We start from the raw sequence: 43,132 nt of genomic DNA, 5'->3' as shown, positions 1-43,132 counted from the left end.
ATATATATGCGATTTCGTATTTATTTCATTTTATTTTTAAAAGAAAAGACGCTGTTCACGAATATTTCGTAAATCAGCGCCCTTATATTTCGTTTATAGCGTAAGTTTGGGCTCTTCTACTTCATCTTATGTCCCTCTTACCGTTTTCGTTCGTAGAACTCAAACGTATACGCATAAACATTTTTTTCATCTTGCTCGCCTTCGATCTGTTCTGTTAGCTCCCACTCCGACCAATCCACTTCCGGGAAAAAGGTATCCCCCTCAAAATTCTCATGAATTTTGGTCACCACTAGACGATCTGCGAGCGGCAAAAACTCACGATAGACCTGAGAACCGCCAATGACGCAAAGCTCTTCGCCTTTTGTAACTTCCAGACCCTCTTCAATCGTATGCACCACTTCAGCCTGATTCGCTTGATAGTTAAGATCTCTTGTTATAACAATATTTCGACGTTGCGGAAGCGGCTTGCCTCCAAAGGACTCCCATGTATTGCGTCCCATAATAATCGTTTTGTTTAACGTACGTTGCTTGAAAAAGGCCATATCTTTAGGCAAACGCCACGGAATGGAATTATTCAATCCAATGACACCATTCTCGCCCATCGCCCATACAAGTTCAATGCTCAAAGATTACACACTCCTTCAATCCGTGTTATACCGCAATCGGGGCTTTAATACCCGGATGATGCTGATAGTTCTCAAACTCAAAATCATCAAACGTATAATCGAAAATGGAATCCGGCTTGCGCTTAATAACCAACTTAGGCAGCGCGAATGGCTCACGCTCCAATTGGGTTTTCACTTGTTCCACATGGTTTGAGTAGATGTGTACATCCCCACCAGACCAGATAAACTCCCCAACTTCAAGATCACACTGCTGGGCAATCATATGTGTCAGCAGCGCATAGCTGGCAATGTTAAATGGCAGCCCGAGGAACGTGTCTACAGAACGCATGGTAAGCATACACGATAGTTTACCCTCAGCCACGTAGAACTGAAACGCGAAATGACAAGGAGGCAATTTCATGTTGTTAATCTCCGCCACATTCCAGGCGCTAACGAGATGACGCCGCGAATCCGGATTATTTTTGATCGAATCAATAACAGCAGCAATCTGATCGATCTTCTCTCCGTTAGGTGCTTCCCAGGTACGCCATTGTGATCCATATACCGGGCCCAGGTCGCCATTCTCGTCAGCCCAATCGTCCCAGATCTTCACGCCGTTTTCCTTCAAATAAGATATATTCGTATCCCCGCTCAAAAACCACAACAACTCATGAATGACTGATTTCAGATGGATTCGTTTGGTTGTTACCAGTGGAAACCCTTCGGATAGGTTGTATCTCAGCTGTCTGCCAAATACCGACTGTGTTCCAGTTCCGGTGCGATCTCCCTTATGCACGCCTGTATCCAGAATATCCTGTAATAAATCGAGATAGTTTTTCAAATTATATTCCCCTCGCACTTTTTTTCATACTAAACTAAAGAATATTTACACTTACCACTCCGATGACAGAACAACCTTCCAATCGCTGTTATCCCCAGATTTTTTTGATTTCCTTTTCCAAAAGTATAAAATCCGGGGATAAAGGCGAAGCGTATGCTTCCGATGCAACTTTCCTTCAGAAAGCTTTTAGCTCCGCTTCTACAGATTTTTTCTGTCCTCTACGTTCTCGTGTAAACGGTTAGTTTTACTAACTTAAATACTAAATATATAGACCGTGATTGGCTTGGAGCCACATCATAACTGATCATTACTACAGTGTACCACAATTGAGTTGTTGGATAAAATCAATTCACTAAAACTTTTGAGTGTGTAACTTTTCATCATATTATATACACTCGTATCTTGAATTTCTCGGCTTTTGCTCAGAAAAAAGAGACGAACAACGCGTTAACGTCATTCGTCTCTTCTGATTTACGTATAATGCCGGACGAATCCGAAGCTTAGACGATATTAGCGGGAAATGATGTGGATCGGGTGACCCATAACCAGTTCCGCAGCTTCCATCACGATTTCGCCCAAAGTAGGGTGAGCGTGAATAGTCAGCGCCAAATCTTCCAGAGTAGCACCCATTTCGATTGCGAGACCAAGCTCAGCAATCAGGTTGGAAGCTTCCAGACCTACGATTTGGCAACCCAACACGAGGCCGCTTTCTTCGTCAGCAACGATTTTCACGAAGCCTTCAGCGTGGTTCAAAGATACAGCACGGCCATTACCCGCATAAGGGAATTTGCCAGCTTTTACTTTGTAGCCTTTTTCTTTAGCTTCTTTCTCAGTGTAACCTACGCTGGAGCACTCAGGATCTGTGAAAACAACGGCAGGCATACATTTGTAGTCAACTACAGATGGTTGTCCTGCGATCGCTTCAGCAGCCACTTTACCTTCATAAGAAGCTTTGTGGGCAAGTGCCAGACCGGATACGATATCACCGATTGCAAAGATGTGAGGAATGCTAGTACGGCCTTGGTGATCAACTTTAACGAATCCACGCTCGTCAACGTCTACGCCAATCAGGTCCAGACCAAGCTCTCCGTCTGTATTTGGACGACGTCCAACAGTAACCAGCAGGTAATCTGCAGTTACTTCTTTGGATTCACCATTTACGGAATATTTAACAGTTACATCTTTATCCGTTTGCTCAGCACTTTCAGCTTTTGCACCCGTTACGATTTCGATGCCTGTTTTCTTCATGTTTTTAGCTACGAGGCTAGTCATGTCTTTATCGAAACCTGGCAGTACAGTATCCAAACCTTCGATGATTGTTACTTTAGCACCGAATTTAGAGTACATTTGGCCAAGCTCAGCACCGATATAACCGCCACCGATAACGATCATGCTTTTTGGAACTTCAGGCAAGTTCAGAGCTTCTGTAGAAGACAGAATGCGTCCGCCAAACGGGAAAGGTTTCAACTCGATTGGACGGGAACCTGTTGCAATGATTGCATTTTTAAATTTGTAACGTGGAGACTCGTGATCGTTGAATACACGAGCTTCGTTTTCGTTGATGAACATGCACTCACCGTTGAAAACTTCAACTTTATTGCCTTTGAGCAAACCAGCTACGCCGCCAGTCATTTTCTTAACAACGCCGTTTTTGAATTCTTGAGTTTTGCTGAAGTCCACTTTTACGTTCTCAGCAGAGATACCAAAAGCTTCACCGTGCAATGCAGACTCATATTGGTGTGCAGCCGAGATCAGGGCTTTGGATGGAATACATCCGCGGTTCAAACAAACGCCGCCCAGTTCGGATTTGTCAACGATCAATACGCTTTGGCCCAGTTGAGCAGCACGGATGGCAGCTACATAGCCACCAGGACCCGCACCAATTACTAATGTATCGATATTGAGAGAAGCGTCGCCTACTACCATATCTTACACCTCCATAACAAGCAGCTCAGGGTTAGCGAGCAGCTGTTTAATGTAGTTCATAAAGTTTTGTGCTGTTGCGCCATCGATGATACGGTGGTCGAAGCTCAGGGAAAGAGCCATTACAGGTGCTGCAACAACTTCGCCATTTTTGATAACGGCTTTTTCGCTGATGCGTCCAGTTCCGAGAATTGCAACTTCTGGGAAGTTGATGATTGGAGTGAAGAACATACCGCCAGCAGAACCAATGTTACTGATGGAGATTGTGCTTCCTCTCATTTCGTTCGCGCTCAATTTGCCATCGCGGCCACGAGCTGCCAGATCACGAATGGAATCAGCGATCATCCAGATGGATTTACGATCAGCATCTTTGATAACAGGAACGATCAAGCCGTTGTCTGTATCTGTAGCGATACCGATGTTGTAGTATTTTTTGTATACAATTTCATTAGCTTCTTCATCGATCATAGCGTTCAATGCTGGGAACTCACGGGAAGCTGCAACCAGAGCTTTAACGATGAATGGCAGATAAGTTACTTTTGTACCTTTTTTCTCAGCAATAGGTTTCATGCGAGTACGGAAAGCAACCAGTTCAGTTACGTCCACTTCGTCCATGATTGTAACGTGAGGTGCTGTGTAAGCTGATTTAACCATCGCATTGGAGATCGCTTTACGGATACCTTTGAATGGTACGCGCTCTTCTTCTACACGTTGATCAGCTGCAGCAGCTGCTGGTGCTGCGGATTTTTTCTCTTCTTGAGCCGGAGCTTCGGAAGATGCCGCTGCGGAAGAACCGCCACCGTTTTTGAAGGATTCAACATCTTCTTTAGTAACTTTACCGTTGTTGCCAGTACCGTTAACTTGAGCGATGTCTACGCCTTGTTCGCGAGCAAATTTACGCACGCTTGGTGTTGCCAAAACGTCTTTGGCAGGTACTGCCGGAACGCTGTTGTTTCCGCCTTCTTTAGCTGCATCCGAGCTGGAAGCTGCTGCGGAAGAACCGCTTGTGTCAGCTCCGCCTTGAGCTGCATCTTTTTCTTGATCGTCTGCAGGAGCGTCGTCTTGCTCTGGAAGCTCGCCTTCAGCGTCAATGATTGCAACAACTTCGCCAACGTGGCAAACTTGGCCATCTTTTGCGAATACTTCTGTTACTGTGCCGTTAACCGGACAAGGTACTTCAACGACCGCTTTGTCATTTTGTACTTCCATGATGATGTCGTCGTCAGTTACTTTGTCACCGACTTTGATGTGCATCTTGATGATTTCGCCTTCGTGAAGGCCTTCGCCCAGTTCAGGGAATTTGTATTCAAATTTAGCCAACTGAAAAACCTCCTTGATTATGTCTCAATCCTGAAAACAACCCTTAACTCCAAGAAACAACCGTTACTGCTAGGTGCAATAAACTGTTACTCAAGGGGCTAATGGCTGTTTACAGTGCAGCTTGCGCTGCGGTGTGGATCACCATACTGCGCCTTGCGGCATGTCAGATGATTAAATTAGAAATTTACGACTTTGTTAACCGCAGCAACGATACGTGCTGGGTTAGGAAGCCATGTATCTTCGATTTGTGCAAATGGATAAACAGTATCCGGACCAGCTACACGCAGAACCGGTGCTTCCAAGTGCAGGATTGCTTTTTCATTGATTTGGGCAATGACTTCAGCTGCAACACCTGCGCTCTTTTGAGCTTCCTGTACAACAATTGCACGGTTTGTTTTCTTAATGGAAGCAACGATAGTATCGATGTCGATTGGGCTAACCGTACGAAGGTCGATAACTTCAACTTTGATTCCTTGTTTTTCGAGCTCTTCTGCTGCTTTCACAGAAGTGTGAACCATCATACCGTAAGTAATGATAGTTACATCAGAACCTTCACGAACAACGTTCGCTTTGCCCAGCTCAACAGTGTAATCTTCTTCAGGTACTTCTGCACGGAATGCATGGTACAAGTTCAAGTGCTCCATGAAGAATACAGGGTCGTTATCGCGAATAGAAGCGATCATCAGACCTTTTGCATCATAAGGGTTAGAAGGTACTACCACTTTAATACCCGGAGTTTGCGTAAGCAAACCTTCGAGGGAATCTGTGTGCAATTCTGCCGCTTTTACACCGCCACCGAATGGTGTACGGAATACGATTGGAGAATTATATTTACCGCCGGAGCGGAAACGCATACGAGCTGCTTGAACTACCATTTGGTCAAGGGCTTCGAAGATAAAACCAACGAATTGGATCTCGGCAACCGGACGGAAACCTTGAACACCCAAACCTACTGCCAGACCGCCAATAGCGGACTCAGCGAGTGGAGTATCAAATACACGCTCTTCGCCAAACTCTTTTTGCAGACCTTCCGTTACACGGAAAACGCCGCCTACATTACCTACGTCTTCACCGAAAAGCAGAACGTTAGGATCACGTTTCAACTCAACGCGAAGCGCATCACGGATTGCTTCTTTCATGTTCATTTGTGCCATTTGCTTCATTTCCTCCTTAAACATTGACAGTTCACATTTGAATTCATACATGTATACCGGGACACCGGAACCCGTCCCGGATGTTTATGCTTTATCGGAAAAAACTTATTGGAAATCAGCTTTTTGCTCTTCCAAGTGCTTAGGCGTTTGTTCGAACATGCTGTCGATCAAGCCTGAAATCGTCATTTTCTCGGTTTTTTCCGCTTTTTTGATCTCTTCGTTCACTTTTGCTTTTGCTTCTTCTTTCACACGTGCTGTATCTTCTTCAGTCCAAAGACCTTTTTTCTCCAGATATTTAGCAAAACGTGCGATTGGATCTTTAGCATTCCATTCAGCCTCTTCTTCTTTTGTACGATACTTGGAAGCATCGTCAGAAAGGGAGTGAGGACGGAAACGGTAAGTTACTGCTTCGATCAGAGTTGCGCCTTCGCCGTTACGACCACGTTCAGCAGCTTCCTGAACCGCTTTGATAACTGCGAAGATGTCCATACCATCAACTTTAACACCTTTGATACCTGCTGCTACCGCTTTGTGAGCGATGGACAGAGCTGCCGTTTGTTTAGCAAAAGGAGTTGTAATGGCATAACCATTGTTTTGTACGAAGAAAATAACAGGCAATTTATAAACACCAGCGTAGTTCAGACCTTCGTAGAAGTCACCTTCTGAAGAACCACCATCACCTGTGTACGTAATTACAACTTGTTTTTGTTTCTTCAATTTGTAACCCATAGCAATACCCATTGCGTGCAGGATTTGTGCACCAATGATAATTTGCGGCATCAATACATTAACGCCATCCGGAATTTGTCCACCATGTTGGTGTCCACGGGAGTACAGGAACGCTTGATAAAGAGGAAGTCCATGCCACACGAGTTGCGGAATGTCACGATAGCCAGGACATACAAAGTCTTCTTTTTCAATTGCAAATTCACTACCAACCATTGTAGCTTCTTGACCAGATACTGGAGCATAGAAACCAAGACGACCTTGACGGCCCAGGTTTACTGCACGGTCATCCCAAGTACGGGTAAATACCATGCGGTACATAATTTCTTTTAATTGATCGTCGGAAAGTTTAGGCATCATGTCTTTGTTAACGATTTCGCCATCAGGAGACAGCACGGACAGAGCTTCTACATCCTCCGTATATACTTCATAAGGAACCTTGCTCATTTTTTTCTTCACCTCAACAAAAAATTTGAATATCAAGTTCCGCTGTTATAATATTATTATACACCTGTTTCACTGCATACGTCAAAGATATCCGTAATTTTTTTATGTTTCCTTCCGGATTGTATGTATAACAGGGGCTTAATATTGGTATAACAGCATAATACATGTTTGCGTATTTGACCTATCCCCGCACAAGGTTAATCTTACCGTATTGCGCGGTCGAATGCAAAAATTAACCGAGAAAGGTGACGTTTTATGACGGATTCCCGCTATTTGAAACGCACGATTGTGAAGGAAGAGATTGAGAGCCGCTATCTGGGAGAGAAGCGCACACTACGAATTTATCTTCCCCCAGGCTATAACGAATTGTTATCCTACCCTGTCGTTTATTGTCAGGATGGTGAAGAATTTTTCAACTTTGGGCGTATCGCCACCACTGCCAACCGCATCATTCTCGACGAGGGAGCCGAACCTTTCATTATAGTAGGAGTTCAGGTTGATGTGTCTGTAAGAACTCAGGAATACGCCCCTTTCGGCGATCGGTTCAAGGCGTATACCTCATGCTTCGCTGAAGAGATTATTCCCTATGTAGAAGAGAAATATCCTGTGCGCCGCTCTCCGCAGGAACGTATTCTTGCCGGCGACTCACTGGGTGGCAGCGTTTCGCTTCATCTTGCTCTACTCTATCCAGACCTGTTCACACGTGTCATCAGCATGTCTGGAGCTTACTATTCCGCTTCCCAGGAAATCTACGCTGCAGCTGAAGACTTGTCCTGGTTATCAATCTGGATGATTGTTGGTCTGCAGGAGACTGCCTTTGAAGCAGATACCGGCACGTATAATTTTGTTCAATTAAACCGGGATACACGTGATTTGCTTGAAAAACGAGGTGCACTCGTCTCCTATCAGGAGAAAGACGGGCATCACCAATGGGGATTTTGGCAGAACGAACTGCCGGAAGCATTGCTTTACTTTCTTCAGGAAAATTAATTTTGATCATTGAACAGGCGGCTGAAATGCCGCTTTTGTTTTACTATTTTATGACACCGCTTACACCAACACTCAAAAAAGAAGCAGGTTCTCTCCTGCTTGTCCGTCCCAGCTTCTTCTCTTGTATCACTTGTCATTCCAAGCAAATATAAAAATTGTTATATCAATGAATGTTCCTTTTCAATCCGATCCAGCAACACGTCACAACCTGCATCAACCAGCCTGTACACTTCTTCAAAATTCCCTGTATAATACGGGTCGGGTACTTCACGGAGCGTCTCGTCCGGCAGCAGATCCATCATCTTGATAATTTCCGCATCTTCACCACCTGTTACACTTCTTACGTTAGCTGCGTTGGAATCATCCATGCATATAATGTAATTAAAATGTGTGAAGTCCGCACTCGCAAATTGTCTTGCCGCCATATTGGCATAAGAAATTTGATATGAATCCAGCAATGATCGAGTCCCCTCATGCGGTGGTTTGCCAACATGCCAGTCTCCTGTACCTGCTGAGTCCACTGAAATCTGCTGATCAAGTCCTCTTTCACTCACTTTATGACGGAGGACAGCCTCAGCCATTGGTGAGCGGCATATGTTACCCAAACAGACAAACAAAACGTTAATCATGTTATTCCCCCTTACTCAAGGTGCGGTTAAGTGGAGCTGGTGCTGTCTGAGGTTTCACACTCTCCGTTTGTACCAGAGAACGACGTGGCAGCTTCCATTTATAATGAACAGAACACATCCGGAAGAACACAACTGCGGCGAAACATATTAACAGTCCAACGTTCGTTGTGAACCATCCCATACCTATGGCAAAACCAGCTGTTATTGCCCATACGGCATAAATTTCATCGCGCAGTACCAATGGCTTCCTGCCTGCCAGCAGATCACGAATGATTCCTCCGCCTATACCGGTCATCACTGCTGCTACAATAACTGCACTAATGGGATGTCCCATATTGGCCGCGTACAATGCCCCTTGAATCGCAAATGCCGCAAGTCCAATCGCATCGAACAGCGCTTCTGTCCGCTTCCAGTGACCAATCCACTTAAGAGGTAGGACAAATGCAATCGCTACAGATATTAGGGCGAGCATAATCAGCATTCCCTGACTCCACAGCATCGTTACGGGTACACCAATGAGAACATTACGAATGACTCCGCCTCCAAATGCGGTTACGAGTCCCAGTACCAGTACGCCCAAAATATCATATTCCTCTTCCATCGCCACGAAAGCTCCGGACATTGCAAATGCAATGGTACCTATAATGCTGAATACTTCAAAAATGTGCAAGTCCAACCTGTTCAAACCTCACTTTTCAAGTCATCTCCATGTCGCTCTACCCATTGTATCCGCGCATGCCGAAATTGTGCAACCACATTTTGTGGATTATACTGGTTTTGTGAATGATTTTTGCATCATTCTAACACCTTAATTAGAAGTGAATTGTTTCTTTATTGATTAGGAAGGATGGAATAGAATGACTAAGAAACGAATTGTTATTTTCACAGGCGGAAACCTCTCTCCTCAATTTCTACAAGAAATCGGTAAGGATGACATCATTATCGCAGCCGATCGTGGGGCGTTGTTCTTAATAGAAAATGGAATTCAGCCACATATCGCAGTAGGAGATTTCGATTCTATTACCGTGCAGGAACTGGAGCGTGTGCGAGATAACAGTGAACGGATAATCACCTGCGATCCTGTGCTTAAGGATTTGACGGATACCGAGATGGCATTTGAAACAGCACTGGATCTTGAGCCTACTGATATTCTTATGTTGGGCGCAACGGGCACACGCATGGATCATACTCTGGCTAACGTACATATTATGGTCCGCGCTATGCAGCATCATATTTCCTGTACTCTGCAGGATGAACACAATTATATGATGCTAACGACCTCCGAAGCTTTTGTGGAAGACCGTGGATATGAGTACATCTCCCTGCTCCCACTTACTAATGAAGTAACAGGTATTACACTGGAAGGTTTCATGTACCCGCTAGATCAAGCTACTATACGCATGGGACAGTCTTTGGGGATTAGCAACAAACTGCTCGGAAAGTCTGGCACCGTCTCAATCGATAGTGGGTTATTACTCATTATTCAGAGCAAAGATTAACCTTCTGTCTATACTTATTACGTTTTTGTAACCTATGATTTAGATTAAAAATAAGCATTTAAAATAACAAAGACCCTTGATATATCAAGGGTCTTTGTTATTTTTGTAGCATTCGAGGTTCGTCAATGATTAATTTTTTGACATTTTTAATGGTATTTTAATAAACAAACCCAAAACGTTGCGGCCCTAGGGATGAGAATGTCCCATCCAATTTCTAGGCTGTTACAAAGCTGTTATACTCGCTCTAGCAACTAAACGAAAACTAATTTTGGAGGTACTCACATGAAAACAAACATCTTTGTCCAAAAGGCCGTAACCGTCGGGTTGTGCGCTACATTAGGTTTTGGAGCTGTATTAATGACTAATGCACCTGTTGCACAAGCAGCAAGCGCTTCTGTATCCACAGGACAACAAATCGTGAACTATGGTAAAACCTTTACAGGAACTCCATATAAATTTGGTGCGTCAACTTCTACAACCAAAAATTTTGACTGCTCTTCATTTATGAAATACATCTTTAAAAAGTATGGTGTTGATTTGCCGCGTACATCCGTTAAGCAATCGAAAGAAGGCGTAGCTGTGTCTAAAGCAAATCTACGCGTTGGAGATCTGGTCTTCTTTTCTAGCGGTAGTCGCTCTACAGGCTCCAACATTACTCACGTAGGTGTATATGCAGGAGACGGAAAAGTTCTGCACACGTACGGATCACCAGGTGTTACTCTCTCCGACCTGAACTCGGGGAACTGGAAAAAAACTTATATTAAAGCTCGCCGCGTACTTTAACTCATAATCCGAAAATAACGAAGTGAGAGGGCCGGATCTGATGATCCGGTCCTCTTATATTTACCCAATGAAGTTCTCTGTCCAAACAGGTGTTATGTGGAAAACATTCACTGCTTTCGATGTTACCAACTCTTTTATTGGGTATGAAGCATATAACCCACTCCACGAACGGTATGAATTAGTTTGACACTCCTCCCTTTATCCACCTTCACCCGTAAATGTTTGATATACACATCCACCACATTGGTATCCATTGCAAAATCATACCCCCATACTTCCTTCAAAATAACGCTTCGGGGACACGCCTCGTTCACATGACGAGCCAGAAACTCCAGCAATTCGTATTCTTTCGGAGTCAACACCAAATATTCACCAGCACGACTTACTCGGCGCGAACGGAGATTGACCTTGAGATCATGTACTACAATGACTTCTTCATCTTCCTGAGTAGCCTGCGAGAACACACGTAAAAAATTCCGTATTCTGGCCATCATCACATTGCCGTGAATAGGTGCTTCCATCACATCATTAGCGCCGTAATCGAGCAATTCCACAATCAATTCTGGCGATATCTTGGGAGTTACCACAAGCAATGGCGATGTGACTCCTATGCGCACGAAAGACTCCAGTCCACTTTTCAGGGTATCTTCATGACATCCTTCATTTATTAATATGATCATATTGAGATTCGTGAGTGTTGGTTCAGAAAGACGGTTCAGATCTGTCCATTCCATTTGCTCGACCTGGTACCCTTCAGCACACAATATGCCTTGAATAAAAGAAACCAAATCGCCTCTGCCAACCAGTAATATGGATGTTTTCATTTTTTCACCCGGCCTGTCTTATACGCTACTACATTTGCTGGTTAAGACTACACTTGGTCTCCAGTCTACACATACATACTTGTGACCACTGTGCTTCGCAGCATTGTTGTATGTTTATCATGCCGTAAAATGAAAAAGTCCATTCCCCGAAGGAACGGACTCGGAACAATCATTTGATTTTTTTCTAACCAAAGTACCGGTGAACCAGCGTACGCGCCTCTGCCGTGTCTTTTGTTCCATGAACTAGGACGCGACCATCCTGAAAAATGACCATCCTGTGTGATCCAGTTGTAAAAGAAACCAAAAATGCATTAGCCTCCACTTTGCCTTCATCCAGCTTGCCAAGACGATCAGCCGTATGCTGTAAATCCAGATTCATCCGCCGTGAAGGGCGAATCTGAACCGTATCCCTGCCACATAATACGTCTGTTTTCTCCAGATTTGAGGCAGAGAGGTACGGAAAGTTAGCCTTTACTCCGCAGGAAGGACAATCTTCTTTTCGGGCACCGTCGACGTTAATGGATATGTATTCATTTCTCCACACATCGAATGATAACAACTTGCGTCTCAATGCACCTGAATTACCACTGAGAAGCTTCATCGCTTCGGCAGTCTGATTAGCCGTAACCATCTGCACCGCCTGAGGGATAATGCCTGACGTATCACAGGTATCCCCACCTAACGGAACCTCACCCAACAAACAGTTTAAACAAGGCGTTTCTCCAGGCAGAAACGTGTAGGTAATTCCATAACTCCCCACACATCCCCCATAAATCCAGGGAATACGATACTTCTGTGACATATCATTTATTAATAACCGGGTATCAAAATTATCTGTTGCATCCATGATCAAGTCTGCGTTTTGAACCAATTCCTCCAGTTCATCTACTCTGACGTCCATCACTTTGCCTACAACCTCAACAGTAGAATTAATGTCAGATAGACGATTCTTTGCTGCCATCGCTTTGGGCATTCGATGAATCGCGTCTTGCTCTATATATAATTGCTGTCGCTGTAGGTTGCTCCACTCCACATAGTCACGATCTGCAATGGTAATATGGCCAATTCCTGAACGTACCAGTGTTTCAGCAATGCCCGTACCAAGCGCGCCCGCTCCAACAATTAATACTTTACTGCTATTCAATCTATGCTGACCTTCCTTACCGATAGGTGCATACCGTTCCTGTCTGGAATAGCGGTCTCCCTGTTCAGAAGATTGTGTCTGATTAGTCATGTATGAACCATTCCTTCCGCCGGACTACTCGCTGCTGCATAGCGCTTAACGGGAATCATGCCTGCCTCATAAGCCAGTCTACCTGCTTCAACCCCCATTCGCATTGCCTTCGCCATCTTCACCGGATCTCCGGATCCGGAGACAGCCGTATTTAACAATACACCGTCAGCTCCCAGCTCCATTGCATGAGCAGCATCTTTAGGTGCACGAAGTCCTGCATCTACAATAACAGGAACGACGGCTTGTTCAATAATAATCTCCAGGTTATAGGGATTAATAATACCTCTTCCCGCCCCTATAGGTGATGCACCAGGCATAACAGCATGTACGCCGAGTAGTTGCAATCGCTTGGCCAAAATAACATCGTCCGAGATATAAGGCAGTACCGTAAAGCCCTTTTCAAGCAAGATTTCGCAAGCTTTATAGGTTTCAATTGGGTCAGGAAGCAAAGTAATTCCATCGCCGATAACTTCTACTTTTATCATATCACAAAGTCCTGACGCTCGAGCAAGTTCAGCGATTCGCACAGCTTCCTCTGCTGTTGAAGCACCCGCTGTATTGGGAAGCAGGGTATACCTTTTCAAATCAAGTGTGTCCAGAAAGTGCTGTTTGTTGCGATCTTCCAGATTCAATCGTCGAACTGCAAACGTCAATACTTCCGTACCTGAGGCCTCAACCGCCTGGCTCTGCACTTCCAAGTCCGAAAATTTACCTGTACCCAGCAGCAATCTAGATTCAAACGTATAATTTCCAATCCTCAGCATAATTCAACCGCCTCCCACAAAATGTACAATTTCAATTCGGTCTCCGTCTCTTAACGCCGTCGTTTCATGATATTCCCGCGTTAAAATTTGACGATTCAATTCAACCACGACTGTTTTTACTTGCAAATTAAATGAATGGAGCAATTTATCCACACGATTTAAGCTATCTTCAATTTGCATGGTTTGTCCGTTGACAGTGATGTTCACTGCAACATCTCCTTTCTGTTCAAACGTTCTGGACAAAGGTCCTGAATCCCCAGCTCTTCAGAGTTTTTACCACAAATTAAGTCAGCCATGAGGCTGGCTGTAATAGCACTAAGTAATATGCCGTTTCGATAGTGTCCAAAAGCAGCGAATAAACCAGGAACACTTTCACAAGCCCCTATATACGGAAGTCCATCCGGAGTCGAAGGACGTACACCAGCCCAGGCTCGGATAAAATGTGCTTCCTTCATGCCAGGTACCCAGTTTGTTGCAGCTGCGAGCAGCTTCTGAATGCCTTGCACCGAGACTTTCATATCTGTTCTTCCAGGAAGGCTTGTTGCACCGATCCATACTTCTCCATTGGCTTTGGGAACAATATATATATCCTCTGCATACACCGTTTTGTCAGGTCTGTAACCGACATGGTCGGGTGAAAACTGCACCGCTACAATTTCTCCCTTCACAGGCAAAATAGGCGACTTCAGACCCACATGTTTCATCAATTCTTCACCATGTAACCCTGTAGCAATAATGACATTTCTCGATGTCATCGTTCCTATTGAAGTCTCGATTCCTTGCACACCGTTTACATTCGTATGCAAACGGACATCCTGTACACCTTCCATCACCCTCGCACCCATAGCTTGAGCTGATCTGATATAAGCCTGTGTTAGATTGACGGGAAGAACCTCGCTCTCGGAAGGTCTGTAATACGCACCATACGTATCCCTGTTTAACCATGAAGCTTCCTGTTGGACAGCGACTCGATCCCACCAAATATGTTCTGTAGATAAGGTAGACGATCGATTATTTTTGTAACTGCTGACCTCACTGTATGAACGAAAAGGAGTAATAAAACCATGCTGTTGCAGCCCCATCTCCACTCCGCTAAGCGAACTGATTCGTCCCTTCTGCTCATGAAGCAAAGCTCTGCTCTTCCGTGCAAGCTTCGCCATTACAGTATGAGTGAATTCCTCACTGTCAGCAGCAAGCATCCCGGCGGCTGCACAGGAAGTTCCCCCAGCAATCCGTGCCCGCTCAACCAGAAGAACATCATGTCCTCGAGTAGCGAGTTCACATGCGATGGCACAACCGATAACTCCTCCACCTACAATAATGGTTTCTGCATGAAACTTGCCTCGAACTTCCGCTCCGACTTTACTTCCCGATACTATTCCTGGATGATGGCTTGAACGATTTCTGCTTCGACTTCTTGCTTCCTCTCTCATGATCTCATCTCCCTGGTTCGACATACCTCTCTGAATCCTCTATCGCCTGTCGCAATAAACACGCGGCCAGTTTCGGCTCATCGTTTGCCCAAATCGTTGAAATCACAGCGGCTCCTCTGGCACCAGCAGTTCGAATTGCAGCAATATTCTCAGGACTAATCCCGCCAATCGCGATCACCGGAATCGAAACATTGGAGCATACCTCAGCCAACGCACTAAGCCCTCTTGATTCGCAATTAGGTTTACTATTTGAAGCATAGACATGCCCATAGAAGAGATAATCCGCTCCACGTTCTTCTGCAATTTTTGCTTCTTCCAGAGAATGAACCGATATGCCTACGCGCAGCCGATCGACTCTCTTCAAGTCATCCTTATCGTAGCTGCGAATAACTGCTTGACCCCAATGCACACCACCAAGCGACGCATGTTGATCCAGCTGATCTGAGCCATTCATAATGATTCGGTTAGATGGAACACCTTGTGTTTTCAGACTTTGCGCCCAATACATCTGTTTCTCAAGGGCCAGCTTTTTTTCCCGAATGTGGATATAATCGACCCACCGCCATATATCCTTAGCAATATTCAGAAAAGAGTCCATGTCTCCTGTACCTGGTGAAACCACATGCAGTTCGAATGATCTTGTAGTTACATGTTCGTGGAAGATTGCCGTCCCGTTCGCCTCCTCTTGCATGATTTAAGCTGATACAAAACAAAAAAAGCCACTCCCGTAGGGGAGTGGCCACGAATGTAGAATTCATGGATCAACTGAATGACTGTCGCATGCAATTACTCTATACATAACACATAACAACTATAGAAACCAACCATAGTCGCAACGCTGTTACATAGAGAGTTGCATGATTCATCTTGCAGGCAATATCGTGAAGTCATCGATAAAGCTCTTTGTCATTAGTTGAAACGCGCCACTTCCCTACGCTGGTATGATCCAGATCAGGTACAAAGGGTCCGGAATCGCATTCTTCCATCTCAGCCGCATCGTGCGGCCCCCCTAGTGTTCATATGAAGCTGTAGCCTATGTTACCATAGACACCTTTTTTTGTCACCGTACATTTCCATTTATTACGTTATTGTTTTTCGGACCAAGCTTCAACATCCCACGTTTTGGTAACCCAACCTTCATAAAAATCAGGTTCATGGGATACGAGCAGCACGGTACCCTTGAATTCTTGCAAGGCACGTTTCAACTCTGCTTTAGCCGTTACATCCAAATGGTTTGTAGGCTCATCGAACAAAATCCAGTTACTTTCACGCATCAGAAGTTTACACAGACGAACTTTGGCTTGTTCACCACCACTAAGCGCGTTAAGCGGGCGGGTGATATGCTCATTTTTCAATCCACAACGTGCGAGATGCCCCCGGACTTCATTCTGTGTCAGATGAGAAAATTCGTTCCACACATCTTCGATTGGAGTAATATTACCTGCACGTACTTCCTGTTCGAAATAGGCTGTTTCCAGATAGTCACCCAAGAAAGTCTTACCGCTGATTGGTGGGATTTTCCCCAAGATAGTCTTGAGCAATGTGGATTTACCTACACCGTTACATCCAACAATGGCAATTTTCTCGCCACGCTCAATCGTCATCGTCATTTTAGGCAATAATGCATATGAATATCCAATTTCAAAATCAATACCCTCAAAGACGGTTTTACTACTCGCCCGGGCATCCTTGAATTTGAATGTGGGTTTAGCTGCTTCGTCTGGACGATCGATCCGTTCAATCTTACCGAGCTGCTTCTCACGGCTCTTGGCACGACCGGAAGTGGAAGCGCGGGCTTTGTTCCGCTGAATGAAATCTTCCTGCTTCTTGATAAACTCCTGCTGTTTCTCATAAGCATCAATATGCTGCGCCTTATTCATGTCGGCCATTTCAAGGAATTTGTTATAGTTCGCTGCATAACGCGTCAACTTGGCAAATTCCAGATGATAAATAACATTAACGACCTCATTCATAAACTCCGTATCATGCGAAATCAGAATAAACGCATACGGGTAATCCTTCAGGTAACGCGTCAGCCATTCGATGTGTTCCACATCGAGATAGTTCGTCGGCTCATCCAGCAGAAGTGCAGTTGGTTTCTCCAGTAAGAGCTTGGCAAGCAATACCTTCGTACGTTGACCACCACTAAGCGCGGCCACGTCACGATCTAGACCGATGGCGGACAAGCCCAGTCCATTTGCCATCTCTTCCACTTTCACATCAATCAGATAAAAATCACCTTGCTCCAATTGCTCCTGAATGTCACCCATTTCTTCCAGCAACAATTCGAGCTTGTCCGGATCGGCGTCTGCCATCTGATCCGTGATGGACATCATTTCCTTTTCCAACTCAAGCAAGGGCAGGAACGCATCCTTAAGCACATCACGAATCGTTTTTCCAGGTGTGAGCTTGGTATGCTGATCCAGATATCCATAACGAACTTTGGGGGTCCATTCAACCTTCCCTTCGTCCTTTAACAATTTCCCGGTAAGGATGTTCATCAGTGTGGACTTGCCTACACCATTTGCACCAACAAGGCCAACACGCTCTCCAGCAAGTAAACGAAAAGATACATTTTTAAATAACGTGCGGTCTCCAAAATTGTGACTCACGTTCTCTACTGACAATAAACTCATAAGATGAGGTTGCTCCTATCTATTGGACATTACTATCGTTCCGAAACCCTATTTTAGCACAGGTGTCGCCTTTTCTGAAAGTAATGTAAACATCTCATGCAACCTCGCTTTTATATTACCAAACAAACTGCCTTTATTTTATGGAACAGTTATACTCAAAATAACCTTGCGCTGCCGCTTGTTTAGCATTTGTAAACACTTCTTCGGCTCTGTAGCCATTGTTACATGTGGAAGGATAATAGTATTTAATTCCACTCACCGGATCAGCTCCGCCAACGATCGCTGTTTTCTTCACCAGTCTGCCACCACCAATGGCATAATTGTTAATCTTTTGGTTACCTACAGGTATTCCCTGAATAAAAGCCATAAGCCCCGTGTCATTAATCGAATTGTACCAATCTTCCTGAGAAATCAAAGGCATGGTAAAGGTATAGGAAACACCATTCCTTCTTGCAAACTCATTATGCCGGTTAATAACATCTGCCAAATCTTCCTGCACACTTGTCACGATCCGACTTCGTCTGATCTGCTCAAACGTCTCGGCATTTTGAAGCAGAGGGATTTGTGTGCTGGAGGCCAGTTCTTTCTGGAAACCTTCAACCCACATGCCCAAGCCTGCATCATAGGCATACACATACCCATCGAGTGTGAAGTTAAGACTGCTACCATTTGAATCAGAATATGTATAGGGCTTTTTTGGACTCCAAACTTGCCGGAATGAATCTTCAAGATCACCAGTCATCTCAATTTCGTTCGCCAAAATGTAGTACCCATCATAATCCAACACAACCATTGCAGGAATGTAATTAAACATGGCCCGTATAGCAGCAGGATCATCCTGGATCCCCATATTTAGCGCCATTGTTTGGGTAAAGGTAGTCAAGGCAAGCTCTTTGTCCGCTTTTACAAATTTGGTCGAATCATATCCTGCTTCATCGTTTTGCTTCTCATTTTGATGCATCACGGCCCCTGCATCCAGTACAGCAGTCTGAAGTGCCATCTTATATCGATTGCTTAAATATTGAGCCTCCTGGGCATTGTCTATATTGTGAGAAATAACCCACAATATAGGTAAAAAGATAAGCACAAACACAATAGAAAGATCAGTAATCTTCATTGAGCACCATACCCCCATATGTGGTAAACACAGCTGCAGCTTGCGCAGACCCGTTTAACCACTCACGAATCAGCATGGCAGGTGTGCGATTGGTGTTTTTGACGGTTACTGTGAAGAAATCCCCCATTGCCAGTGTATATCTGCGCCCAGGATCGTCTAAAGCCAGCACACCAGACGAAGGAAACAGCTTTGCTTTAATCTGGGCTGAATAATAGCCATCCTGCACAGTTTCATAGGTACCAGAAAATGTGCTCTGATCCATCGGATCTGCATAATGAGGAACATATTTTTTGTGCAAATGTTCCATGGAAATCTCATAGGCATTCCCCGTTCGGGCCATCTGTTCTTCGAACTCTGCATACATCGCAGGGGAGATGTATCCCTTTGTTCTGACTGCATCAACAAAACGGGTAACCGTCTGAACAACGGTCATGCGTGCCATATCATCCTGTCGATCTGCAGTCTCTGCTGCCGGATATACATATAGCAAAATCACTGCCAGCAAAACAGCAAGCAGCTTGGATGCAGCATTAATCAAGGTGTACTGGCCTCCTTCCAAAATGCAATCTTCAGCAGTTCGCCAGCTTCACTTCTTATGAACTCAGGTCTATACGAAGCAGAAAGTTGGACAGGTATGGTTCCTCTTCTGTTTACAAGGGGATCAATGACATATACACTCCCGTCCACCTCCACGCTGACCGCTGTTCCTGTCATTTGTCTAACAGTATGTAACACTTCCGCACCACTATAACGGATTGACTCACTTATACGTAGCGTGGTATTCAGCCGTCCTTCCATGTCAGCTGTCGTCTGCACCAAGTGATTCAAAGCGTCTGAAAGAACCCTAACATTCTGCTGCCCGTACAGGCAGGCTGTCACAAATAAGACAACCGCCGTACAGAACAACATGAGCTGCTGTGTATTCTGGGACATGTTAAACCAACTCCTGTCAGGATTGCTGGAAAATAAGTCCTCTTACCACATTGGATTTGTCTTTTACGATAATAGCTTTGAATTTACCACTTGGATTGACATATTGATTGTCTTTTTCACTCATGGTCTGGTTGATAACACCCACTTTTTCGTCAGGTTTAATAACAGAACCGTAATCTGCGTTATTGAGATCCTGGGATATGTTCAACTGATTGCCATACCATTGACCTCCCTTGTTTTTACCTGTAATAACTTGAATACCGAACTGATCCTTGTCCGCATATTTACGCAACGCGTTTGTGACTTGTGATCCGCTAATAGTAGTTCCGTCATACACGGTAAATGCAGCTTGGGACAACTCGGTCTGGATATCGGCAAAATTGTTTTGCGCTGTTTTGGTCGCCTCCTGAGCCGAAATAAACAATAGAACTACAATCGTAATAAGGGCGATGGTCAGAAAGATGCCAGCTGCCACCTTTAAAGCGCTTGATGCATTGTTCATAATAAATCCTCCAATATCGTTTTTAATTTATTTCAGACTGTGACGTAATGATCGTTACAGTTTCTGAATCTGTTCATAATACATGTTCATTTGCATGAAACTCATGCCTACCAGCGGAATGACCAGATAGAGGAAGATCAGGGCATACATCGGTGTAAACCCGATCATTCTTCCCCATGATGCTTTCACATCAATCATCTTGGTGTATTCCTGCTTCCGTTGTTCAAAATAAAAGGCCATCATGCTATCCAGATCATCAAATGCTTCTCGAATCGAAATTTTCCCAAGTGCAAGTTGCAGCTTTTCAACCAAACGTTGAAATTCAGGCAGCCCTGCATCTTCTTTTAATTGTTCAAGCGCATGCTCCGGCCCATGTTCAAAGTGCAACAGACATTTTTGTAGTGGCCTTTTGAAAATAACAGCAAAGCGATTGAGCCATTCCAATATCTCCTCTACAGACATACGGTCCATCTCTCGCAAGATCGATATAACCGTCTGAAACTGATAGATCTCATGCCTCATGTCCATACTTCTCATCTTTCGCTGGAACATCATGAGCCAGATCGGCATGTGGTAACCCGCTATACCTATCATCATTGCAATAATTAACTCCCACCAGTGGAGATATTGCTTGTTGTAACCTTCCAGCTTCTGCAGGATGCGTGCAATAGTTTCAGTCTGAGCATCATGATCCAGTGGAACGGGATTCACGGACTGCAATGCATTGGAGATCTCATCAAAAGTTGCTCCTCGCTTCATTTCGATGCGTTCGAGTACAGCTTGATCTAAGCTTGTCTTTTCTGTAGCCTGCTTTAACTCGGCCTCTCCCATCGCGCCAAACATCCGGTCATCTCTCACGGGATCATATAAGATATGATTTCGTTCAACCTGATGCAGCAACAAGACACAGCCAATGGTCAGGACAAAACAACTTGCAAATAACATCAGCCTTCGTATAGCCAGCCATTCATATTTCAGTTCCGAGCTACTTTCCCGCATCAGTCTTACGGTTTTACTGTAATTGGTACTACCAGGTTTGGCCGCGAACAACATCGCCACCTTACGAATGAACGTCTGCTTGTATAGGAACTGATCCATTCTGGAGTGTTTGCGCCCTGTTCGATAGCGTGTTTCATCATATTGCTGAAGTCTTTGCAAAAGCAGGTAGGCAAGTATGATAATGACGTAGATCGATATTTTGATTACAAACCCGATTTTGCTGCGATAGAATTCATCCATAGTTGGAAAACTTCCTCTGGCCCAACGTTCAATTGGAGCTGTGAAAAGAACGGGAGCCAGAGCGATGAAATTCAACCCTTTTAACAAATAGTCCAATTTGTCCCGCCGCAAAATTTCCAGATGAATTTCCTGCGTCAGATTCCCCAGCCCTTTCAAGTAAATCGAACCCTGTGCTCTGTCTATATCCCCGAACTCCATCACCATATATGAAATACCGGCGAAACCTTTAAGAAAGCGATTTGGCGCAATCTCGTAGTATCGTTCCAAAGCTTCGTTAGGATCTGGAGAAGTCAATGCTTCATAGATCAACAGCACTTGCTCAGCAGCCTCTCCTTTACCTGCTTCCGCTGCTTCATACAGTGCTTCCTCTACCATTCCATGCTGATGATACCGATGTCTCACGTCGGCAAACAGGTCCAGCATCTGTACCAACAGTCGTTTCTCCATACGATTCAGACACATATCCAGTACAAGGCTGTTTAGAACTACAGCACAGAGTACTGACAAAATGACAAAGGCGATACCCGGCTGCATAAGAAAAAGGATTATACTGATACTCCCGTATCCTCCGAGGATCATTAAGACCACACTCATAGTCATTCGTCTTAATGATGGTTCGTCGCCCACATGCCGGAATGAAATTCGTTTCTGTACTTGCAGAATATAGGAAGAGAGAAGCGGCACTTTCATGCCCCAGCGATAAGACTGTAACAGGAACGATCCCCACCGCAGCGTACGATTTCCGTTTAGCGTAACGATCCCGATAGATTTACTTGCATTGTCTCCTCCTCTGTGACGTAACAGGTTCAGTATAAGTAGCGTGATTATCAAGCCACCTGCACATATCCCCAGCACCAAGAGAAGAACAAACTTAACGGTCATAGGTATCACCCCAATGTTGCTTGATGAACTGTTCGAACAGCGCAGCGTCCTGCAGTGTCATCTGATCCCGCATATCCGTAATGCTTCCTATGGAGATCGGAGCTGTAGCGACGTAATTTCCATCCCTGTACTCGATCACATTGCGAAACGTAAATCCCGCCCGTTCCTCCACGCTATCCCCTTTATTCGCACGTGGCAGACACTCCGTAATTCGTTCGATATATCTTCGTCCCTCTGCGTCCTTTTTCATATGTACATCAAAATTAATGACACTTACTACTTGCTCCTCGGCAATATGTTCATGTTGGAACATACCTGTTTTGAGCAGTGAATTACGGAGGGAGAAAACCAGATCACGAAACGTTTTGGCATGATGGGTAAACAGGGTGAACAGACTGGCAACCTGGGACATCTGAATCATCCATGCGGCTACTTCGTCACTTGCGACCTCACCAAGAATATTTACAGTACCATCGGTCTTTTTCTGTAAGTCCAGTCCCTGTTGACCTGAGATGTGCTCCGTCTCCCGGAAACTTAGTATGTTACGCCGACTGTATATACGCCGAAGCTGTAACTCAAAAGCCATCTCCTGTACACGCAGGGTATACGAAGCGTAAATATGCTTCACCATTGCCATAAGTAGTGTCGTTTTACCCGATCCCTGTGCTCCTGTTACAGCTGTGATTCGACTGCCTTTCATCAAATATTGCAGCAAGGTTATTGGCAGATCTGCGTTGTTACCAGTAATCAACTGTTCCAGTGAAGCATTGGGAATATCGAATTTCCGGACAAAGAATGCCCATGATTCGGCAAAGGGAGGACGTACAACAACGACACGTGATCCATCCTTCATCTCGTTCACCTTGTATCCATTCGCCTCCGAAAGCTGTCCCGGATAGTTGTATTTATAAATATTCTGACATACCCTCTTCAGTTCACGGATATTGCCAAATGACAGGAAGGACAGATGAATGGACTTACCTTTATAGAAAATCCAGACACTTTCCATTCCACTAAGTGGTTCTTCGAGGGGAGCATCCTCAAGTCCATCCGTGAGCAAATCATTCCACGAAGCTGGCTGCCTTAGCCCCATATCCTGAAGAGCATCCAGCATGCCGCTCACACCACCACTAACGCCATCTATTCGTTGATCTCTTATTTCATCAACCACCGAGAAACCTTTATAATGCTGGTAGATCCGTTGAACGATGATATCTGTTTTTTCTCTGAATCCAAGCTCTCTATACTCACACTCAAAAACATACCGGATGTCCTCCTCGGAGATATAGTAGCTTCCTCCGTCGTCTGTACCCTCACTCAGCCTCAATCTGCCAAGATCATAAGTGTCAATCATGCGTGACAAGGCATCGACACCAAATTGCTGCCGGTATAGATAAAACACGATTTCGAATTGATCCTGGACCGTCAGTAACTCAGTGTCTCCGAAATAAATGACCTCATCGATATTGGACTTATTCAGTCCTATACTGCGAGTAAGCAGATCACCTATCAGATTTTTGACATACGTTTTGTCACTGATGCTTCCTGATACACAACCTTTAAGCGCCTTGCGCATCTCGGCACGCTGATTGATTCTTCGGCGATATTCTTCTTCATGCAATCCTGCATCCGCAAGTTGACTATGACTAAGCTCATGAAGCGAGTTCTTTACTTTCTCTGTCAGCACTTCAATCGTGAAGGATTCGCGCTCAGGAGCACGGTTATTTTTTTCACGATGAGAAGCTCTGTATTTGAACCAAACATATGCAAGGCATAACAGCAAAATTAAAATTAACCATAGGGTATTCCAGAGCATCAGATGTTCAGGCTCCCCTTTCCAACCTTTTTAGTACGGTACGCATCCCTGCCCCATCCATAATAAGACGAGCAAGTTCAGCCATACTCGCGGCAAAGCTCCCTTTACGAATATCTTTATTGTTGCTCAGACCTTCCAATTGCAAGTATGCAGCCGCATCACGACGATTGAAAGCATCTAGAAATCCGGTGGTATAAGGCAACACCGATATCGAGCCTTTGTATCGAAAACGCCGACGAATATTGGTAATGGTTGCTCGTGAATGTGGGTCATACTTATTCAGCACGATGTGCAGCTTCTGATCACCCATGCTTTCGGGTCTGATTTTTTCAAAAAAATACTCCAGATCCCTCATATTTTGATTCAGGTTCACCACAACATAGTCCGCTTGATCCAGCAAAACCTGATCACTAGTGCCTGCGCGATCTGCATCGAGAAGAACCAGATCATAATATTCATTGGCTACGTGCAGCAGCCTTTTTAATGTCTCCACATGCTCTTCTGTTGAACGTTCCGATCTGTTAATTCTACCAGTCAACAAATCCAGACGGTCATTGAGGAGCGGCTTGGTATAATCCCTCAAATTATGCTTATTCAAACTTCCGCTGATATGCAGCCGTTCCACAGCATCCCATCCCCCCTCCTCGAATGTAAATACAGATCCTGTGTCCTCTATTTCTTTAGGTGGGAGGGCAGCTTCCGTACTGCTCCCGACTGGACCTGTATTTACAAGCAAAATTCTTGTCCTATATTGAAGGGCCATCGAATAGGCGCCAATTAACGCACTTGAGGTGCTGCCTGTTCCTGCAAAAGGACTCCAAAACGTAATGGTGCTCATGCTCTCATCCTTTCTGCTTCTTTAATGGCCCGGCGACTCTGGACATTTTCCCATCCGGTCAACTGCTCCACTAACCTGCATAGCGATTTTTTATAGTTCCGTGACAATGGCCCCAGGCGAATACGGCGATGATGCTCGTTTTCCAATTTGACTGCTGCAGTCAGTTCATCCCAAGGCAACATCAGCGATTCCCCTGTCCATACAAATGGACTACCTTCCAGATACGCCCACAAATATCGAGCTTCCAGTTTGCAATCAACGGCATTAATCAAAATGCGCTGAAAAGGTAGTTCTGCTGGCAGGGACTGTTCTTCAAGCAAACGCTTGAGCCACCCTTTACCTCGTTCCAGATTGTAACGTTCATAGTCACTGACCCAGACACGAGTATCTGCCGTGAGCCATAGATCACGTGATGCAAAGTGTGATGTTTCCATGTCGTAAAGGACGTAATCATAACTCTCTAATTTCTCGCCATTCGCTTCAAGATGACTCTCAACCGCTGTTGAAGTTACGAACTGACAAGCGATATCAAAACCTTCAAATTCTGTAATACGCAGAGATTGCTGACTTTCCCCAACGCCGTATCCATATTTCTGTTGTAATGTTCCATCAACAAGCAAGACACGTTTACCGGAGGACGCTAGTATTTTGCAAAGGTACAGCATCAGGTCATTCTTCTCGCATAACCCAGCAAAGATCCATGTTTGCATAGCTATCGAATCCCCTTTTAAGTTCTTTTATGCGTTGTTACATGTATAACAAATTTCACCCCTCCGTCTTACTCCCCACCCGTCAGTAAACTTTTCTGCTCATCCGAACTTGAAGTTGATGCTGAAGAATCATTGCTGGCATTTCCAGTCGCTCCACCGCTACCTGAACCGTCATTCCAGATGACCCCCTCAGTAGATGAAGAGTTATTCGCTCCAGGGCGACTATTGTATGAAACGGAGGACTGCGCAACGTCCTGCTCCACACCTTGGGATGGCGCTGAAATGGATGCAGCGAGTGAGCTTTCTAACGAACTCCGTACCTGCCGTGCCAACTCCACCTCAGCCCGGCGCACAAGATTAGGATCACTCTCCAACAGTTTTAACACTTCATTGTTGGCAGGGTATGTCGGGATTGCTGGTGTCTGGAACTGTGGTTCTACATAGGTTAGGGCATAGATTGAAGCTTTATGTAAATAGGCATCTACAATTGCACTTGAAAGGGACAGGATCTCCTCCTCCGTCATCGTAATCCATAGCGTAGCTGCATTTAATCTTTCGACTTTCTTTTTGGACAGGAGAATGTAGTCTTGACCCGTTGGAAACTGAATACGAATATCAATGATATCTCCCTTAGCAAGTGAAGACGGTAATAACACAACCTGTAGTTCACGATTTCTTAAATCCGGCGGTGCGGGGGTATCTTCATACACCATTTCAGTTGTAATGGCTGTTCCCTTTTTTAATTCTATTTTCGCCACTTGACCATCCATCTGCTTGGAGCTGGACCACAGATTCCTTGGTGCCTGTGCATCTGGAACGGCTATCAGTTTGATATCCTCGGGCAATATCGGCTCTCCTGCTTCAACATCCCGTATAGTTACCCATCCCTGTGCCCCCGAGTTCCATTGTTGCATCAATTCAGCTTCTTTTTGTTCGTAGGCTGATGAGTAACGGGCCTCCACTTCAGCCCTCGTATCACTCATGGTTTTGACATTGTAAATGACATATGCCCCAAACAATAAACCGATTGCTCCTGCTCCCGTCAATCCAGCGTAAATCAGTTGACGGCTTTGTTTTCTTAATTTAGACAAAAGAGGCTCTCCTTTCGCAATCTCTTCTAATCATGTACTCTTTTTCTTGCAAAGAATGAACGTTTCATGGGAAGCTGCCCCATCATATGAGTCAGAATATGCGCAAAAACCTTATCCATCTGCGGTTCCCGATCAAAAGGATCGATATGTAAAGGCAAACCGTAGACACTGGAAGTGTCCAACGTTTTGCGCATGCGCTGAACGGCATCAGCCGCTGCCAGTGGTAGGCAGTAGATCCATTTGTCTCGCGGGTACCGGTTGTGTGAACGAACAAAAGATCCAATCTCAGCTTGTCTCCATTCGGCACCGGAACCTATAACAATGGGCAAGTCAGCTCTAAGAAACTCTTCAAGCCGGTTCTGATCCTGACCACTGCCCAGATCCATCACAATGAACTGATAGCTGCCTCCTAATAAAGATAAGATGTCTGCACGTCCCGATTGTTTCCAGTAATGTACACCATCCACTGCAAACTGTCTGCCTGCTGGCACGGGTTTACCTGCATGCGCCACTTGTTGAATCCGTGCAAACGATTGGGAACGTGGTGACATCTCGATTATGGCCACTTTGAAGTTCTGCCGCTCCAGATAGTGACTGATGGCTATGGCCGTATGCGTAACCCCAACACCGGATGATGCCCCTGTCAAAGCGATTACTCTTGTCCCTCCGCTTATCGTCACCATCGTTTCTGAACCAACAGACGCTATTCCCGGTCTGCGCAGCAGCTCCTTACGAACTTCATCAGCCGATTGAAAGCGTTCATTCGGATTCAGTCGCAACAATCTTCTCGCAACAGGAATATAGGTACGTGGAACATCGCTGCGAATGGAACTCTCTACTCCCTGAATCCATTCCGTATAAGTCCCACAAGTCATGAGATAGAGCAGCAATGCTCCAAGCCCATAAAGGTCAGAACGCGCATCCGTCTGTCCTGAACCATATTGTTCTGGTGCAGCGAAGCCGGCCGTTCCCAATTTAACCGTATCATCGACTCTTTGTGCTTTATAACTCCGCGCTATACCAAAATCAATCAGTCTGACTTCATGTTCTGGTGTAATCATAATGTTGGATGGTTTCAAATCCCGGTAGATGACAGGTGGGTCCAGACTGTGCAAATAACTTAATACATCTAGTAGCTGAAGCACAAACTCCGTCATATGTTCAAGCGGAATCTTCCCACGACATTGCTTGAAATAGTCACTAAGTGTCAATCCCTCAATGTACTCCATCACAAGATAGGTATACCCGTGCTCATCAGGAACAAAAAAATCTACGATTTGCGGCAATCTGGGATGCCTCAGAGATGTAAGAAGAGCAGCTTCTGACTCCATACTGCCTTCGTATGGCATCGCCGTCACGCTTTCTTTGATCGCCCAGGTTTTGCCTGGCAACTTCAAATCCTCTGCTTCATATACATGGCTCATGCCACCTGAACCTAGAATGGACACAATACGATACCTTCCTCCCAGCAGGCTTCCACGCTCGAGCCTGGCCGGATGTCTCATATAGACTCCCCCTTATGTGCATAACAAAAAAGGGAAAGCTTCACCGAAGCGGAACAGACCGGATATCCGGACTCTTCACTTCGGGATGCTTTCCCTCAACTTGTTATGGTTAATATTGGTATCATTATAGTATAGGCAATAAGGTATTGTAAAGCATAAAATTTAACGCCTTTAATATCTTAATACTTAATCATATATAGCGTGATTTCTTCACGGTTGTGAAACAACTGTTTGGAACGTTGAATCTGCATTCGGGAGCGCTCAAATGTTTCGATGACTTCTTTAATCAACGCAAGCGGCTTCTTATGCAGTAACTTCACTGTCACAACTGCTGTTCCCCCTGATTGAAGACTGTATAACAGATCCGATATAAGACGGCTCATCAGCTTGGGACTCCAGCTCATATCACATACGAGCAGATCGAATTCCCCTTCGCGGAAACGTACATCACCGGCATTTTTTTTCAAAAAGGTGAGTTTAGGCGATTCCAGCAGAGTCGCATCCATCTTGGCCGGATCAACAGCTGTAACTTCAAGCCCGCGCTCTAGCAGGAAAGAGGTCCATCCACCTGGTGCAGCACCGATGTCCAATGCTTTGTGGAAAGAAGTAAAGTCGATGCCAAATGTCTGCTCCGCTTCAAGCAATTTGAATTTGGCCCGAGAGATTTGGCCCTCTTCCTTCTGAAAACGAACTGCTCCGCCACTCCAGTCCGACAGATTTTGATCCGGTCTGGATACACCGGCATACAACATATCATCCGCAACGAAGACAGATATAACATGATCCGCATCACGAACAACCCACTCACAACCAAGGTCATCCATTTTCTCGGTCAAGAGCTGTTTCAATGAAGCAGCGTTCTCCTGCCAGAAGGCACTTTCCGTTTTGCGAACTTGTAATGCAACTTTAGTGCCTGTTAACTCTGTATGGTTCAACACAAATGAAATCAATTTTTCCATTGCTTGCGCTGAATCTTCCGTATTTTCCTGAAATTGAACAGGTTGAATATGACGTAAAAACGTCGGGCTTTCTTCCAAAAGCTTGATCGCTACCTCTTCTTCCGCAATTGGAAGACCGGCAAGCAGAATCTCACCTGGTACGAGTACCGTGCTCTTTACTGCCCCAAACGTACGGCGCAATTCCTCCTGAGCATAGGGCGCAAAACCATGATTGGCTGTGCAAATAAAACGGGAGAAGTTTCCTTCACCCCAAGATGACTGTGTACTCAAAATGTGTTACCCTCCAGAACGTACGCGAATCCAGGGACGTCCATCTTCCCACTGGATATCAACCGGAACATCGTACGTATGCTTAATTGTATCTTGTGTTAAAACTTCATGTTTGGGCCCTGCCGCAGCAATACGTCCATCGCGAATCAAGGCTACATGTGTGAACAAAGGTACGATCTCTTCAACGTGATGAGTTACATAAACGACAGTGATATTACGCTTACGCAGACGATCGATTTCGGCCAACATTTTCTCACGTTCATACAGATCGAGTCCGGCACAAGGCTCGTCCATAATCAACAATTTGGGATCTGCCATCAATGAACGAGCCAGCATTACTTTTTTGCGCTCCCCTTGAGAAAGGGTGCCGAGCGGATGATTAGCCAGTTTTGCAAACCCCATTTCATCAAGCAGGTTCAATGCTTTGGCCTTCACGTCATCCGGAATCGTTTGATAGAAACGCAAAAAAGCATAAGCTCCTGTCGCGACAACTTCCCACACCGGATCTCGAGGTGTCAGTTTCTCAATCAATGTCTGACTGATATAACCAATTTCTTTCCGAACCTCCCGCACGTCACATTGACCATACAGGTTGCCCAATACTTCAATGCGCCCCTGACTTGGAAACATATATCCATTCATCATTTCCAGCAGCGTTGTTTTACCTGAACCATTGCGCCCAAGAATCACCCAATGCTCGCCTTCTTTAACATGCAGATGGACGTCATCCAGAATCTGATTGTCTTCCCGTCTAAGAGAGACATGCTCCATCGAGATTACACTCATTTTAGCACCGCCTTTCGGATTTCCCCTAACAGATGCTCGACAGAGTTCATCCGATAAACCATTCTGGGCACATCATGTTCTCCATCAAACAGCATAACCGCAGGCACGCTCGAAATCTGAAACTGCTGTACAAGTTCCGGGATATCGTGAATATTCATCTCGGTCAAAATCCCTTCGGGCAGCAAATGTTCGGCGATCTCAAGCATTCGACGTGCTGCTGCGCAAGTTCCGCATAGCGGGGTATATATAAATACAGCCTGAGGCATGCCTTCCCATACACCACGCATTAACATTTTGGTCGTAATCGGCTTCATCAGCTTTTTTCTCCCGCAGCAACACGCAGCATAACCTCACCCGACATCGGACCATTATGGACGGTAACAGAGTCTGGTTTATTGCTGTACAACAATTCGTACATCTGACGTTTGCCATACATGCTGGACGTGTGCAAATAGATCTGACGTGGAAATAAACCTTCCCGGACGATCGAAGCAGCAACTTCACCGCCATTGGGCGAATCTGGACCCAATTCATAATCCAGAGACAAAATATCCACATCACCTTCTCTAAGCAGCATCAGGCATTCTTCTGCATTGGTAGCCAGAACAAACCCTTTCGGACATGCCCGGTAATCATCCAAAAAAACATGCATTACAATCGCTCCTCTCCCTATTTAAAGCCAGGAACGCATGAGCTCAATGTCACCACGGTGTGTTCCATCTTCGCCTGTTTCGGTTTCCAGCACAACTACCGCTTGCTGAAATTCAGGCGTACGTAACAGTTCCTGCATTGCTTTTTTTCCTATATAACCCTGTCCAATCCGTGCATGTCTGTCCTTGCATGAACCGGAAGGATATTTCGAATCATTAAAGTGAACAGCCGCAAGAGCATCCCAGTATCCCAGCAGTCTGCCTTTCTCCAGCATCGATGCCTCATTGCCTGACGTCCACATGCCTGAAGCAAAAGCATGACATGTGTCAAAACAAAAAGCAATATGTTCAGGATACCGGCTTAGCTTACGAATCTGTATCAACTCTTCCATCGTCGTACCCATGGGACCATGATCTCCAGCCTGATTTTCAAGCAGAACCTTAGCCTGTCCATCCCAATCTGCTAAAGCGGTATCTAGACAGGATATGAGATTCTGATATCCTTCAAGTGGTTCATTGCTCTTGAGATGTCCAAAGTGAACTACAGTCCCTACTGAACCGCAGGCATCTGCAATATGCAGATCATTTTGTATCGATGCGATGGTTGCATGAAAACCCGCCTCTCCTCGGGTTTTGCCCAAAGCCGGATTCGTGGGATAGGGTGAGTGGGCAATGGAGGATATCCCCTGCTTCTCACACCAGTCCCGACACTGTTCAGCATCATTGAGGTCCAATTCTTTCAAGCCAAGGCTCCGCGGGTTCTTCGGAAAATATTGAAATGCCGTAGCCCCCATCTCAGTTGCCCGCTTGGCTGCCTGAAGAAATCCACCTCTGGTGCTGACATGTGCCCCGATTCCGCTTTTAGGCCTCATGCTGGCAATCTGGACAGAAGAAAGCCTTCTTGCCCGTAATTTCCACGCGTGCTATCGTTCCCCCACAACGAGGGCAAGTTTCCCCTTCACGATCATACACTCGGCACTGCTCGTCAAAACTTCCCGTCTTGGTATCTCCCTGCATCAACGGCATTTCCATATAACCGCCTTCCGAAGCAGCTTCCCGCAACACGGATTGCACAGAATGGTACAAACGTGCTGTGAGTTCAGGCGATGCAGCAATATTTTGCGTCTTGGAGCTTGGTCTCAGACCTGCTGCAAATGCAATCTCATCCGAATAACAATTTCCGATGCCTGCAATAATGTGTTGATTGACCAGTGTAGTTTTGAGTGTACCCCGACGTCCTTTCAATAGGGCAGCAAAACGTTCTGCATTCATGCGCCGATCAAGAGGTTCAGGTCCAAGGTCAGACATTGCCTCTTCCGTCTCTTTGGAAGTAAGCAGATGCAGATATCCTAAACGGAGCCCAATAAAGAATAAAGTATATTCTCCAAATTGAATTTCCACTTGAGTGGAGCGATCAGGACGTTCAGCTTCCGTGCCCCAGAAAATCATTCCGCCCAGCATGAGATGAAGCACAAGCCGCTTACCATTAGCCAGATGAAAGATCAGATGTTTGGCCCGGCGCTCTACAAATATGATACGATTGCCTGTCAGTTCACGGGTGAACACATCAGGATCGGTATTAATCGACTTTTCACGGTTAACCACCACACCTGTAATCGGCAAATCGAGTATTTTCTCGGACAGCAAGGTCCGGTAGTTTTCCATTTCCGGCAATTCCGGCATCGTACATCTACCCCTTCTTGGATGCTTGGCTTGTCGTCTGCGACAGCCACTCAATCAGTTTATGCAAATCTTCAAACACATGATCAGGACGAACCTTGGTCGCCTGGATGTGGCTATCCATATTGTCCCGTGTCGTTATCCCGGTAAGAACCAGCAGTGTCTCGCATCCCGCTGCAGCTCCTGCGGCAATATCTGTACGCATATTGTCTCCGATTACAGCAACTTCATCAGACTTTAAGTTCAATCGGCTAATGGCAGACTTCATAATAATACTTGACGGTTTGCCAATGACGGTAGGATGAACTCCGGTTGCTGCTTCTATCGCTGCCCCAATCGTCCCCGCTCCGGGCGTAAGCCCATCATCAGAAGGTAGCTGCAAATCAGGATTGGTCATGACAGATTTAGAGCCACCATTGATCCAGCGAAGCGCTTTAGTCAATTTATGATAGGAAAATTCACGATCAATTCCTTGTATAACGTATTCAGGTTCATCATCCGTTAGTGTAAGCCCTGCAGCTTCTATCGCTTGCAACAGCCCTTCTTCTCCGATACAAGCCACTTTCGCACCTGGAGACTCTTGAGCCACGTATTCCGCAGCCGCCACCGCAGAAGTACATACCTGTGATGCATCGGCAGGGATACCCATCCCGTTCAGATGATCTGCCACACCTTGCGGTGTACGCGAAGAATTATTAGTCACAAACAAATAAGGCATGCCTTGTTCATTCAATGTCTGAATGAGCTTATCGGCTCCTTCGATACGATGTCTGCCATGATAGAGCGTACCGTCCAGGTCGATCAGATAGGCCTTAATCATATACAGCACTTCCTTTCTTTATTGCATTAACATTTCATGTCATTAACCATTTGCCTCGAACTTCAATGCCAACCTATGTATACAGTACAAAAAAATGGCTAACTCGTATCTGCACGCAACACGTCGAACCGAATCGAACTCGGACGTTTGGCCCCGCGCGTCTTCTGTACAAGCTTGTCATTTCCTGCGCTTTCCCGGAAAATAATTTGAATCATTTCCCTGCTCATATTGCCCATCCTACACGCTTTCCGGCCAGATTGCAAAAGGGACCTCGGGAGTAACTTCCCCTTAGTCCCGTGCAATTAACGGCTTGTTCTCCCGTCGTGTTTGGCTGTACTGTTTCGCGCATCCATCATTAGGATTCACTCTTACGGTGAACAACTGGAATAAGCTCGTGTTCAATCGCAAGTTTCGTATTCGGGAATATCGATTGCGCTTCCTCCAGTAGTGGCTGCAACTGATCCTCATCTTTGTAACGAGAGCTAAAATGGGTCATGATCAGCTGTCCTGCACCTGCCGCTCTCGCCGCCTCAGCCGCTTGCTTCGATGTACTATGATAGTACTCATGAGCCGTATCAGCCAAATCATGCAGAAACGTTGCTTCGTGTACAAGAATATCCGCATTTAGTGCAATTGGCTGTACATTGTCACATGGGCGCGTATCGCCCAAGATGGTAATGACCATTCCACGCTTGGGTGCACCCAACACATCTTCTGGACGAAGGAATTCCCCGTTGTCGAGGGTAATCGTTTCTCCCCGCTTCAAGCGACCAAATAGTGGCCCAGGCTTCAATCCATACTCAGCCAGTTTTGCAGGGTCCAGACTGCCTGGACGATCCTTTTCGGTAATCCGATACCCATAACTGTCGATACGATGTTCCAGCAACGCAGATTCCACAATGAAGCTCTCATCTTCGAAAAGCACTCCGCCTGTATGTTCTACAATGCTTAGATCATAGTTTAGACGTGATTGGCTCAGCTCCATGGTTGTCATGATCATTCGTTCAGTTCCTGGCGGACCATACACCGTTAACGGTGTAGTGCCACCTTGATATGCCCTGCTGGAGAGCAGGCCTGGAAGTCCAAATACATGATCTCCATGTAAATGGGTGATAAATATTTTCTCCAATTTGCTCAATTTAAGCGGAGAACTTAAAATCTGATGCTGGGTTCCTTCCCCGCAGTCAAACAACCACAATGCTCTGCGCTCATCCAACATGCGCAGCCCTATGGAAGTTACATTCCGCTGAAGCGTAGGTACACCAGCGTTAGTTCCCAGGAAATATAGTTCCATCTGGATCGCACCTCTTTCTGCTGCCAGCAAAAAGCCTCCGACAATGCGGAGGGCTTTGCCTGACCTTTTACTTTTAAGCCTTATCCACGTTAAAATACTTCGCTTGCGGATGGCTGAATACCATCGCCGATACGGATGCTTCAGGTTCCATCATGAAACCTTCAGTCAATTCCACACCAATATCCTCAGGCTGTAACAACTTGAACAGTGGCCCTTGATCTTCCAAATCGGGACAAGCCGGATATCCGAATGATACCCTGATTCCCTGATAGCGTGCTCCATGACGTTGCTTCATGGTCATCTGTGCTGGATCCGGGAATCCCCAGATATCTCTCATCATATGATGAACTCGCTCAGCTAATCCCTCTGCTACTTCAAGCGCTACGGATTGCAGAGCATGTGAGCGAAGATAATCACCTTGCTCCTTCCAAGCTGTTGATAACTCCCGTACACCGTGCCCAGCCGTTACGACCATGAAACCAACGTAATCCATTTGTCCGGATTCCACTGGCTTCAAGAAATCGGAAAGACACAGGTATGGCTCAACTTTTTGACGAGGGAACGTGAATGTATGCAAGATATTACTTGTATTCTCCGGGTCATAGATGATGACACTGTTACCGCTGGACTGAGCCGGGAAGAAACGATACATCGCATGAGCTTGAATAATCCCGTCACGAACAGCTTCCTGCATAATATCATCCACTACTGCTTTCAGGTCAGTAGCTTTCTGATCACCCGAAGCAAGCAACTGCTCTACTGAGCCACGCAAACCAAGATGGTGACCTAGCAACATCTGCATGTTCACATACGGTAATATGTGTGATAGCGGATAGTTCCGCATCACATGTCGTTCCAGATCCGGTGGAACGAGAACCGGGTTGTCTATTGCGATATCCGAACGCTCTACCCGTGTAAGCTCGGGAAGTGAGGTAACGGTTTCTGCACCAGCTGCGTCCGCCTCTTTTTCAGCGTCCATCTCCAACTGCATCACTTCGCGAGTGCTTGGGTTCATGAGTTTGTTAGCCAAATCCAGACCGTCCATCGCATCTTTTGCATATACAACCATGCCATTATATTCCGGGCGTATACGATTCTTGGTGAATTTGCGTGTCAATGCCGCTCCACCAACCATAATAGGTACATCAATTCCTGCGGTACGTAAGTCCTGAGCGGTAAGAATCATCTGTTGCGCCGATTTTACCAACAGACCGGATAGACCGATTGCATCGACTTTCTCTTCTCTGTATGCCTCAATAATTCGCTCTGGTGGTACTTTTATACCCAAATTAATGATCCGGTAACCGTTATTGGAAAGGATGATCTCCACCAGGTTTTTGCCGATGTCATGCACATCGCCTTTGACCGTCGCTAGAATAATCTTTCCTTTAACTGACGTCTCATTCTTCTCCATGAACTGTTCCAAATATGCTACCGAAGCCTTCATAACTTCCGCGCTCTGAAGCACTTCTGCTACGATCAGCTCATTATTGTTAAACAGTCGTCCTACTTCTTCCATGCCCCGCATCAACGGGCCATTGATTACTTCAAGGGCTGTATATTTGGCGAGTGCTTGCTCCAGATCGGGCAGCAAACCTTCTTTGCTTCCTTCAACAACATATGATGCAAGACGTTCTTCCAACGACAGGTTCGAAATCTTTTCTTTTTTCTCAACCTTTTTGTTACGGAACGCCGCTACAAAAGCAGCCAGTGTTTCGTCATTCGTATTATATAACAGCTCTTCCGAGAGTCTGCGCTCTTCTTCCGGGATGGATGCATAACGCTCCAGCTTCTCTGTGTTAACGATGGCATAATCGAGACCTGCTTTGGTACACTCATATAAAAATACAGAGTTCAGTACTTCACGCCCTGCTTCAGGCAATCCAAATGAAATGTTACTGATCCCCAGTATCGTATGGCATTCAGGCATCGCTTCTTTAATGACACGAATACCTTCGATTGTTTCTTTGGCCGAACCGATATACTGTTCATCGCCCGTCCCTACTGGAAACACCAGGGTATCAAAAATCAGGTCTTCGGCTTTTAACCCATATTTGTTTACCAGCAAATCGTAAGACCGCTTGGCTACCTCCAGCTTGTCCTCACGACTAATGGCTTGTCCACGTTCATCAATCGTTCCGACAACGACAGCACCGCCGTATTTATGCAAGAGCGGAGTGACCAGCTCGAACTTTTCCTCGCCATCCTCAAGGTTAATGGAGTTAATTATCGCTTTACCCTGAGAGTATTGCAGTGCAAGGTCGATGACGGCTGCATCAGTTGTATCGATCATCAGTGGCACCTTTACTTTTTTGACAACAAGTTCAAGGAATTTCTCCATGTCTTCGGCTTCTTCACGGTCCGGGTCTTGAACACAAACGTCGACAACATGTGCCCCATTTTTCACCTGAGCCCGAGCAATTTCTGAAGCTTCTTCATATTTCCCTTCAACAATAAGACGCTTGAATTTCCGTGATCCAAGTACGTTCGTACGTTCCCCAACCATATAAGGTCGATTGTCCTGTTCAACGTAGACTGGATCTATTCCTGACAACGCTGGTGGATGTGTTCCGTTCATTTCTCTGGGAGGGTACTTGGCAAGTGTATCCCGCATTGCCCGAATATGTGCAGGCGTTGTTCCACAGCAGCCACCCGCGATGTTCAACCAGCCCTGTTCGGCAAAAGCACCGATCTTCTGAGCAAGTGAATCCGGGGATTCATGGTAATTACCGTTTTCATCCGGAAGACCTGCATTTGGATAACAACTTACTGCAACTGAAGCCATCCCGGAAAGCGAGCGAATATGGTCACGCATGAATTCCGGACCTGTAGCACAGTTTAGTCCCACCGAAATTGGGTTAAGGTGTTCTAAGGATATATAAAAAGACTCAATGTTCTGACCAGCGAGGGTTGTGCCCATCGGTTCGATCGTTCCTGAGATCATCAGAGGAAGCTTGATACCACTTTGCTCGAATGCCTGTTGAATTCCAATGCTACCTGCTTTTACATTGAGCGTATCTTGTGAGGTTTCGAGCAGCAGCGCATCAACGCCTCCCTCAATTAAAGCAAGCGCTTGCTCAAAATAGCTGTCAATGAGCTCTTGAAAAGTAACTCCACCTGTTACTGACAGCGTTTTGGTTGTAGGTCCCATGGCACCTACCACATAACGTGGAGACTCCGGTGTCGAAAATCGATCCACGGCTGCTTTTGCAATTCTGGCTGCTTCGAGATTAATTTCACGTGCACGGTCCTGAATGTCATATTCAGCAAGTACAACAGATGTTGCACCAAACGTATTTGTTTCAATTAAGTCAGCACCGGCTTCCAGATATTCCTCATGAATACGCTGGATTAGCTCTGGACGTGTAAGTACAAGCATTTCATTACATCCATCCAGGTCTTCTCCGCCAAAATCTGCGCCTGTGAGATCAACTTGTTGAATCATGGTCCCCATTGCACCGTCGAGGATCAATATTCGTTGTTTTAATGCATCATGTAGGCTAAGCTTGTCCAATATCGTCACCTCCGCAAAACGTTAAATCTTAGTTTAACAGAAACTAACTTAATGTGAAAGATCGGGTTTGATCAGTTCCATGGCGGTTTTTTATGAAGGTCGAAGGAATTTGTGAATCGACAAAAATAGAGGAGTCCGATATAATAGCGATTAAACCAAGTGGAAAAGAGGGAAAGAATATGGCTGAAATTGTAATCCGAAATACGAACGAACGTATCACAGGAGACGAAAATGTTCGAAATTTCTTAAACAAATATGAAGTATTATTTGAAAAATGGGACGCGTCCAAATTAAACACTGATCTGCAAAACAACTTTGGACTCACCGATGAACAAAAAGAAGAAGTACTAAAAACATATGACTATGAAATCAGAGACTTGGCTGCGCGTCGCGGGTACCAAATCTGGGATGTAATTACGCTGTCTGAACAAACACCAGATATTGAAGAGAAGCTTGCAAAATTCGAAGAGATTCATACTCATGCTGAAGATGAAATCCGCGCTATTGTAGCCGGCAAAGGAATCTTTGTCATCAAAGCTACAGATGATGTAGGTTACTTTAATGTAGAATTGTCTCCTGGAGACGTTATCTCGGTACCCGAGAACACCCCACACTTCTTCACTTTGATGGAAAACAAACAAATCATTGCCGTACGTCTGTTTATTGAAAAAGATGGCTGGATCGCAGATCCTTACCCAGATCCAACGTTTATCAAACAAGCCTAATAAGCAAATTATATTATTTGCTCAACAAACCCCTGTTCAATTCGAACAGGGGTTTCTGCATATTCAGATAGTATACAACATTAGATGTTCTATATAAAATAATGTGGATATTTTGCCTTCATCTTCTCTTGTTCAACAACAACTAGTCTGAGATGAGCTTCCATAACCTCAACAGCTCGCTCGGTTTCACGTTCCGTAATAAGTCGGTATATTTCTTTATGTTGTGAAATAATAACCTCTGCATCGGAATCCTCAGACAAGCGTAATAAACGAAGCCGATTAAAGGGAATATTGAGCTGCTGTAGCATTTTCCAAGTTCTCATTTTTCCTGTGCCTTGAAACAATATCTGATGAAACTCTTCATCTAGTTCAAAAAGCCGATAAAAATTATTTTTCCCTATACATACTTCCTGCATGGCGATATTGGTTTCAAGTCTAAATCTGAACTCTTCGGGAAAAGAGGCACAAGCCAGAGTGACAATTTCCTTCTCCATCTTCTCTCTCATAAACCGGCCTTCTTCAACATGCTCCAGATTAATATGGGAGACAATGGTTCCACTCTGTGGAATGATATCCAGTAATTCTTCCTCGGCAAGCTTCATGAAAGCTTCACGTACTGGCGTTCTGCTTACTTGCAATTCATCCGCAATTTCCTTCTCGGAAATCTTGGTACCAGGCTCAAGTTCAAGGTGCAGAATTCGTTCCTTTATCAGATTGTATGAATAAGCCCGGGTCGAACCTCTAATCTTTTGATTAAGTGACATTCCTTAACCTCTTCCTCTCAGCCATATTCATCCATCTTAGCACAATTTGCCGTTCCACTTAAATTCCCTAAATGAAACGGCAATGGGCAAATTTCAGTTCAGAACTATTGTTGCTTGTTTTCTTTGTATTTCTTATACGTGTCATTGGAAAGCTGCATATACTGAGGCAAGCCTTGGCTCTCCAGCTCTTTTACAAATGCATCAAACTCAGAAAGTTTACGTTCTCCCAAAATGAATTTAAGCGTATTTTGATCAGAGAAATCTTTAAGCGGTGTGCTAAGCAGTGTCACCTGTTCACGATCGATATCCGAGTAAGGAATTGGAGGCTCCGCAGGAACCACTTCTTTGATATCTTTCATGTCTTGCTGGAATTTCAATTCTTCCTCACTAAACATGGAGTGCAACAAATCTGTCGTTCCTCCATAGGCAAACACACCACCGGAGAATCCGTAATCGATGCGCAAGTCCTTCGTGCCTTTTGGATTCAATCCGTTATAGTTCACATCTTCGGCCAACTTACGAACGCCATCCTGTTTGGTGAAGGTTTCGCCTTCTACACCCCATTTGGCAAATTCTTGACCTTCATCACTATAGTATAACCAGTCAATAAATTGCATGGTTGCTTTGAAATTCTCGTTGTCTTTAATTTTCCCGGAAACCATGACACCGTTTTCAAGTCTGGAGCCGGACATCAATTGACCTTTAGGGCCACCAGGAACTGTAATTTTGGCGATGGAGAAATTTCCTTCTCCCAACGTTTTATTCATGTCATTACGATGAAGCACTACCGTTTGCGAGTTTCCATTAATAATGAAGGATTTTCCAGAAACAAACTTTTGAATAGCCTGGTCATCGTCCTGGGTGAAGCTTTCTTTATCCAGCAGCCCCTCCGATACAAGCTTGTTAAAGTAAGTTAACATTTCCTTGTATTCCGGCGTAGTCGAAGTGTATACAAATTCATCCTGATCTTCTTTATACGTTAAACCATTGCCAAATCCCCACCCAGCTTTCGTTCCAAAACTGGTAGCAGCAATATTCAATGTACTGTTAAATTGGAAACGATCTGAGAACGGAACGGAATCTGGATAGATTTCTTTTAGCTTTTTGGCTGCATCATACAATTCATCCCATGTCTTTGGAATGGCAATGTTATTTTTCTCAAAAATATCAGTTCTCACAATAAGGGTATAGTCCGGCCAAACCTCTTCATGTAAACCCGGGAGTACATAATATTTCCCATCTTCTTGTCGAAGACCCTCAAGTTCATCCTGAAGTCCCCATTTCTCTACTTTATCCTTGAAGTTAGGCATCAAATCAACATAGTCACTCACTGGCAAAATCGCACCCGAGGATACAAAAGCCGCTTCTTCACCCGGATAGGTTTTCGGAATAACCAGTGGGGCATCTCCAGAACTGATCAGAAGGGATCTTTTCTGGGAATAGTCACTCATCGGAACGATGGTAGGCTCCAGCGTTACTCCTGTTTTTTCCGTGATTTTTTGGAACAGGAGCCAATCCTTTTTGTACGGGTATGCTGGCTGGTCACTGTACAGAATAGATAGATTAAATGGTTCAGTGGCTTTGAAGGTCTCCCCTACACCATAGGACTCCATGGCTCCCTTGGATTCTGGTTCGACTTTGTCTCCACCAGCTCCGCTGCTACATGCTGCCAGAACGACACTCATCATTGTTGCCAATACCATCTTGCCTACCAGCTTACGTGGTCTCTGTTTCATTCAATTCTCCCCCTGCATGTGGTTTAGATTGGCCTTACAATCAAGATGTTGAACTATATTGGGTTAGGATTACTGTTTTACTGTTTAACAGATCCCAACATGATACCGGTTACAAAGTATCTTTGAACAAATGGATAAATCGTTAAAATAGGCAAAATGGTGAGTACCATTGTGACCGATTTGATATTTGCAGAAATTTGAGTCAGATTATCCGCTGAAGCACCAGCCGAAGCACCGCCAGTTGCACCTGCAATCATATTGCGCAAGTAGATCGTAACGGGAAACAGTTCCTTTTTGTCGAGATACAGGAAGGCAGGAAACCAAGAGTTCCAGTGTCCTACAGCGTAAAACAGAACCATCGTTGCCATGACAGCTTTACTCAGTGGTAGAATGATCCGCAACAAAATGCCATACGTATTCAAACCGTCAATAGCTGCCGCTTCCTCAAGCTCTTCAGGCATGTTTTCAAAAAATGATTTCATAATTAACATGTTATAAATGCTGATTGCCCCAGGCACAACCAGTGCCCACATCGTATTATTGAAGCCCAGAGAGTTAATCAGGACATAGTTAGGAATCAAGCCGCCACTGAAAAACATCGTGAATACGGCGAACATCGTCAAAAATTTTCGTCCCATTAATCTTTTCTTGGATAAGGCATAAGCGAAAATGGTCGTCATGAACATAGAAATCAAAGTACCAACAACGGTATATATAATTGTGTTTTTATAGTTGGTCCAGAACATGCTATCACGAGAAATGGTCTTGTAAGTTTCTACATTAAACCCTCTTGGGATAATGCTTACCTTGCCTGAATTGATATAAGCCTCGCTGCTGAAAGACTGGGCCACGACATTCAAAAACGGATAGAGCGTAATGAATACCACAAGCAGCAAAAAGATGGCATTGAAAACTTTAAATACTTTGTATGATTTTGATTCCAGCATGTTGCTCCTCCTTTACCACAAGCTTCGTTGTGTCAGTCTGCGTGAAATTGCATTAACCGAGAATACCAAGATCAGTCCAATAATGGATTCGAACAAACCAATGGCGGTAGCATAGCTAAAATTGCTGGACTGCAAACCTACCCGGTACAGATAAGTAGAAATCACGTCAGATGTCTCGTAGATCAGCGGATTGTAAAGGAGCAAGATTTTCTCAAATCCAACCGCAAGGAAATTACCCATGTTTAAAATCAGCAATGTAACGATCGTTGGCAAAATGCCTGGTATAGTTATATGGAGGGTTTGCTTCCAACGGTTCGCACCATCGATCCGCGCAGCCTCATACAAAGAATCATCAATTGTTGTTAATGCAGCCAAATATAGAATGGCACCCCACCCCATACCTTGCCAAACCTCAGAGGTGATATAAATTGTTCTGAACCATTCCGCACGTTGCATGAAAGGAATGCTGTCTCCAGTAAAGAATGAAACCATTCCGTTAATGGAGCCATTAACTGCCGTTAATTGCAGAATCATTCCGGCAACGAT

43 protein-coding genes and 1 riboswitch (1 of these 44 only partly in view) are annotated in these 43,132 nt (G+C 45.0%); of the genes, 4 read left to right on the top strand and 39 right to left on the bottom strand.

What is annotated here, in order from left to right; all coding sequences use genetic code 11:
* Nucleotides 1-137 precede the first annotated feature (137 nt).
* From G3352_RS22270 to pdhA, 6 genes are all read right to left on the bottom strand, one after another.
* Nucleotides 138-626 carry a dihydrofolate reductase gene (locus tag G3352_RS22270; RefSeq protein WP_163759978.1) on the bottom strand — a complete coding sequence of 163 codons (489 nt, stop codon included), beginning with the start codon at nucleotides 624-626 and terminating at the stop codon, nucleotides 138-140.
* 25 nt (nucleotides 627-651) lie between these two features.
* A complete protein-coding gene (gene thyA / locus G3352_RS22265) occupies nucleotides 652-1,446 on the bottom strand; it encodes a thymidylate synthase (protein ID WP_163759975.1) in 795 nt (264 codons plus the stop codon).
* 510 nt (nucleotides 1,447-1,956) lie between these two features.
* On the bottom strand, nucleotides 1,957-3,372 hold the full coding sequence (gene lpdA / locus G3352_RS22260; protein WP_024630356.1) for a dihydrolipoyl dehydrogenase: 1,416 nt from the start codon (nucleotides 3,370-3,372) through the stop codon (nucleotides 1,957-1,959).
* A 3-nt stretch (nucleotides 3,373-3,375) separates the two neighbouring features.
* A complete protein-coding gene (locus G3352_RS22255; protein WP_163759972.1) occupies nucleotides 3,376-4,689 on the bottom strand; it encodes a dihydrolipoamide acetyltransferase family protein in 1,314 nt (437 codons plus the stop codon).
* 176 nt (nucleotides 4,690-4,865) lie between these two features.
* On the bottom strand, nucleotides 4,866-5,843 hold the full coding sequence (locus G3352_RS22250; RefSeq protein WP_062325380.1) for an alpha-ketoacid dehydrogenase subunit beta: 978 nt from the start codon (nucleotides 5,841-5,843) through the stop codon (nucleotides 4,866-4,868).
* Nucleotides 5,844-5,948: 105 nt separating this feature from the next.
* Nucleotides 5,949-7,016: a pyruvate dehydrogenase (acetyl-transferring) E1 component subunit alpha gene (gene pdhA / locus G3352_RS22245; protein ID WP_062325382.1), complete on the bottom strand. Its 1,068-nt coding sequence runs from the start codon at nucleotides 7,014-7,016 to the stop codon at nucleotides 5,949-5,951.
* A gap of 255 nt (nucleotides 7,017-7,271) precedes the next feature.
* Here pdhA and G3352_RS22240 point away from each other — a divergent pair, with 255 nt between their 5' ends.
* Nucleotides 7,272-8,006: an alpha/beta hydrolase gene (locus G3352_RS22240; RefSeq protein WP_076289127.1), complete on the top strand. Its 735-nt coding sequence runs from the start codon at nucleotides 7,272-7,274 to the stop codon at nucleotides 8,004-8,006.
* A gap of 158 nt (nucleotides 8,007-8,164) precedes the next feature.
* On the opposite strand, the gene G3352_RS22235 is transcribed toward G3352_RS22240, so the two are convergent.
* Both G3352_RS22235 and G3352_RS22230 read right to left on the bottom strand, forming a co-directional pair.
* Nucleotides 8,165-8,635 carry a low molecular weight protein-tyrosine-phosphatase gene (locus G3352_RS22235; RefSeq protein WP_163759970.1) on the bottom strand — a complete coding sequence of 157 codons (471 nt, stop codon included), beginning with the start codon at nucleotides 8,633-8,635 and terminating at the stop codon, nucleotides 8,165-8,167.
* A gap of 1 nt (nucleotide 8,636) precedes the next feature.
* Nucleotides 8,637-9,311 (bottom strand): trimeric intracellular cation channel family protein, encoded by a 675-nt coding sequence (locus G3352_RS22230; protein ID WP_275898456.1) that lies wholly within the window; start codon nucleotides 9,309-9,311, stop codon nucleotides 8,637-8,639.
* A gap of 181 nt (nucleotides 9,312-9,492) precedes the next feature.
* Here G3352_RS22230 and G3352_RS22225 point away from each other — a divergent pair, with 181 nt between their 5' ends.
* Nucleotides 9,493-10,134, top strand: a complete 642-nt coding sequence (locus G3352_RS22225; RefSeq protein ID WP_163759967.1) for a thiamine diphosphokinase — start codon at nucleotides 9,493-9,495, stop codon at nucleotides 10,132-10,134.
* A 282-nt stretch (nucleotides 10,135-10,416) separates the two neighbouring features.
* Complete coding sequence (locus tag G3352_RS22220; RefSeq protein ID WP_076289124.1) at nucleotides 10,417-10,917, top strand: C40 family peptidase; 501 nt, start codon at nucleotides 10,417-10,419, stop codon at nucleotides 10,915-10,917.
* 134 nt (nucleotides 10,918-11,051) lie between these two features.
* Here the strand turns inward: G3352_RS22220 and G3352_RS22215 are convergent, their stop codons facing one another.
* The 27 genes from G3352_RS22215 to metH form a co-directional block, all read right to left on the bottom strand.
* Nucleotides 11,052-11,741, bottom strand: coding sequence for a winged helix-turn-helix domain-containing protein (locus tag G3352_RS22215; protein ID WP_163759963.1), 690 nt, complete (start codon nucleotides 11,739-11,741; stop codon nucleotides 11,052-11,054).
* A gap of 184 nt (nucleotides 11,742-11,925) precedes the next feature.
* Nucleotides 11,926-12,975 (bottom strand): ThiF family adenylyltransferase, encoded by a 1,050-nt coding sequence (locus G3352_RS22210; RefSeq protein ID WP_163759960.1) that lies wholly within the window; start codon nucleotides 12,973-12,975, stop codon nucleotides 11,926-11,928.
* On the bottom strand, nucleotides 12,972-13,739 hold the full coding sequence (locus G3352_RS22205) for a thiazole synthase (protein ID WP_163759957.1): 768 nt from the start codon (nucleotides 13,737-13,739) through the stop codon (nucleotides 12,972-12,974). Before G3352_RS22205 ends, G3352_RS22210 begins: the two co-directional genes overlap by 4 nt.
* A gap of 3 nt (nucleotides 13,740-13,742) precedes the next feature.
* A complete protein-coding gene (gene thiS / locus G3352_RS22200) occupies nucleotides 13,743-13,946 on the bottom strand; it encodes a sulfur carrier protein ThiS (RefSeq protein ID WP_163759954.1) in 204 nt (67 codons plus the stop codon).
* On the bottom strand, nucleotides 13,943-15,172 hold the full coding sequence (gene thiO / locus G3352_RS22195; protein WP_163759951.1) for a glycine oxidase ThiO: 1,230 nt from the start codon (nucleotides 15,170-15,172) through the stop codon (nucleotides 13,943-13,945). The genes thiS and thiO overlap by 4 nt, the downstream gene beginning before the upstream one ends.
* 4 nt (nucleotides 15,173-15,176) lie before the next feature.
* On the bottom strand, nucleotides 15,177-15,863 hold the full coding sequence (locus G3352_RS22190; protein WP_163759948.1) for a thiamine phosphate synthase: 687 nt from the start codon (nucleotides 15,861-15,863) through the stop codon (nucleotides 15,177-15,179).
* 220 nt (nucleotides 15,864-16,083) lie between these two features.
* A riboswitch (TPP riboswitch) is annotated at nucleotides 16,084-16,193 on the bottom strand.
* Between the two features lie 64 nt (nucleotides 16,194-16,257).
* Entirely contained in the window at nucleotides 16,258-17,808 is a 1,551-nt protein-coding gene (locus tag G3352_RS22185; protein ID WP_076289118.1) for an ABC-F family ATP-binding cassette domain-containing protein, read from the bottom strand.
* A 133-nt stretch (nucleotides 17,809-17,941) separates the two neighbouring features.
* Nucleotides 17,942-18,925, bottom strand: coding sequence for a hypothetical protein (locus tag G3352_RS22180; protein ID WP_163759945.1), 984 nt, complete (start codon nucleotides 18,923-18,925; stop codon nucleotides 17,942-17,944).
* Nucleotides 18,912-19,463, bottom strand: coding sequence for a hypothetical protein (locus G3352_RS22175; protein WP_163759941.1), 552 nt, complete (start codon nucleotides 19,461-19,463; stop codon nucleotides 18,912-18,914). The genes G3352_RS22180 and G3352_RS22175 overlap by 14 nt, the downstream gene beginning before the upstream one ends.
* Nucleotides 19,460-19,858, bottom strand: coding sequence for a hypothetical protein (locus G3352_RS22170; protein ID WP_163759938.1), 399 nt, complete (start codon nucleotides 19,856-19,858; stop codon nucleotides 19,460-19,462). The genes G3352_RS22175 and G3352_RS22170 overlap by 4 nt, the downstream gene beginning before the upstream one ends.
* Nucleotides 19,859-19,874: 16 nt before the next feature.
* On the bottom strand, nucleotides 19,875-20,360 hold the full coding sequence (locus G3352_RS22165) for an ABC transporter permease (RefSeq protein WP_076289114.1): 486 nt from the start codon (nucleotides 20,358-20,360) through the stop codon (nucleotides 19,875-19,877).
* A gap of 54 nt (nucleotides 20,361-20,414) precedes the next feature.
* Nucleotides 20,415-22,481 (bottom strand): hypothetical protein, encoded by a 2,067-nt coding sequence (locus tag G3352_RS22160; protein WP_163759935.1) that lies wholly within the window; start codon nucleotides 22,479-22,481, stop codon nucleotides 20,415-20,417.
* The gene (locus tag G3352_RS22155) at nucleotides 22,471-24,297 is read right to left on the bottom strand and encodes an ATPase, T2SS/T4P/T4SS family (protein WP_163759932.1); all 1,827 of its coding nucleotides are present in this window, start codon (nucleotides 24,295-24,297) and stop codon (nucleotides 22,471-22,473) included. Before G3352_RS22155 ends, G3352_RS22160 begins: the two co-directional genes overlap by 11 nt.
* 7 nt (nucleotides 24,298-24,304) lie before the next feature.
* Nucleotides 24,305-25,135, bottom strand: a complete 831-nt coding sequence (locus G3352_RS22150; protein WP_163759929.1) for a ParA family protein — start codon at nucleotides 25,133-25,135, stop codon at nucleotides 24,305-24,307.
* The gene (locus tag G3352_RS22145) at nucleotides 25,132-25,845 is read right to left on the bottom strand and encodes a hypothetical protein (protein ID WP_163759926.1); all 714 of its coding nucleotides are present in this window, start codon (nucleotides 25,843-25,845) and stop codon (nucleotides 25,132-25,134) included. The genes G3352_RS22150 and G3352_RS22145 overlap by 4 nt, the downstream gene beginning before the upstream one ends.
* 68 nt (nucleotides 25,846-25,913) lie before the next feature.
* Entirely contained in the window at nucleotides 25,914-26,936 is a 1,023-nt protein-coding gene (locus G3352_RS22140) for an SAF domain-containing protein (RefSeq protein ID WP_163759923.1), read from the bottom strand.
* A 26-nt stretch (nucleotides 26,937-26,962) separates the two neighbouring features.
* On the bottom strand, nucleotides 26,963-28,441 hold the full coding sequence (locus G3352_RS22135; RefSeq protein WP_163759920.1) for a serine/threonine protein kinase: 1,479 nt from the start codon (nucleotides 28,439-28,441) through the stop codon (nucleotides 26,963-26,965).
* 179 nt (nucleotides 28,442-28,620) lie between these two features.
* Complete coding sequence (locus tag G3352_RS22130) at nucleotides 28,621-29,670, bottom strand: SAM-dependent methyltransferase (protein ID WP_163759917.1); 1,050 nt, start codon at nucleotides 29,668-29,670, stop codon at nucleotides 28,621-28,623.
* 6 nt (nucleotides 29,671-29,676) lie between these two features.
* Nucleotides 29,677-30,456 (bottom strand): ABC transporter ATP-binding protein, encoded by a 780-nt coding sequence (locus G3352_RS22125; protein ID WP_163759914.1) that lies wholly within the window; start codon nucleotides 30,454-30,456, stop codon nucleotides 29,677-29,679.
* Nucleotides 30,453-30,770 carry a thioredoxin family protein gene (locus G3352_RS22120; protein ID WP_053780884.1) on the bottom strand — a complete coding sequence of 106 codons (318 nt, stop codon included), beginning with the start codon at nucleotides 30,768-30,770 and terminating at the stop codon, nucleotides 30,453-30,455. Before G3352_RS22120 ends, G3352_RS22125 begins: the two co-directional genes overlap by 4 nt.
* Nucleotides 30,770-31,108, bottom strand: coding sequence for a cyclic-phosphate processing receiver domain-containing protein (locus tag G3352_RS22115; RefSeq protein WP_163759911.1), 339 nt, complete (start codon nucleotides 31,106-31,108; stop codon nucleotides 30,770-30,772). The genes G3352_RS22120 and G3352_RS22115 overlap by 1 nt, the downstream gene beginning before the upstream one ends.
* A gap of 21 nt (nucleotides 31,109-31,129) precedes the next feature.
* Nucleotides 31,130-31,978: a deoxyribonuclease IV gene (locus G3352_RS22110; RefSeq protein ID WP_163759908.1), complete on the bottom strand. Its 849-nt coding sequence runs from the start codon at nucleotides 31,976-31,978 to the stop codon at nucleotides 31,130-31,132.
* Nucleotides 31,968-32,789 (bottom strand): Fpg/Nei family DNA glycosylase, encoded by an 822-nt coding sequence (locus G3352_RS22105; RefSeq protein WP_090999727.1) that lies wholly within the window; start codon nucleotides 32,787-32,789, stop codon nucleotides 31,968-31,970. Before G3352_RS22105 ends, G3352_RS22110 begins: the two co-directional genes overlap by 11 nt.
* 7 nt (nucleotides 32,790-32,796) lie before the next feature.
* Complete coding sequence (locus G3352_RS22100) at nucleotides 32,797-33,606, bottom strand: TIGR01457 family HAD-type hydrolase (protein WP_076289102.1); 810 nt, start codon at nucleotides 33,604-33,606, stop codon at nucleotides 32,797-32,799.
* 98 nt (nucleotides 33,607-33,704) lie between these two features.
* Complete coding sequence (locus G3352_RS31490) at nucleotides 33,705-33,833, bottom strand: hypothetical protein (protein WP_275898454.1); 129 nt, start codon at nucleotides 33,831-33,833, stop codon at nucleotides 33,705-33,707.
* Nucleotides 33,834-33,961: 128 nt separating this feature from the next.
* Nucleotides 33,962-34,900, bottom strand: coding sequence for a ribonuclease Z (rnz, locus tag G3352_RS22095; protein WP_163759905.1), 939 nt, complete (start codon nucleotides 34,898-34,900; stop codon nucleotides 33,962-33,964).
* A gap of 73 nt (nucleotides 34,901-34,973) precedes the next feature.
* Nucleotides 34,974-38,414 (bottom strand): methionine synthase, encoded by a 3,441-nt coding sequence (gene metH, locus G3352_RS22090; RefSeq protein ID WP_163759902.1) that lies wholly within the window; start codon nucleotides 38,412-38,414, stop codon nucleotides 34,974-34,976.
* Nucleotides 38,415-38,593: 179 nt separating this feature from the next.
* On the opposite strand from metH, the gene G3352_RS22085 reads away from it, so the two are divergent.
* On the top strand, nucleotides 38,594-39,139 hold the full coding sequence (locus tag G3352_RS22085; protein WP_163760002.1) for a cupin domain-containing protein: 546 nt from the start codon (nucleotides 38,594-38,596) through the stop codon (nucleotides 39,137-39,139).
* An 89-nt stretch (nucleotides 39,140-39,228) separates the two neighbouring features.
* On the opposite strand, the gene G3352_RS22080 is transcribed toward G3352_RS22085, so the two are convergent.
* The 4 genes from G3352_RS22080 to G3352_RS22065 all read right to left on the bottom strand — a co-directional run.
* Nucleotides 39,229-39,903 (bottom strand): GntR family transcriptional regulator, encoded by a 675-nt coding sequence (locus G3352_RS22080; protein ID WP_076289099.1) that lies wholly within the window; start codon nucleotides 39,901-39,903, stop codon nucleotides 39,229-39,231.
* Nucleotides 39,904-40,007: 104 nt separating this feature from the next.
* Nucleotides 40,008-41,639 carry an ABC transporter substrate-binding protein gene (locus G3352_RS22075; protein ID WP_163759898.1) on the bottom strand — a complete coding sequence of 544 codons (1,632 nt, stop codon included), beginning with the start codon at nucleotides 41,637-41,639 and terminating at the stop codon, nucleotides 40,008-40,010.
* 77 nt (nucleotides 41,640-41,716) lie between these two features.
* A complete protein-coding gene (locus tag G3352_RS22070) occupies nucleotides 41,717-42,586 on the bottom strand; it encodes a carbohydrate ABC transporter permease (RefSeq protein ID WP_024630394.1) in 870 nt (289 codons plus the stop codon).
* 12 nt (nucleotides 42,587-42,598) lie between these two features.
* Nucleotides 42,599-43,132 carry the 3' portion of an ABC transporter permease gene (locus G3352_RS22065; protein WP_076289097.1) on the bottom strand. Its footprint extends 429 nt past the window's final position, so only the last 534 of its 963 coding nucleotides appear in the window; its start codon lies off the right edge, out of view; its stop codon occupies nucleotides 42,599-42,601.

The organism is Paenibacillus sp. ALJ109b, from assembly GCF_010747435.1.
Lineage (GTDB): Bacteria > Bacillota > Bacilli > Paenibacillales > Paenibacillaceae > Paenibacillus > Paenibacillus taichungensis.
Note: the sequence above shows the minus strand (reverse complement) of the source record. Positions and strands in the feature narration are given on the sequence as shown.

Coding starts and splice junctions, on each gene's coding strand:
- lpdA (WP_024630356.1), bottom strand. CDS start 3,372: ATGGTAGTAGGCGACGCTTCTCTCAATATCGATACATTAGTAATTGGT.
- G3352_RS22250 (WP_062325380.1), bottom strand. CDS start 5,843: ATGGCACAAATGAACATGAAAGAAGCAATCCGTGATGCGCTTCGCGTT.
- pdhA (WP_062325382.1), bottom strand. CDS start 7,016: ATGAGCAAGGTTCCTTATGAAGTATATACGGAGGATGTAGAAGCTCTG.
- G3352_RS22240 (WP_076289127.1), top strand. CDS start 7,272: ATGACGGATTCCCGCTATTTGAAACGCACGATTGTGAAGGAAGAGATT.
- G3352_RS22235 (WP_163759970.1), bottom strand. CDS start 8,635: ATGATTAACGTTTTGTTTGTCTGTTTGGGTAACATATGCCGCTCACCA.
- G3352_RS22225 (WP_163759967.1), top strand. CDS start 9,493: ATGACTAAGAAACGAATTGTTATTTTCACAGGCGGAAACCTCTCTCCT.
- G3352_RS22220 (WP_076289124.1), top strand. CDS start 10,417: ATGAAAACAAACATCTTTGTCCAAAAGGCCGTAACCGTCGGGTTGTGC.
- G3352_RS22215 (WP_163759963.1), bottom strand. CDS start 11,741: ATGAAAACATCCATATTACTGGTTGGCAGAGGCGATTTGGTTTCTTTT.
- G3352_RS22210 (WP_163759960.1), bottom strand. CDS start 12,975: ATGACTAATCAGACACAATCTTCTGAACAGGGAGACCGCTATTCCAGA.
- G3352_RS22205 (WP_163759957.1), bottom strand. CDS start 13,739: ATGCTGAGGATTGGAAATTATACGTTTGAATCTAGATTGCTGCTGGGT.
- thiO (WP_163759951.1), bottom strand. CDS start 15,172: ATGAGAGAGGAAGCAAGAAGTCGAAGCAGAAATCGTTCAAGCCATCAT.
- G3352_RS22190 (WP_163759948.1), bottom strand. CDS start 15,863: ATGCAAGAGGAGGCGAACGGGACGGCAATCTTCCACGAACATGTAACT.
- G3352_RS22185 (WP_076289118.1), bottom strand. CDS start 17,808: ATGAGTTTATTGTCAGTAGAGAACGTGAGTCACAATTTTGGAGACCGC.
- G3352_RS22180 (WP_163759945.1), bottom strand. CDS start 18,925: ATGAAGATTACTGATCTTTCTATTGTGTTTGTGCTTATCTTTTTACCT.
- G3352_RS22170 (WP_163759938.1), bottom strand. CDS start 19,858: ATGTCCCAGAATACACAGCAGCTCATGTTGTTCTGTACGGCGGTTGTC.
- G3352_RS22165 (WP_076289114.1), bottom strand. CDS start 20,360: ATGAACAATGCATCAAGCGCTTTAAAGGTGGCAGCTGGCATCTTTCTG.
- G3352_RS22160 (WP_163759935.1), bottom strand. CDS start 22,481: ATGACCGTTAAGTTTGTTCTTCTCTTGGTGCTGGGGATATGTGCAGGT.
- G3352_RS22155 (WP_163759932.1), bottom strand. CDS start 24,297: ATGCTCTGGAATACCCTATGGTTAATTTTAATTTTGCTGTTATGCCTT.
- G3352_RS22150 (WP_163759929.1), bottom strand. CDS start 25,135: ATGAGCACCATTACGTTTTGGAGTCCTTTTGCAGGAACAGGCAGCACC.
- G3352_RS22145 (WP_163759926.1), bottom strand. CDS start 25,845: ATGCAAACATGGATCTTTGCTGGGTTATGCGAGAAGAATGACCTGATG.
- G3352_RS22135 (WP_163759920.1), bottom strand. CDS start 28,441: ATGAGACATCCGGCCAGGCTCGAGCGTGGAAGCCTGCTGGGAGGAAGG.
- G3352_RS22125 (WP_163759914.1), bottom strand. CDS start 30,456: ATGAGTGTAATCTCGATGGAGCATGTCTCTCTTAGACGGGAAGACAAT.
- G3352_RS22120 (WP_053780884.1), bottom strand. CDS start 30,770: ATGAAGCCGATTACGACCAAAATGTTAATGCGTGGTGTATGGGAAGGC.
- G3352_RS22115 (WP_163759911.1), bottom strand. CDS start 31,108: ATGCATGTTTTTTTGGATGATTACCGGGCATGTCCGAAAGGGTTTGTT.
- G3352_RS22110 (WP_163759908.1), bottom strand. CDS start 31,978: ATGAGGCCTAAAAGCGGAATCGGGGCACATGTCAGCACCAGAGGTGGA.
- G3352_RS22105 (WP_090999727.1), bottom strand. CDS start 32,789: ATGCCGGAATTGCCGGAAATGGAAAACTACCGGACCTTGCTGTCCGAG.
- G3352_RS22100 (WP_076289102.1), bottom strand. CDS start 33,606: ATGATTAAGGCCTATCTGATCGACCTGGACGGTACGCTCTATCATGGC.
- G3352_RS31490 (WP_275898454.1), bottom strand. CDS start 33,833: ATGAGCAGGGAAATGATTCAAATTATTTTCCGGGAAAGCGCAGGAAAT.
- rnz (WP_163759905.1), bottom strand. CDS start 34,900: ATGGAACTATATTTCCTGGGAACTAACGCTGGTGTACCTACGCTTCAG.
- G3352_RS22085 (WP_163760002.1), top strand. CDS start 38,594: ATGGCTGAAATTGTAATCCGAAATACGAACGAACGTATCACAGGAGAC.
- G3352_RS22080 (WP_076289099.1), bottom strand. CDS start 39,903: ATGTCACTTAATCAAAAGATTAGAGGTTCGACCCGGGCTTATTCATAC.
- G3352_RS22075 (WP_163759898.1), bottom strand. CDS start 41,639: ATGAAACAGAGACCACGTAAGCTGGTAGGCAAGATGGTATTGGCAACA.
- G3352_RS22070 (WP_024630394.1), bottom strand. CDS start 42,586: ATGCTGGAATCAAAATCATACAAAGTATTTAAAGTTTTCAATGCCATC.